The sequence below is a fragment of the Parabacteroides sp. AF19-14 genome (assembly GCF_003635485.1).
Lineage (GTDB): Bacteria > Bacteroidota > Bacteroidia > Bacteroidales > Tannerellaceae > Parabacteroides > Parabacteroides distasonis.
On sequence record NZ_QTMJ01000024.1, the window covers coordinates 1 to 57,671 of the forward strand.

Here is a 57,671-nt window from a genome sequence, read left to right on the forward strand (position 1 = left end):
AAGCTGTATGCTTAATCCCCCAGGTTTATCGGGTGAGCCGTCGCATCGCCCGATCGCTTGATTGAATATAGAAAAAGCCCTCAAGTCAATGACTCGAGGGCTTTCTTTTGTTGCGGAGGCAAGACTCGAACTTACGACCTTTGGGTTATGAGCCCAACGAGCTACCACTGCTCCACTCCGCGATATAGTCGCTATCATTTCCTGATTGCGAGTGCAAAGGTATATATTACATTCCAAACTTCCAAACATTTTCAAGAAATATTTTCAATTTGTTTGCATACGCCCTTCGCTATCGGGCAGTGAAGCCTTGTTTAGCAGCAATTTGACACTAGAAATTCTCGATCGTATCAAAACCGAATGGTTCATATAAATGCAGACGGTTTCTCAACGATTGTATCTCCGCCTGCAAATTCCGCATCCGGTTCAGCATATGATGAATGGCCTCGATTCCCTCGATGTTAATAGACAAGTCGTAATACATACGTGTGTATTGTTCCAGATCACGGAGCTGGGAAGAGAAGAGATACCTCTCTCCATCCGTGATATTAATGTCTATCAAACCTCCCTCTTCCAGCAAAATGATGAACGAAGGGTCTATATGGCATTTCTGGCAGTATTCACTGACAATAACTAAATCTGTTTGCATAATACACCTGTTTTTAATTTAGACTTTGTATTTCCCGGAACAATTCCTTCTGTTTCTCCGTCAAGTTGGTCGGCACCTCGATCGAGTACGTGACGATCAAGTCACCAAACTGCCCCTCCTTCTTGTAAACAGGGAATCCCTTACCTTTCAACCGGACTTTCGTATTGTTTTGCGTGCCCGGTTTTACTTTCAGTTTCACCTTGCTATCCAAGGTATCGATAATCTGCTCGCCACCCAAGACCGCCGTATAGAGGTTCAAGGGGACAGTCAGGTACAGATCGTCTCCCACCCGTTTGAAACGGCTGTCGTCCGGGATAATGAACGTGATGTACAAATCACCGGCAGGGCCTCCATTCATGCCCGGCCCGCCTTGGCCTTTCAGCTTAATGGTTTGCCCGTTGGCTACGCCGGCGGGAACCGTGATACGCAGGTTCTTGCCGTTCACGGTGATCACCTGCTTATGTGTCTTGGCCGCATCCATCAAGGATAAGTGCAATTCGGCCGTGTAATCCTGTCCACGGAACCCATGATTAGAACGGCCACCGCCACCCCGGCGGGAACCAAACATAGACTCAAAGAAATCCGAGAACTCTCCATCATCGCCGGAGGAAGACCAATACGTACCTCCACCGTTCGAGAAGCCGCCGCCAAAGCCGCCACCTTGCTGGCCGTACTGCTTCCGTTGAGCCTCGAACTCATCCGCATGTTTCCAATTCTCCCCGTACTGGTCGTATTTCTTACGCTTTTCCGGATCGCTAAGCACCTCGTTCGCCTCATTGATCTCCTGAAACTTACGATGGGCGTCGGGATCGTTCGGATTCAAGTCAGGGTGATATTGCCGAGCCAACTTCTTATAGGCTTTCTTGATATCATCCTGAGAAGCGTCCTTGTTCACCCCCAAAATCTTGTAATAATCGATATAGGCCATAATCTGATATGTTTAGTCTATTTTTCTCATATAATTATATAACAATAAACATACCAAGGATAGTTTTGGTTAGTGAAAATTTACTTAAAACGTTTTTAATCGTACACGCACGGAATTAAGATTGTCTGTAGATAGAAAAGGCTCTAGCCGGGATCATCAGATACCGCTAAAGCCTTTTATGGATAGGAAATTCTTCGAACCTTATTTAAACTGCATCATCTTGCTGATATACTTCCCGACAATATCGAACTCTAGGTTCACTACCGTACCTTTCTCGATCTGGCAAAAGTTCGTGTTATCGTGCGTATAAGGGATGATAGCGACTTGGAAACTGTTTTGCTGGGAGTTGCATACCGTCAGGCTGACGCCGTTCACGCAAACGGAGCCTTTCTCCACGGTCATATACCCCCGCCGGGCCATCTCCTTATCAAAAGCGTACTCGAACGTATAGTACCAGCTGCCGTCCGCCTCCTTCACCTCCGCACAAACGGCGGTCTGGTCCACGTGCCCCTGTACGATATGCCCGTCCAGACGGCCGTTCATCAACATGCTACGCTCCAAGTTCACCTTATCGCCCACTTTCAGGTTCCCGAGGTTCGAACGTTCCAAGGTCTCCTTGATAGCGGTAACCGTATACGTATCTTCCGTCATGCTTACCACCGTAAGGCAAACGCCGTTGTGAGCCACGCTCTGATCTATTTTCAGCTCATTCACGAATGAGCACTTCATCGTCAGATGAAGGTTTCCTTTATCGGATTGGAGGGCTACTACCTGAGCCGCTTCTTCTACAATACCTGAGAACATAATCAAATTGTTTTTAGTTTGTACTCCCAAAACTGTTATTTATTCATGGGCAAAGATAACGCCTTTGAAGTAATAAGCCCGATAAAAAGGATGTTATTAAATGTTTTTATCACGGTAGAAACCGCACTTATTTATCGTCCAAGGAGCTCAAATCGTATCGTTGGCTTCCCATACCCAACGCTTCCGCATCCTCAACGATATGAAAGCCTAAAAACGAAATTAGGGCTACTCACACGGCTCCGTATCTCGTATATCATTCTAAACCATCCCTAAACATTCCTTAAAGCCACTTGTTTCATAAATAGATTATCCTAATAATATAGATCTTATGAAATCAAAGAATTTAACACTGGCCTCTCTTTTCGCCGGCTTGCTCATGTTCATGAACCCTACGGGAAGCGAGGCGTGTACAAGGGCCGTTTACCTCGGGCCGGACAATATGGTCGTAACCGGACGTACCATGGATTGGAAAGAGGACCCGCAATCCAACCTTTACCTCTTCCCCCGGGGAGTGCAAAGAAGGGGGGCGATATCCGATAATACCATCCAATGGACCTCGAAATACGGAAGCGTGGTGACCGCCGGGTATGATATCGGTACGTGCGACGGCATGAACGAGAAGGGACTTGTAGCCAACCTATTGTTCCTCACCGAGTCATCTTATTTCCGACCGGACGATAACCGCCCGGTTATGGGGCTTAGCATCTGGACGCAGTATGTACTCGATAATTTCGCCACGGTAGATGAGGCGGTTGCCGAGTTAAGCAAGGAGGTCTTCCGCATCGACGATCCGGATCTCCCGAACGGGGCGAAATCGACCTTGCATCTCTCGATCTCGGACGCTTCAGGAAATAGCGCTATCTTCGAATACCTGAACGGGAACTTGGTTATCCACGAGGGACGGGAATGCCAAGTCATGACGAATTCCCCTACATACGATAAGCAACTAACCTTAAACGATTACTGGCAACAGATAGGCGGCTTAGTCATGTTGCCGGGTACGAACCGAGCTTCCGATCGTTTCGTGCGTGCCTCTTTCTATATCCACGCCATCCCGCAGACAAGTAATTTCAGGGAAGCGGTAGCCGGGGTATTCAGCGTAATGCGTAACGTATCGGTACCTCTGGGAATCACGACCCCGGATCAACCGAATATCTCCTCTACCCGCTGGCGTACGGTAGCCGACCAGAAGAATAAGGTATATTACTTCGAGTCTACTTTAAGCCCGGATATCTTTTGGGTAGATTTCAAGAGCTTGGACTTCAAGGCAGGTACACCTATCAAGAAACTAACGCTCACAGACGGCGAGATTTACGCCGGAAACACCGCCAAAGATTTCAAGGACAGCAAACCGTTACCGTTCTTGTTCGGGATCTGAAGGGCCGATATCAACATCCCTGCCGGATGCTGTCCACGGGATTCGTGCTGGCAGCCCGGTAGTTCTGGATCGTAACCGTGAGCAACGTGATGATCGTAATGGCAAGGAAAGCCAAGAGGAAAATCCACCAATGGAGCGGAGCCTTCAAGGCGAAATTCTCTTGCCAGCGCTCAATGCCGTACCAAGCGATCGGCGAGGCGATCACGAAACAGATCATGACGATCCATAGATACGATAGGTTATGCTTCCGCAACAAGTCCATCACGGTAGCGCCAAATACCTTCCGGATACCGATCTCTTTCCGTTTATATTCGCTCTCAAACAAGACAACACCAAATACGCCTACCAAAGACACAAATACGGCAATCAAGCTGAAGAACAAGATTTGTTTGCCAAGTAGCAGCTCTTTCTGGTACAAGTTCTCTTGGATATTGTTGAACAAATGGATATCAAGGGGATAATCAGGATCTAGTTCCCGCAAGGAGCTCTCTATGTCTAGCGAGAGTTGACGGTAGTCCGTCCCTGGGCGAACAAGGATCATCAGGTTCGTCAAGGTCCCAGCCATAATATCTTTTCCGACAAAGATGGCGAACGGCTCCAGCTTATCCCGGAACGAGTTATATTTCAGGTCAGGCACGAAACCGGCGATCTTCTCCCTACGATGTAAATCTCCCCAGTCCAACCGGATTGGATCTCCCGCTTTCAGCCCATAGGTCCGTTTCGCTTCCTCATTGAACAAATAAGTGCCATCGCTCAACTGGTCTTCCGGCAGGAATCCCCGACCCTCCAGAATAGGAAGGGCCAATACCCGCTCAATCTCCGAGTCTGCCTGCACCACCTTGAATTGGATATCCTCATCCACGTAGGTACGTCCCCAGCCGGAGTAATTATCCTCAGCGCCAAGCACTCTTGAGGTAAACGACAAGGCCTCGACAGAGGAGAGTTGCCCCAACCGCTGACGCACGCTCTCCGGTTGCCTGCTCAGATTACGGTTTAGCTTTACGGTGACAATCCGCTCGCTATCGAATCCAAGCGGCGTATGAAGCATATTGTAATTCTGCCACGTGATAAACAAAGCCGCTATAACCAAAATAAAAGAGGCCACGAACTGAAATCCTACTAACACATTGCGGAACGAGCGCCCCTTGGGAGATAAGCCGAAATTTCCTTTCAGCACCAGTGCCGGAGAGAAAGAGGTGATATACCAAGCCGGCCAGCAACCAGCGATAAGTCCGATCAGCAACACAAAGCCTCCACAGGCGATCAACAAGGGCATCTGCCCCTCCAAGGAAATGCCTCCACTGACCAAATCCACAAACCCGGTCTTCGACAACAGGCGAACCAGCAGCAAAGCGATCAGGTAAGACAACAGGCACATCCCCACCGCCTCCGAGGCCACGGCCATCCGGAGCGCCGATACCGGACTCCCCAATACCTTCCTCGTGTTGATGCCCCGCAGACGGACCGGCACCAAAGCATTGCTGAAGTTCATGAAATTAATGACCGCTATCAATACGATCAAGATAGCGATAGCAGATAGCGCTTGAAGCTGGGCATAACTCCCCTTTTGCTTCTGTGAATCGTAGCTCGTGTCAGTCTTAAAATAGATATCCGGCAGAGAAGTCAAGCGCAATTGTCTCGTTTTCCAATTCCATTCGTCGTGGCGGAAATTTTTCTCGAAACCAGCCAAGACATCCGGAGCGGAGGCCGGATTATCCAGACGGAGATAACACTCAAAATTATTTTGCATCCAAGCGCCTGCGCCTTCCTTGTCCGATATGCGCCGATAGACCGCATTACTGACGATCGAGTTGGAGGGAAAGTCCCGGTAGACACCTCCCACCTCGGACGTCCACCCCTCTCCGATCAAGACTTGCCCGACCGCCGGATGATTGCCGAAGAAACGATGAGCCATACTTGCCGGTATCAATACCCGGCCCTTCTCCTCCAACGCCGCCGCTTCACCTTCCACCATATCAAAGTTGAAAACACGGGCATAGGAGGGATAGCAGGCATAGAGCTCCTCATGGAAAGTCATCCGCTCACCATCCCGATCCACCGTGATATACTTCTTATCGCCCCACCGATTGATTAGCGCCCCCTCCTCAATATGTGGAGAGGAGGCCAAGAACCGATCGATAAGCGGGCGGTTCAATACGACTTGCGCCCCTTTATTATTGTGAACGATCTCCAAGCGATACAACCGGTCGGCATGCTTATGGAAACGATCGTATCCCCACTCGTAACGAACTTGCATGAACAAGATCAAGAAAGCTGTGAAAGCCACAGATAATCCTGCTACATTCAAGAAACTAGCCATTTTAAAACGACTGATCACAAAAACGAAATTTCGTACGATTGAGTTCATGATATTTTCTTTTAAAAGTTACTAAAGCCTATGCCTAAAGCTATCCACCGGATTCGATGTGGCAGCCCGGTAGCTCTGGAAAAAGACAGAGACAAACGAGATCACGAGGCAGAATAAGCCGGCAGCGATAAATATCAGCGGGCTTAAACCGATACGATACGAATAGTCGGACAGCCAATCTTTCATAAAGTACATAATAATAGGTATGGCAATCACGAAAGCGATCAGCACATAGTTCAAGAACGTGAATACGAGCTTAACCAATATCTGCCGGTTGCTGGAACCAAATACCTTTCGTACGGATACTTCTTGCAAACGCTGTTGGATAAAATAAGTGGACATCGCCAATAAGCCTAGCAAAGAAATAAGGATGGCGATTATCGAGAATACGATTACGATCTTTGCCAAACGGATTTGCGAGTCGAATGAGTTTTGTAAACTCTCATCCATGAAGAAAGCCTCAAACTCAAGTCCGGTCACTTTCTCATATACTTTACCGATAGCCTCCTTTGCGGCGAAAGGATCACCTTGTGTCTCGATCAAAATCATCCAAGGAGCTTCATTATCTTTCAAGAAACGGAACATGACAGGGTTCATCCCTGTCGTCACATTTCCAAAGCAATAGAAATCCCGGACGATACCCGCTATCGCTATCGGCCTTTCGTGCCTATCCAACATAAAAGAGGTCGCATCCTCCGATAAGTTCATCTCACGCATCGCTTGCTCGTTTAGGAACCAGCCCTCTGTCGTTAAATGGTTATCACGCAAAATCTCCAATCCCAGCATATCGTAACAATCCTTATCCATAACGAATTGCTGAAAAGATATATTTTGCCCCTGATAAGTAGAAGTCCAATTATTACTACCGAATAAAGGCAATCCTTGAGTCTTCCCGACCCTATCTACGCATGACAAACCTTTCAACTCACCGACAAAAGCGGATAACTGCCTTTCATCCACCGACCGCATAGCCAATAAATTCTTCGTTTTATATCCGACAGGAGCGTTGATCATATGAACGATCTGGCAAACCATCGTGATAGAGGCGGCGATCATCGTGATCGTGATCACATTCTGGAATACGATAAAGAACTTACTGAATACCATTTTCGTCTTAGCTCGGAACGTACCCCTTACCACCTCGATCGGTTTAGAAGAAGAAATAATGATAGCAGGCAGTAAGCCGGATAAAACTCCCACGACAACCGTTAATGAAACCAAAGCCAATAGCCAGACAGGTCTACCCAATACATTCATATCGACACGTGTCTGCAATAAATCATTGACAAACGGCACGACCGCCAAAGCAAGGAGAACCCCAATAACCAAAGAAATAAACGTAAGCAAAGTAGACTCCAGCATCAAGCGCATGAATAACTCGCCCCGTGAAGAACCCAAAAGGCGCCGGGTAGCCATCTCCTTCGCCCTGAAACCCGCTTGGGCGACCGTCAAGTTAATATAATTAATGACCGCGAAAATCAAGATAAGGAAACCTACGGACATCAGCACGATCACGAAACGCCAATCTCCCTTTCGCAAAGAAGAGTAAGAAGCGGCTTTCGCAAAATACTGCTCACTAAGCGGCAATATGCGTACCTCCTTTGCCGTCCCATATTGATACGGCCAATAAAACTCCTTGAACCAATGGGCCATATCCTCCGCACGAGAAGGGAAATCACTACCCTCACGCACCAAGACAAAAGCCGATGTACTTCCGGCATTCCCCAACTGATCCGGGGCTAAGCTGGGGTTAAAACAGCTAACCTGCTCCCAACGCACGATCACATCCGCTTCGGGAATAGAGGAATGAAGTAAATCCTCCACCACCCCGTTTATAGTAGCCGATATGGTATCTCCCACCACTAACTGCCGTCCCATCGGATCATCCGTTCCGAACATCTTACGGGCGAACGAAGAGGAGACCACCGCATAGTTCCCGGCGGCCAACGCTTGCTCACGAGTGCCTTGTAACAGCCGGAAATCAAAGAAATCGAAGAACGTGGAGTCCGCAAACATCACGTTCGCCTTTAGTTTCCGATCACCGGAAACTACAACTATATTGCTTGAATTATCTGCCACTACCGGGCAAACTTTCTCTACCTCCGGATAGCGTTCCTTTATCTTATAAGGAATGGCAGCTCCGGTGGCCATCCAATTTTCATTCCCGACCAGATAGATACGATCCGCCTTGGTATGGAATTTATCTGTAGACATCTCCTGTACCGTATAGACCGCTATCAATAACACAAACATCAACGATACAGACAGACCAAACACGTCTATCAGCGTATAAGCCTTATTCCTTCCGAGGAACTTGAAAAAGGACTTAAAGTTCAATAAATTATTCATGAATTATAAATTTTCAATTACTCAGATTTCAAGCAGTTCACCGGATTATCATTAGCCGTCTTGCGGGCATCCAGACAAACCACGGAATATATAATCAATAATACACATACGCCGCAACCCAAGAATATGTACCATGACAAAGGAACCTTCTCCGTGAATTGCTCTTGCCACTTTTGCAAGACAAAGTATGCTATACCACCGCCTAATATGACCGCATAGATACAGATATATCCGATATCCTTTATGAACAACCTCAATATATCCCATAAGGTAGCCCCATTCACCCGGCGGACGGCGATCTCCTTACGACGACGGCTCACCTCATCATTCGTATAGCCTATAAGTCCTATCAACGTAACAAGAAGCGTGACCAAACCTCCGATCATCACGGAATCACGGAATTGACGGGAGTCCTTATATAGATCCATGATCTCGGAACGGAAAGAGATAGCGTTCAGTTCACGATCCGGAAATGTCTCGGATATCTTCTGCTGTAAACGAGCCATACTATCGTTGCTCAGCTCATGGAACTTCACCTGCAAGGTATACATGGGCTTATGCGCATAGAATAATACGGAAGGCCGCATATCTTGGTTCGAGATTCCTCCCAGACGGATATTCTCATAAACACCGCAAATCGTGAATGGCTCCTCATTCCATTTGCTATGCTCGGTGACGCAAATATCCTTCCCAACAACATCATCCGTCCAGCCCGCTACCAATTTCATTTTCTCCACGAAACGGCGGTCTACCATCACCTCTCTTGAATTGGTCACATTCTCCGTGAACGAGCGGCCTTGGATCACGGGAATCTCCATCATGTCCAAATATCCGTTACCTACCCAATAGAGATCGGCGATATTAAAAAGCTCTTGAGTCTCACCCGGTAAAAGAATATTATTACCGGAAGCATGCTCGAAAGGCAATTGATAAACGGTGGTAGCCGCAGCGACTCCCGGAAGCCGCATCACCTCATCCAGAATCTTGGCACGAGAGGTAGAGTCCACGCCAGCTAACCCGCAGTAGGCAAGGTTCTCATAGGCATATCCCGGACGATCGTTCACCATAAACGTATATTGACGGGCAACGAAAACAAGCATCGTCACCAAAAAGCCCGTGGCTACAAACTGGACAAGCAACAAGGCTTTCTTCCAGATACGCTTATTTTCCCGGTAATTACGGAAAGCGGAGGCCACCGGAATCCGAGCGTATAATGATCCCGGCATAAAACCAGATACGAAAAACACCAAGATACATATCCCTAGCAAGACCAAGCTACCATTAGACAAGAGCAAGGAATCTAACGAAGTCGCCAACAACTCCTCTACCGTACCTCTAAACGCAAGGATCAACAATAAGGCCAAGACCAGTGAAAGCACTATATGTACCAACGCCTCACCAAACATCATACCATGAATATTATTCTCGCTTGCCCCATAACATTTATGGACAGCCACCTCCTTCGAGCGATTTACGATAGAGGATATCACGATCAAGATATAGTTCATCACCGCCGTGAAGATCAAAGCGAAGGCCAGTAAGGAAAGTATCCATGTCATTCGCTTGACTTGCGGCAACTCCTTGTGTAAGCCATCCAGCTCATGAAACGAGAAACCAATGTTAAACCCTGTCTTTTGCTGTTCCTCCGGAGGGAAATAAGAATTCACGAACGTATGCACCTGTTCCTCCAAAGCTAAAGGATTCACTCCCTTGTGCAATTTCACGTAGCTTATGTAACGATCATTTCCCAACATATTAGTAGGCGAACCCTCCCACATGAACCGACCCGCCGAAGCCATAGAAACAATCACATCGTAACGGGAATGAGAATTTTCCGGAACTTCCTCAAAAACGCCACCAATAGTCATAGTACGTCCCGGCGAACTGTCTACCGTGAAGTTTTTCCCGATAACATCGCCCCCGATATTTTTCGCTATACGACTTGATACCAACACGTACATCGGGGTGGAAAGAACCTCTTTCGCATTTCCGATCAGCATAGGACGAGGAAGAATATCAAAGAAACAACTATCCGCTATGATACAACGACCGGAGTATTTCATCTTGGTGTCGGTCATCGTAAAGGTCCAGTCTCTAAAACTCGTGTATCGGGTGACGGTCTCGATCTCGGGTATCTGTTGTTGCATCGTGGGAGCGATGCCACCGCTTGTTTGCGGATAATCCTTCAACTCCCCTCCATTTTGCTGGTATTTCGCCCATACTTGATAGACCCGGTCTCTATCCGGATAAAAATCATCATACGATTGTTCGAAATAGACTTTAGCGATCAATACCAAACCTACCGCTAAACCGATTCCCAACGATACGATTTTCATCACGTTATGCCGCCCTTTCTTAAAAATGGAACGAATGGCGATTAGTATGTTTTTCATATTATATCGATTTTATTCCAGCACCAGCACTTCATTATCCTTATAACTCTCATAACTGGACACAATCACCTTCTCACCGGCTTCCAGACCTTCAAGAACCTCATAATATTGCGGGTTCTGACGACCGATCTTGATAGAACGCCTGTAAGCTTTCTTTCCATCCGGATCAAGAACAAATATCCAACTTCCACCCGTACTCTGGAAGAAAGTTCCCTTCGGGATAATGATACTCTCGGTAGGTTGTCCCAGCTCCAAGTTGATATAGTAGGTCTGTCCGCTACGGATATTATCCGGACGCTCACCCGTGAAAACGAAATCCGTACGGAACTTACCATCACGAACCTCGGGATAAACTTTGCGCACCGTTAAGTCGAAAGACGAGCCTTGACGCTCGAAAGCGGCGCTTAAGCCCGGTTTCACGCGGTCTATATAATGCTCGTCGATCATGGCCTCTATCTTATAATCGGAAAGGTCGTTAATCTGGCCGATCTTTTGTCCGGGATTGATGCTTTGCCCCAATACGACATCCAACAGTCCCAACTCACCGTCGATCTGGGAACGGACATTCAAGTTTTCCTTACGTTCGCGGATCAACAGGATATTCTTCCGCATGTTCGCCAAGCTGGCCTCCATCTCATCCATCTGGATCGTGCGGGAGATAGAGTCTTGGCGCAAGCGCTCGGTAATCAAGGCGTGCTTTTGAGAGGCTAACTCGAAGTCCTCCTTCGCTTTCAGATAATCCTCCTTGGCGATCAAGTTCTCTTTATACAACTGCTCTTGTTGGTTGAACGAGCGGCGGGCCCGGTTCATGTCCATATCGTATTGAAGTTTCTCCATCTGATTGGTCAGCTTATCCTGCTCCATGGTAACCTGCGTATTACGAAGGAAGTTCTGCTTCTCCGCCAACTCGGCCTCAGCGTTCAAGATCTGCAAATCTAGATTTGAGTTGCTCAGACGAACAATGATATCGCCTTTCTTCACTTGGGCACCCTCTTCCACGACTTTCCCCTGTACGATACCGCCCTCCTCGGGGCTAAGCTGCACGACCGTGATCGGTTGCACCTGACCATCCATACGAAAGAAGTCATTGAATTGCTCACGGGTCACATTGCCGATGCTAATTCCTCTCGCGTCCACTTTCAACGTAGAAGCATGATCACCAAAGATAATCCATCCCAACAAGATAACGAACAACACGCCACCCGCTACATAAGGAATATGCTTCTTCTGAAGACCTTTCTTTTTCTCTAATTGTATATCCATCGTATTCTATATTTTTTATTATCATCTAAATTCTATGTTCTCAATTCTTATTCATTGATAAGAGGCTTGCCCTTATAATAATCTACCAACTTGCTTTTCAATAAGTACATCAATCGCTTTTGAAGCAAATTGGCCTTGGACTCCAACAGCGTATTCGCGCTTGTCTGTACATCCAGCGTACTCATCAAGCCTTCCTCGTACTTCCGTAGGGTCACACGATAAGCCAACTCATCCGATCTCACCTTCTTATCCATCTGTATGGCCTCTTTAGCGTATCCCTCACGATCCAGGACCGATTGCTCTACCGCTGTCTGCAACTGGCGAAAGACCTCTGTTCTTGTCTCCCGCGCGATCCGCATATTGTTACGGTAACGACGAGCGTTCGTTAATCTGCTCAAACCATCGAATAAGGGGAAGCTAAGGCTAAAAGAGACATATTCACCACGGTTATTCTTAAACTGATCCTTGAAAGCTTCCGGAGAGGTCTCAGACTTCAGGTTCTCGAAATAACTCGTAGAGATTCCAGCATTCAAATAAATACTCGGCAGCAACTTTCCTTTATAAATACGATATTGGTATTTACTTTGCGTTAATTGATACTCGGCTTGCAAGGCGGTAGGGTTATTCCCGGACGCATAAGCGAAAATCTCCGCCACGTTCTCTACTTCCGGGACATAATTGATATCAGGTAATAAAGTATCCACCTCCAGTTCTAAATCAGATGGATAATTCATACATTCCCTCAAGGTAAGCAAGGCCGTATTGAAAAGATTCTGCTGGTGGGTCAATGTATAATCATCGGCCGCTACTTGAGCCTCGAATTGAGCTACATCCGCTTTCCCTTTCAAACCCAGCTCTTCTTGCCGGCGAGTCTTATATAAGGTACGGTTACTCTCCTCCAATTTCTCGGCCGCCATACGAATCGTTCCTTTATAATACACCACATCCATATAAGCCTGCATGGTTTTCATCGCTAAATCATCTTTCGCTTTCTGTATGTCATTAACTCCCATACGGCGATTGGATTTTGCCATCAACCATTGATTGATCAGCTGTCCGCCCGTAAAAATAGGAATAGAAGCGTCGAGGCCATAGTTATTATTAAACGTAGAAGTATTCTCATAGGTATTGGTCGCAGGATCGATCGAACGGCCAAAACTATATTGCGCTCCGACCTTAGCCGATGCCGCCGGGAAAAAAGAAGCTACGGCGGCATTCCGTTCCGCCTTATACGTATCTGATGTATAAACTTGCTTTTTAACCGATGGGCTGTTTTCCACGGCATAGCGCATACATTCATCCAAAGTCCAAAGTTTCTCTTGGGCCACCGTCGCCGTAGCGAAACTGAGAGAAAGAACTGTTGTAAGTAATATTTGTTTCATTGCTCTATTATTTTCTACCTAAATAATAGCAAAGAACGTGCCAAAACACATAAACAACTAAACAACAATCAGATAACAAAAAGCTATTCTTTTAGAACTGTCCAATATTTTGACAACGCTGTCTAATTGTTTGACACTATTCCCACTTTGACACGTAAGAGCGTCTCCTCTTCTCCCTAAGTAAAAAACGCTCTACTCCTATATGAATTCTTGCTCGATAGCCTATGAATTCTTATGCGCATACTGTATAATTCTACAAACCACGACGTGGTCTGTACAGATCAAGACGTGGAATATACAAATCACGACGTGGTCTATATATTCCACGGCGATAATCTGGAAATAGATGAGATAGTAATTATATTTGTATATAGTAAGAAGAATGTTTTTTACTTGAAGATACGAACAATTGTTTTGATTACAATCGTTGACTATCCTTTAGATTTAAGGGCAGGACACAAAAAAAGGGAAACAGTTGAATACCAACCATTTCCCCTTTTCTAAGTCGGGGTACCAAGATTCGAACTTGGGACCCCCTGCTCCCAAAGCAGGTGCGCTAACCGGACTGCGCTACACCCCGTTTTGCAATTCATAGTGTTTATCTCTGATTGCGGTGCAAAGGTACGCCTTTATTTTAAACTACAAAACTTTTCGGTAACTTTTTTCATGAAAAATATCATTTTCTTGTTGAGTGGATAGAATGGAACTTTGCGTCAGATAGTTCTTATCGTTGGCGTAAATAAATAAAAGGGTTCCATTCTTTATCGTATTAATAATTGGTTTACTGACAGATACAGGCAACGCAGGGCAACCAAAGCTACGTCCTAACCGACCCGAGGAAGCTACCACAGAAGGATCGGAATAAGAGGCGCCATGAATTACAATCGCCCTTTGCTTAGCCAAATCATTTATTCCTTTTTCCAATCCATTTAGGATAAGCGAATAGCCATTCCGGCCTTGGTACGTATTTTCCGTCAGATAAAATCCTAAAGAGCTTTTGTGGGAACCGTTCTCGTTCGAGAAAGAGGTCGCATAATTCCCCCCGCTATTCTTACCGTGAGAAACCAAAGAGGTGTAAAGTATTCTCTTTTGCCGTATATCCAATACAACCATACGCTCCGCCGTAGAAGGTTTAGAGAAATCGATCAATGTAAGGATATCCTTATTTTTCCGATCAATCTTCTCGGAACCTCTAAGCCCCTGCATAAACGCATCGAAACAAACCCATTGATCCAATCGCATCTCCTCATATAATTGGCGCCCCATAACCGCCACAGACGTTGATCCCGTTTCCGGAGATAGGGCACGCAAAACGCCACCGGTTGAAATTGAACCTACAGACAAGACAATAAAAAACAAATACAAGAAAATCCTTCGCATACTAAAAAACAATAACGCCGCAAAGTTATGATTTTTATTCTAATACAAAAACAATCGTCTCATTAACAGGCGCCCAATCGTAAACAAATTGCGCATGCGAAGTCGCGTTTCTCACACACATATGAGACCGGGGTGTCGTTCCCAACGAAGGACTATATTCGATCAACGATTTACGAGGAGCGTTGACCGGTACGCCATGGATATACGCCCCATTCGTAAAACGGTTGGCATAAGGAGCGAATCCGCCAGTCTCCTTGGAACCGTCTACCAAATAGATCATGCGAGACTTTTTTTCTTGGAGAACATACATTCCCAACGGGGTTTCCTGCGCATAAGGAGGACGATGCTGTCCGGTAGTCGCAGGGTTCATGCTACGAACCAACCATTTCGAGCCGACGTGCTCCAAGGTCGCGATATTCTGGTTATGACGATCCACGAAGATCGCCTTATCGAAGACTACCGTATCCCCTATTTGCTTGATATATTTCTTCGGAGCATACCACTCCTCCTCCCCATCGTACACGGTTTGTATACGAGCGAATTTAGAATCCTCATCCATCGCCTTGATACGAACCAAGCTACCGTCACGTCCATAGATCTCGGGAGTCACGGTATCAGTCAGCAAATAAAGCGGGACGGATTGATAGCGTTCTACACCAAGCGTATCGGAAACCCTCTTATAGGCATCTCTCTTGAAGACTTTTACAAGAGGAGCCTCTCCATTCCTGTTTTTATAGTTCTGCAAGATCGCCCATTGAGACGGCTCCCTTTGGATCGACTCCAATAAGGATAATCTTTCTTTCATTTTCTCCCACTGGAACTCCCGTGTCGTATCTTTATAGGGGTAAGTATCTTCTAAAGTATGCTTATCGTAAAGCAGCTCTTTCTCTATTTCGATACGGGGAGGCAAAGTCTCCACGATCACAGCGGAATCCTTCGATATAGAATCCACAGGAGTTAAGACCTCGGTTTGAGCAGGCTCGGTCCTCGGCGTACAATAACTTAGCGTACAAAGGCTCGATATCAAAAGTATAAAAACTGTTCTCGTCATCATTATTACCCGGGATTTATTTGAATATCGTAAATATACGATTTTTTCCAAATAACAGGTAATCTTATCATCTTGTTTACAAAGTAACCGCGCCAAATGACAGAGCTATCCTATATTCATCCTATAATCCATTTACTGCCCGGTATTAATGAGATAATCTTTGTCGTCACATAACAGCAGATAAATGTACTTACCGCAATGCATGGTATGGCGGCGACAGTAGGCAAGGCTAAGTCGTGCTTAAACACCGTTACCCACAATCCGAGCCAAAATATATGCATAAGGTACATACCGTAGCTGAGTTTAGACATCTCTGTTATGAGTCGTGGAGATTTCGAATTGCCTATGCAAGTAAAAGCGAGGAACGTACCCGCCGTAAGAAGCACACAATTGATCGTACAGAAAGCCCATCCGATCTCTATCTCAGGTGTGACAAGAGTTACTCCGGGTATCGCTTGGACATAGAAGGAATAAATCGTCAGCAAGGCACCGACGACCATCGAGGCGATTCCGATAACCAGACGTTTAGAACGGTTCCATGTAAGATGGACATGTATATAATGTGCCAGTACGAGGTATCCTAAATAACCGGAGAAGTACCACAGTATATGGTATTCGTTCCAAAAACATTGTCCCCACACCTCGCCGAAGCAACGATTGAGATAGGGCATACAGGTCGACAACAGAAACAAGCCGATGAAAAAACGCTCTTCTTTCGCCGTGGCTTTATTCAACCATGGCGATATTACGGGTATAAATAAATAGAGGCTGATCAAAGGGTACATGAACCACAAATGTCCGGCCTGTGAAGGAAAGTTCAAGAATATTCTCGATATATCTTTCAATGATGTCTCGGCATCTATCTGCCCCCACAGCAAGGGTAAAGTGCTGTATAGTATCATAAATATGAAAAACGGCGGTAAGATGCGGATACAACGCTGACGGTAGAATTGCCAAGAGGTCAGCCCTGCCTTCATCGGCGCAAGAAGAAAGGCGGAGACAATTATAAACAATGGCACCGCCATGCGTGAGAAACCATCGTATACGGCTACCCACAACCGATCAGCCTCATTGGCCAGATAAGATTGCGGTCCCACCATATCCGTGGAGCCCTCAGCTCCATAAAAGTTTTCACTGGCGTGGACAACCATGACAAGGAAGCACGCGAACACACGCACGTAATCCAAAAAAACTATACGCTTCATTTTTTGTTTTAGTATTATTATTCGTTAGATGATTTCAAGTTTGTCTTTTTACGCGAAGCATGCATTCAAGAGGGATATATTTCGATGTTTTTCCTGATACTGCTTTATGGCGCACAAAGGTAAAAAAAGTCGGAAAGAATATATACCTTTGTCATATTATAAATGAAATCTAAAATAAAAACATATGAGATCTATTAATGGCGCGGTTTTACGTAGCGCATTTGCGATGGTATTAGGGTTTGTTTTGGTATTATGGCCGGAAGCAGCCATAACCTATCTGGTTATCACGATCGGTATACTATTTATTTTACCGGGGTTATTCGCTATCCTCAGCTATTTCACCCGACCGAAGAACGAGAACGGGGAGAAACCGATGTTTCCTATCGAGGCAGCGGGAAGCGTACTGTTCGGAGCGTGGTTGGTGATCATGCCCGAGTTCTTCGTGAATATATTAATGTACGTACTCGGAGCCTTATTGGTAATTGCCGGTGTACAGCAATTGGTTTCATTGATATCCGCAAGGAAATGGAGCAATGTACCGTTGGGGTTCTACCTGATGCCGGCTTTGATCTTGATAACCGGAGTAATGATTCTTGCCTACCCGTTCGGGGCGGCGGCAAATACATTCGTAATCTTCGGTGTAGCCAGCATTTTCTACGGGGCTTGTGAGTTGATCAACTGGTATAAGTTCCGCAAGCGTATAGAAAATACCGGATTATGATTTCCGGTATTCCATGGGTGATATACCCATATGCTTCTTGAAAAACTTACCGAAAGTGGATTGATCGGAGAAGTGGAGTATATCCGCTACCTGCTGAACCGTGGCTTGCGGGGCCTTCAACAGCATCTTGGCCTCGACGATCAAGGCGTCGTCAATCCATTTATTCGCTGATTTACCCGTTAGCTCTTTCAAGATAAGCGAAAGATACTGTGGGGTAATAAATAATTTCTCGGCATAGAAAGTAACGACGTGCTGCTCCTTGCAATGCTCGAAAAGCAATTGCAGGAACTGCTCGAAAAGCTCCTCCTTCCGGGAGAGTGTAGGTGCCGTCATCAGCTCCTTCTTACCCATAAAGATATTAGCCAACTCGATAAAGAAACCGACTAAGGCGTTTTGGAGAGCCTCCTTCTGGAAAAAATGGGTACGCAGCTTCATCTTTTCCCGTAAGATTGAGAATTGGCCGGATATATGCTCAGTCTCCTCGGCACTCATCGCAGCACATGGATTCTTACGGATCTGCATATAATGCACCATAGAGTTCTTTTTCCCTGCCGGGGTAGTATATCCATCCAGAAAAGATCTGGACACGATCAACAAACGCCCTCTCAAATCTTTGCTCACTTTCGATACCTGTATGATATGAGTCGGCATCAAGGTTATAAACGTATTCTTCTCTATCTTATATGGAATATAGTCTACCGAGATATCGGCAGTACCTTCCTGTACCAAGATCATCAACAAAGCATTTAAACGCATCGGGGTGGAATGCTCCAGCCTTTTTTCCTCGTAATTAATCAAATCTCCATTCAGATCCGCTATCGATAAATCATCTTGAAAGTTGTCGCTGGACTCAATTCCCTTGATTAACTCAGTGACTTCAATTAAAGGTAAATTTTTCATATCTATCTGTAGATTTTTATTATCACCTCGGACAAAGATAGAAATAAAAAGCCAAAGACCACCCACTATTTCGTTTTTAACCAATTTTCATCCAAAATTGAACGAATAACAAGAATTTTTGACAATATCCTGTTTCATTCCATACCAATACCGTAACAGTATAAACCTTTCTGGTTTTCTAAATATATCAGACCTTTGCGAATAGATTCGACGGGAATATCCGGTCATTGGTCGATTCCAACGGACGAGTCAGCGCTTTTTACTTGTATACGGAGATTGCCCCGGCTACTTTTGACGTAACAAAAAAGAATATGATAAAAGAACAGATTATTAATACGGCGTTCGATCTTTTTTCTCAATATGGCATCAAGAGTGTGAGTATGGATGATGTAGCGAAAGCGGCTGGCATCTCCAAGCGTACACTTTACGAGTCGTTCGAGGACAAGGAAACCTTGCTGATCGAGGGGATCGATCACAATTCCGAATCGCTCGGACAATATCTGACGGGACTGGAAAAAGAACCTTTCAATGCCTTGGAAGTAATCCTGCTCTTCTATGAGGAGATGATGAAAAACCCGAGATGGTTCAACGAGAAGTTTTACGAGGACTTGAAGAAATATCCGAAAGCCCAACAAAAAATAGAGATGAATAAAGCGAGAATGGGTAAGAGGTGTATGGACTTGTTCACACGGGGCGTTAAAGAGGGCGTGTTCCAAGAGGGGATCAACTTCGAGATCATGGCCTTACTGGTGAAAGAGCAGACGAAGATGTTGCGGCCTTCCAATGTCTTCTGCAAGCATTCCATCACCGAGGTATACAACACGATCCTCCTCACATTCCTGAAAGGGATCAGTACCGAGAAGGGAAGAGCGATCCTAGACCGATTCGATCTCAAACAATCCTATGATTTATAGCGAACACTTAATGAGTTTAATCACAGACAAAATCTATCCTAAATGAAACGATTATTGATGAGTAGAAAAATGATGTTGGTCACATTTATGGTATTGCCTTTTCTGGCGGCGAGACCGGTTCTGGCTCAAGACACCCTGAAACTGGATCTTGGGAAAGCGCTAGAGATCGCCCTTAGCGAGAACCCGACCGTAAAAGTTGCCGATAAAGAAATACAGAAGAAAAAGTACGCACGTAAAGGCTCGTACGCTTCTCTATTTCCGCAGATCAGTTTTGCGGGGGACTACAACCGTACCTTGAAGAAACAGGTGATGTATATGGATTTCGACATGGGTGACATGGGAGGCGGCAGCTTGCCCGAAGGCACGGACATGTCGAGTATGGACGAGGGCTTCGAGGTAGGACGTAGCAACAACTGGAGCTTGGGCTTCAACGCTTCCATGCCACTGGTGAACGCCTCCTTATGGAAAAGCTTGAGTATCTCGGCCTTAGACGTGGAATTGGCGGTGGAGCAAGCTCGCTCTTCTAAAATAGCGATGGTGAACCAAGTGAAAAAGAGCTTTTACGCCGTCCTTCTGGCAAGCGACTCTTACCGGGTATTCAAGCAAAGTTACGACAATGCCATGGAGAATTATCTGGATATCAAACGGAAGTATGAACAGGGAACCGTAGCTGAATACGATTTGATACGTGCCGATGTGACGGTAAAGAATACAGAGCCTAATCTGTTGCAGGCAGAGAACTCCCTTACCTTGGCTAAATGGCAGTTAAAAGCGTTATTGGGTATGGATCTGGATTTAAATATCGATTGCGACGGGCAACTGACGGATTTCAAGTCCAGCCTCTTCGCCGACTATCTATCCACGGATACAACCTTATCCGAGAATACCGACTTGAAACAATTAGACCTTCAGGCGGAACAGCTAAAAAAGACGCTGGTCATGCAGAAATTCGATTATCTGCCGACCTTGTCGCTGACCGGTCTATATCAATGGAGTGCCATGAACAATGACTTCAAGTTCAAGAATTACAGATGGAACCCCTATTCGATGATCGGTATCACGTTATCGGTTCCTATCTTCTCCGGAGGTAGTAAATTTTATAAGGTAAAGCAGACGAAAGTCTCCATCGACCAATTAAACCTGCAACGGGACGATACCAAGCGTAATTTGCAGTTGGTCGTTAAACAGTACATAGATAATATGAATACCTGTATCAAGAAGTTCGACGCCGCCCAAAAGGGAGTCGAGCAAGCGGAACGGGGATATATGATCTCGCAAAAACGGTACGACACCGGAGCCGGTACATGGCTGGAGATGAACGATGCCGAACTTGCCTTGACGCAGGCCCGGTTGAACTTCAACCAATCTATCTACGACTATATGGTAGCGAAGGCAGATCTGGAGAAAGTATTGGGTAACGGACAGATGAATTGAAAATTAAAAATTGAAAGTTTAATAGATAATAATTAGGAACAATTATATGAAGACAAGTCAAATGCTGAAAGTAATACCGATAGCTACATTGGCCCTGCTGATGTCTTGCTCGGGTAATAAGAGTGAGGAAGCCACGGAAACACAGAATGAGAAAGTAAAGGTGAAAGTGGAGACGGTCTCTGTTCAAGACGTGGAGCAACTCAGTGAATTTACCGCTACGGTGGAAGCGAATATCAAAAATAATATCGCTCCCCAAACCCCATTCCGTATCGAGAAAATCTTCGCCGAGGTAGGCGACCATGTAAAAGCCGGGCAGTTATTGGCCAAGATGGACGCTACAAGCCTAAAGCAAGCGAAGATACAATTGGATAACCAAGAGATCGAGTTCAAACGTATCGACGAGTTGTATAAGGTAGGCGGTGCTTCCAAATCCGCTTGGGATGCCCAAAAGACTTCCTTGGAAGTGGCTCGCGAGACGTATAAAAACTTGGTGGAGAACACCCAATTGCTAAGCCCGATCAGCGGAGTCGTAACCGCCCGCAACTACGATAGCGGCGATATGTACAGCGGCGGAAACCCCATCTATACGGTAGAGGAAATCCGTCCGGTCAAATTAATGGTGAATGTCTCCGAGAGTCTTTTTACGAAAGTGAAGAAAGGCCATGAGGTAGACATCCGGCTGGATGTGTACGGAGACGAGGTTTTCAAGGGTAAAGTCAACTTAGTTTACCCGACGATCGATCCCGCTACCCGCACGTTCCCCGTGGAGATCAAGATCGCCAACTCGGATGAGCGAGTGCGACCGGGTATGTTCGCCCGGGTGACGATGAGTTTCGGCCATATGGATCACGTGGTGGCTCCGGATCGCTCTATCGTAAAACAATCAGGTGCCGGCGACCGGTATATCTATGTATGCAAAGACGGCAAGGTATCCTACCAGAAGGTGGAGCTAGGACGCCGTATGGGTGATAAATATGAGATCATATCCGGAGTGGAGGATGGCGACCAAGTGGTTATCACCGGGCAAAGCCGCCTGACGAACGGTATGGAAGTTGAAATCGAAAACGAATAACAGACTATGAGTTTATATGGAACAGCGGTAAGAAAGCCCGTATCGACCGCCCTTGTATTTGTGGCGATCGTGATCTTCGGACTTTTTTCCTTAAGCAGGTTATCAGTGGACTTGCTTCCGGAGATAGAGACGAACACCATCATGGTGATGACGGCCTATCCCGGCGCCAGCGCTTCGGATATCGAGATGAATGTTTCGAAGCCCTTGGAAAACGTGTTGAATAGCGTAAGCGACTTGAAGCATATCACGTCGCAATCCCGTGAGAATATATCGATCGTAACGTTGGAATTTAATTATGGCATCGATATCGATGTCGCCACGAACGATGTCCGCGACAAACTGGACATGGTGGAGTCTTCCCTACCCGATGACGTAGAGAATCCGATCATTTTCAAGTTCGGTACGGACGATATTCCCATCTTGATCCTCTCCGTAACCGCGGAGGAGAGCACGAACGCTCTTTACAAGATCTTGGACGATAAGGTATCCAACCCATTGGCCCGTATCAGTGGCGTGGGTGCCGTGTCTATCTCCGGTACGCCGATCCGTGAGTTGCAAGTGTATTGCGACCCGTACAAGTTGGAGGCTTACGGCCAGACCATCGAAGGTATCTCTACCATCATCGCGCAAGAGAACCGGAATACACCGGGAGGTAGCGTAGATATCGGCTCTAATACCTACTCCTTGCGTGTTCAAGGAGAATTCACGGACGCTAAGCAGATGCTAGACCTAGTGATCGGTAGCCAGAACGGAAAGAACGTATATCTGCGTGACGTGGCCCGTGTAGAGGACAGTATCGAGGAACGTGCGCAAGAAACGTTTAACAACGGCACGAAAGGTGGTATGATCGTCATACAGAAACAGTCCGGAGCGAACTCGGTGAACATCGCCAAGAAGGTACACCAGAAACTTCCGGAGATACAGGCTAGTTTACCCTCAGACGTGAAGCTGGACGTAATCATGGATACTTCCACGAATATCTTGAATACGATCGATAGCTTGAAAGAGACGATCATGATTACCTTTATCATCGTTATGTTGGTGGTATTCGTGTTCTTGGGACGTTGGAGGGCCACGTTTATCATTATCTTAACCATCCCGATCTCCTTGATCGCTTCTTTCGCTTATTTGCTGGCCTCGGGTAATACGTTAAACATTATCTCGTTGAGCTCACTTTCTATCGCTATCGGCATGGTGGTGGACGACGCTATCGTGGTATTGGAGAACGTAACGACCCATATCGAGCGGGGTAGCCAGCCGAAACAGGCCGCCGTACACGCCACGAACGAGGTGGCTATCTCGGTTATCGCCTCCACCCTTACGATGTTGGCGGTGTTCTTGCCGTTGACGATGGTTACGGGTATGGCGGGTATCTTATTTAAGCAGTTGGGATGGATCGTTAGTATCATCATGATCGTTTCTACGGTAGGCGCCTTGACATTGACCCCGATGCTTTGCTCACAGTTATTACGCCAGCAACCGGAGAAGGGTAAATTGTACCGGATGTTCTTCACGCCTATCGAAAAGGGATTGAACGCCTTGGATCGCGGTTACGGACGCTTCTTGAACTGGGCCGTACGCCACCGGAAAACGGTGATCGTAGGCGCTACGCTGATCTTCATCGGCAGTATGATGCTGATACCGGTCATCAAGACGGAATTTTTCCCGACGCAAGATAACGCACGCATCGGTATAACGATTGAGTTGCCGATCGGTACACGGCAGGATATTACCCGTGAGTTAGCTCTCGACATCGACAAGAAGTTCCGTGAGAAATATCCGGAGATACTGATCAGTAACTTCACGGAAGGTACGGCGGATACGGATAATACCTTCGCACAGCTAAGCAATAACGGTACGCATATTATCGAGTTCAATATAAACCTGACTAGCGTGGGCGACCGTGAGAGAGGTCTTACCGAGATTTGCGAGTTGATGCGGCAGGACTTAGCCCAATACAGCGAGATCAAGAAATTCGAGGTACTCGCCGGAGGGCAGGAAGGTTCTATGGGTGGAGAGACCTCGGTTAACATCGAGATCTATGGTTTTGATTTCGCCCAGACGGATGCCGTGGCGAATGAGATCGCCCGTCGTATGAGAAATGTAAAAGGATGCTCGCAAGTAAATATCAGCCGTGAGGATTATATCCCGGAATACCAGATCGACTTCGACCGAGAGAAACTGGCCATCAACGGGCTGAACGTAACAACCGCCTCCATGTATCTCCGAAACCGTGTAAATGGTTCCACCGCTTCAAAATATCGTGAGGATGGAGATGAGTATGATATCAAGGTACGTTACGCCCCAGAGTTCCGTGAGTCCGTAGAGGATCTTGAGAATATTTTGATCTATAACAATGAAGGCAAAGGCATCCGCATCCGTGATTTAGGCAAGGTAGTGGAACGTATGACTCCCCCGACCATCGAGCGTAAAGACCGTGAGCGTGTGATCACCGTATCTGCCGTAGCGGGTAAGGGAGCGGCATTGAGCGACTTGGTTGCCGCCGCCCGGAACGAGTTGAAACAAATGGATATCCCATCCGACGTAAGTTGGCAGTTGGGTGGAACATTCGAAGATCAGCAGGATACATTTACCGATTTGGGTATCTTGATGGTATTGATCATCATCTTGGTATTCATCGTGATGGCTGCCCAGTTCGAGTCGTTGGTAGACCCGTTCGTGATCATGTTCTCTATCCCGTTCGCCTTTACAGGTATCGTATTGGGATTGGCGGTCACGCAGACACCATTGGGCGTTATGGCTTTGATCGGCGTGATCATGTTGATGGGTATCGTGGTTAAGAACGGTATCGTGCTGATCGACTATACGATCTTATGCCGGGAGCGTGGCATGGGTATTATCACGTCGGTAGTGACTGCCGGTAAATCCCGTCTCCGTCCGGTATTGATGACAACGTTGACGACCGTTTTGGGTATGATCCCGATGGCGGTGGGAACCGGCGAGGGTTCCGAGATGTGGCGCTCGATGGGTATGACTGTGGCTTGGGGTCTTTCCGTATCCACCTTGATTACCTTGATTATTGTTCCGACGGTCTATGCCGTATTCGCTGCCAACGGCGTAAAACGAAGACGCCGCAAAATAAGGAAGGCATTACGAAATAATTAATTATCTTTGCGTACCATAGGGAAGCCGAGGCCAAGCAAACCTCGATGGGCATTGTTAGGTCATAACAATGCCCATTGTAAGGTGCTTACGATGCCCATTATAAGCAGGCTTGAATGCCCATCGTAAGAAAAGCTTCCCTACGGATATGCGATCTCATAAAAAACAACTATATGAAAGCGATATTTATATCTTTCAATCAAGCGTATTACGAAGCTATCGTCAGTATCATGGACCGTAATAACCTTAAAGGTTTTACCTATTGGGATGTCGTGCAAGGACGGGGAAGTAAAACAGGCGAGCCACATTACGGCAATCACGCTTGGCCTACCTTGAATTCAGCTATCCTTACGATGGTAGAAGACGAGAAGGTCGATCATTTTCTGGAAATCCTACACAACTTAGACAAGGAAACGGAAGCGCAAGGGCTTCGGGCCTTCGTCTGGAATATAGAGAAAACCATCTAACTTAATTTTTCGAAACAACTACATTAATCTATTGATATGGACAAATCAATCCTGTTTACACCCGGTAAGATCGGTCCGCTAACACTTAGGAACCGCACGATCCGGGCCGCCGCATTCGAGAGTATGTGCCCGGGAAACGCTCCCTCGGAGCAGTTATTCAACTATCACACATCCGTAGCCGCCGGAGGGATCGGCATGACGAACATAGCTTATGCCGCCGTGACGCAAAGCGGCTTGTCGTTCGAGCGTCAGCTGTGGATGCGTCCGGATATTATTCCCGGCCTCCGCAAGCTCACCGACGCTATCCATAAAGAGGGAGCCGCCGCTTCCATCCAGTTAGGCCATTGTGGTAATATGTCGCATAAGCGGATTTGCGGATGCACGCCTATTTCAGCGTCCAGCGGTTTCAACCTCTACTCTCCCACGATCGTACGAGGTATGAAACAATCCGAGATCGCTTCCATGGCTCGTGCCTACGGTGAGGCCGTACGATTGGCACGTGAGGCAGGTATGGACGCTGTCGAGATCCATGCCGGGCATGGTTATCTGATCAGCCAATTCCTTTCCCCGTACACCAACCACCGGAAAGACGAATATGGAGGAAGCCTTGAGAACCGTATGCGCTTCATGAGAATGTGTATGGAAGAGGTGATGAAAGCAGCAGGTTCCGACATGGCCGTAACCGTAAAGACCAATATGCGGGACGGGTTCAAGGGAGGACTTGAAATAGACGAATGCCTAGAAGTAGCCCGTACACTCCAAGACCAATGCGGAGCGCATGCCTTAGTACTAAGCGGCGGATTCGTGAGCCGTGCCCCCATGTATGTAATGCGGGGAGAAATGCCGATCCGTACGATGGCGTATTATATGCCTCGGGGCTATCTACCGATTGGAATCCGCATGGTAGGTAAATATATGATTCCCTCGGAACCGTTTAAGGAGGCTTACTTCCTTGAAGATGCGTTGAAATTCCGCAAAGCCTTACATTTACCTCTTATTTACGTAGGAGGATTGGTCTCCAGAGACAAGATCGAGGAGGTACTGAACGACGGGTTCGAGTTTGTGGCCATGGCACGTGCCTTGGTGAACGAGCCGGGCTTCGTCAACCGTATGAAAGAAGACGAGCACGCCCGTTGCGATTGTGGGCATAGCAACTATTGTATCGCCCGTATGTATAGCGAGGATATGGTCTGTCATAAGAACGTGAAAGGTCTTCCGGAATGTATCGTACGTGAAATCAAAAGGCTTGAATATAAATAATGGAAAAGAAATGGGCTTTAGTCACGGGGGCCAGCTCCGGAATAGGTCTCGCCTATGCCGAGGAACTAGCCTCACGAGGCTATCAGTTAGTGATCGTCAGCAATGAGGAGCAGGCGATCCGGGAGAAAGGTGAGTTTCTCTCCGAGAAATATGGTATAGAAGTTTTGCCGCTTTATCGTGACCTTGCGATCCCGGGGGCGGCCAAGGAACTGTATGATGCTTGTCAAGAGAAAAACATCCCTGTAGATGTATTGGTCAATAACGCCGGTATGTTTTTTTTCAGCGAGACCCTACAAGCTAAGGCTAACACTGTCGAGAAAATGCTTTACCTCCACGTGACCACTCCTACCCAGCTTTGTTATTATTTCGGGCAGGAGATGAAGAAACGGCGTCATGGATATATCCTCAATATGTCATCCCTATCTTGTTGGCTACCTTATCCGGGAATTACGCTCTACGCTTCCACCAAGCGATACTTGAAAAGCTTCTCCCGGGGCTTGCGTTCAGAGTTACAGGATTATGGGGTAAGCGTAACCGTACTTTGTCCCGGCGCCGTCGCCACGAATTTATATAACCTAAGCGACAACTTAAAGGCTTTAGCGATCCGCCTAGGTATCATGATGCGCCCGGAAAAACTGGCTAAAAAAGGGATTAACGCCTTGTTCCACCACCGGGCTTCTCTATTACCGGGCCTTTTCAACAAAATATGCACACCCCTCGTAATGCTCCTCCCCCACGGCCTTGTCCGCTGGATCATGCGAACCACGAAATTAGTGAAGCTAGATCGATAATCCGATAAATAACATACGAAATATTTGTCACATCAAACAAAAATCGTATCTTTGCACCGCTTTTTAGCCCCGTACCGTGTGATGGGAAATTAGGAAGCAAAATAACTAATTTTGAGTAACACAAAAATTAAAGAAAATGAAGACATTTGAGTTAGAAGGAAAAGGAAGAGAGATCGTCGCTCGTTCCGCTGATCAGAAAAGAGCCTTGAAGGCAATGCGTAAGAACAATGAAATTCCCGCTGTATTATACGGTGGCGAAAAGATAATTCACTTCACGGTTACAAAAGAAGCCGTTCGTAAGTTGGTTTACACTCCGGAGATTTTCGTTGTTGAGTTAAGCATTGACGGTAACAAGACCATGGCAATCGTTAAGGACATGCAGTTCCAACCCGTGACTGACGAGATCCTTCACATGGACTTCTTGGAAGTATCTAAGGACAAAGCCGTTGTAATGGAAGTTCCGGTTGTTTTGGAAGGTCACGCAGAAGGTGTTAAAGCCGGTGGTAAGTTATCTCTTCAAATGAGAAAACTGAAAGTGAAAGCTATATACGATCAAATCCCTGAAAAGTTGACGATTAATGTGGATCACCTTGGCTTAGGTAAGACTATGCAGGTAGGTGCTTTGCACTTCGAAGGTCTTGAATTGATGAACGCTAAGAACGCTGTTGTTTGCGCCGTTCAATTGACTCGTGCCGCTCGTGGTGCTCAGGCTAAAGGATAATCTGAGGTAAAAACATTATTACAATACATGAAGGGGAGGATATTCATAGAATGTTCTTCCCTTTCTTTTATAGATTCGAGGATAATGAAATATTTGATAACAGGACTTGGTAATATCGGTTCCGAATATTGGGGAACCCGTCATAATATAGGTTTCCGGGTTGTCAACCATCTGGTAGAGAGCGTAGGAGGCAATTTCACTGAGGAGCGATACGGGGCAATCGCACGCATACGGGTGAAAAACTGTGACTTGATCGTGCTAAAGCCGAATACTTTTATGAACCTCAGCGGCAACGCCGTTCGGTACTGGTTACAAAAAGAGAACATTCCCGTGGAAAATCTATTGATTGTCGTAGATGATCTGGCATTGCCATTCGGAACCTTACGTCTGAAACCAAAGGGTAGCGACGCCGGGCATAACGGGTTGAAGAATATCGCCCAGTTATTGAATACGCAGGAATATTCCCGCCTTCGTTTCGGCATAGGCAGCGATTTCCCACGGGGCGGACAGATCGATTACGTGCTAGGGAAATTTCCCCCGGAGGAATTGCAATTGATGCCAGAGATATTGGATCGTGCGACAGAGATCATCAAGAGCTTCTGCCTCGCCGGCATCCAGATTACGATGAATCAATTTAATAATAAATAAAAGAGACTGAAAATACAGATATGAACGAGGTACGTATCGATAAATGGATGTGGGCGACCCGTATCTTTAAGACCCGCACGATAGCCGCGGAAGCTTGCAAGAAAGGGCGTATCATGATAGGTGGAGTAACGATCAAACCTTCCCGCATGATCAAGGTTGGCGATGTGATCCAAGTGCGTAAACCGCCGATCACCTTCTCTTTTAAGGTAATCGGATTGATCGAGAATCGTGTGGGCGCAAAGCTCGTCCCGAATTACTTGGAGAACGTGACAACCCCGGATCAGTATGAGATTCTGGAGATGAACCGTATCTCCGGTTTCGTGAACCGTGCGAAAGGTCTCGGACGTCCTACCAAGAAAGACCGTCGTGAACTGGAGCAATTCACTGAGCCGGAATTCATGGATGACGGATTCGATTTCGAGTTCGACTTTGGAGAAGAGGAAGAGTAGTAAGCATGCTGATTTCCATTCAATTACATTTACCAATATTTTCATCAAGAAGTAAAAGTATTTTCACCTAGAGGTAAAACTGTTTACATACTGATGTAACGACATTTACCTCTAGAGGAAAAAACATTTACCATTAGAGGTAAATGGCGTTACAACGGTATGTAAACGGCAATTATCCCTATTGATTCTCCTCGGAAAGCAGATTCCCCTCCTCATCCCAGCTACGCCAGACACCAGATTTCTTCCCTGCCGTATAAAACATCTCATACAACAAATTTCCCTTATCGCTCCAGATACGCCAAGGGCCGTCCTTTTGCCCTTCCTTATAAGAAGCCAGGCCGATCAGCTGGCCGTTCTCATTATATGTACGCCATTCTCCGTGAAAGATCCCATGATAATAGGAACGCACCTCGGCGATCTTGCCATCCGGATAATAGATCACATAGGTTCCCTCGGGACGGCCGTCCTTCAGGTACAGCTCCATCTTGAGCATGCCATCCTCATAGAATTCCGTATAGCGGCCCGTATACGGGGTGGTTTGTGTCTCATCGGTATAGTACTGCCCCTCGCTCAATACCAAGTCTTGCGCCTGCACGGTCAAGGAGGCCCCCGCCATAAAAGCAGAAAATAACAATAGCTTTTTATTCATGATACATTCTTATCTAAATTATATGCGAAAAGACACCGAGGGATCTTTCCGGATACCTCAGTGCCCCAAACAAATTCACAGCCTATTCAAAGTCAAGCTAAATTAATATTCAGTGTTATTCGGATCGAAGTTGGTCCAGTTAGCGGCCCAGTCATTCTTGCCATCAAAAGCTCCCTTATAAGATACCTTCTCGAAGAAAGCGTCGTTCAAAGCCGTATCAGAGAAATCCGCTCCGTCAATCTTATCCGCTACGATCGATGTATAGTCACCATCTTTAGCGATGATATCATTGCTGGAAGCGTAAGTAAGGTTGCTCAAGTCTGCTGTCTGAAAGTAATTTTGGCTAGTTTCATCCTTGAAATTCTCCCACATACCGGCGAAGATCACATTCTTAACAACCGCACCCACATTTGCGTTTTGCAGATACAAACCGTATGGCCAACCCACGAAAATCGAGTTATACACATTCAAGGAAGAGTTACGGCGGATGTGCATAGCGGCTTGGAATGATCCACCCTTAGCGCCATTAGCCGCGTCTTCCGTAACATAAAAGATATCATTTTCCGTTTTACCAGCTGATTCACCATAGAACGGACCGATCAAGGTCACGTTAGAAAAGACCGGAGTGGTAAGTGGAGTATTATTGGAACCATCAGCGTCGTTATCAGACTCGAAGCCATTGGACTTGGACGTATCAGCGTGCTTCGGGTCGCGAACGCCTAACAAGAACTGCAATTTACCTTGGAATCCATAGTCCGTATCAAACTCATCATCCCAACCTTTGTAAGCAATCAGGTGTTTTGCGTTTACCGTACCGCCAAACCACTCGAATGAGTCGTCGCCACAGAAAGAGACCTGCACGTATTCGATCGTAGTGCCACGGCCAACACCACCGCAAGTCAAACCATTGATCTCCTTATTTGGCTCCAATGGATAACCGGCGAACTCGATACGGACATATTTCACGATACCGGAGTTATCTTCCGGATCCTTTCCACCGTAGTAAGAACGAGGACCGCCCTCTATCTGAGCCTCGCCAGCCGTATTATTCACGATAGACTTGCCACAAAGAATCAAGCCACCCCAATCACCATAGGTACGAGAAGCTTTCGGTTGGTCGGAAGTGAACACGATCGGTTTCTCCGCCGTACCCTCGGCGATGAGCTTTCCGCCACGCTCGACGATCAAGGAGCCTTTAGACGATTTCTCCCCCTTGATTACCGTTCCCGGCTCGATCGTCAAGGTCACGCCATCCGTCACATATACGAAACCTCTCAACAGGTTGTTATCAGCAGCCTTCAAGGTCATATCCGAGGTAATCTCACCTTCCAATATAACATCTTGAGTTTCCTCTACAGGCGGCTCTACATTTACGAGATCATCATCGTCGCCACAAGCGGTTGTTCCAAACATCGTGGCCATACAGAAAGCGGCGGCCACACCTTTTAATAATAACTTGTTCATAAGTAAACGAATTTAGTTTATATGAGTGAATTCAAATTAAAACTTCACGGCTACACCTAGATTCACGGTCACACCCGGACGATAGCTACGGATTAATTGCTCAACCTCCCGTTTCTCTCCGGAAGCCTCTGTTAACTCTAGGAATTGTTTATATTCTACTTTTGAGTTCAATAGATCTTTTACGCCTCCCTTGACCTCCACGTATTTACCGATCTTCTTCGAGAAACTCAAGTCCAAGGAGTTACGGGGTATCTCATAGATATCGGGAATATCATCGTTCGGGTTCTGCTTCGGTACGCCTACCGTCTCAATACGCTTGCCAATCCGGTTATACAAGGCGGAGGCTGAGATTCCTGCGTTGTCATTCTGATAGAATAAGCCCGTATTGATCAAGTAAGGGGATTGCCCCTGCATCGCACGATCCCGCTCGAAAGAGCCCTCGGCGAAATACACCCTACTATGGATATAAGCCCCGTTGAATACGAAGCTCAAGCCTTTCAGACCGATAAAGTCCAGATTCTTCTTGATATCCAGCTCCACGCCGAAAGCATTCGCATGATCGGCGTTGTGGTATGTGTACTGCAATCCGGAACCCGCTTCCATATAGGTTTGCTCGATCGGATTATCGAACCGTTTGTAGAAACCGCCGATCGTCACCGTCTCACCCGGAGCCGGGTAAAATTCATAACGCAGATCCATATTATTCGCATAAGCGTTCTTCAAGTTTACGTTACCCGTGATATTCGCATCTAAGGCGAAATCATAATATACGTAAGGTACGATCTCCCGGAACTCCGCCCTATTCACGGAACGTCCATAAGCCAAGCGTACTTGGTGCTTCTCATTCAAATTATAAGCGATGTTGACGGAAGGAAAGAAATCCGTAGCGTTCTGATCCAGATGCACCGGTTTTATACCGTCCGACTCATAACCATCTAATTTCAATTGATAGTACTCCATACGTACACCTACGTTCGCATTCAGCCTCTCTCCCCAGTTCAGTTTAGCGGCTACGTAAGCGGCACCCAGCAGATTATCGGAAGTATAAGAGTCGCTCTTGTTCGTACTCTCTTTCATATAGATACGATCGGTCGATATATTTGCGTCCGAGAAGACCGAGCTGTAGTCCCATTCGGCAAAACGGTCATAACCACTTCCCAGCATATTATAGACAAAACGACGGGCATCAAAGTTACGTTTCTTAAACTCTCCATATACCCCCGTGTTCAAGACAGGGGTAAACATCTCCGAGACGGCGAACTTATGCTCGTAATTCAAGGCGGCGGAAGCGCTGTTATCTTTCAAGTCTTGATAATAACGAGTCGGGTCGGACACGTAATAACGAGAGTCACCATCCGTCGTACTCTCCAAAGATTTTACCACCTTGCGATCCGGTTCCTTGTAAGCGGCGAAAGCATAACCTAACGTCCAATCCAGTTTATTCATATCTTCTCTCAATTTATGCTCCCCGCTTAGCTGGCCGGAATAGGTAGTGCGTCCGGTATAAAGGGATTCCCATTTCCGGATATTTTGGTCGGAGTAGAAATCCGTTCCCTCTCGTTGCGATAAGGAAGAGGTTCCACGCTGGTTGAAGAAATTCCTGAACTCATATTTGCTCGTTCCCTTCATCAACGACCAGTTGAACAAGGCTCCTAGTTTTGTCGTATTCTTATATTGTACATCATCGTAGCGGTAACGGTATGAGGATTGATCCTTGGCCATGTCGTACGAGAGGTAGTTGTTGTTTTTCATCTCGTAATAATCATAGCCCGTGCTATAGTTCACACTGGTGATATTACCGATCTTCATGTCACCGATATCAAAGGTACGATTCATCGTGAACGTCAGTTTCTGTTCCGGCATCGCCGTGAAATGACACACGTTCCATCCCGTATTCACCAGCTTCGTAAACGCCGCCGCATCCGCTGCCGATATGTCGTTCAAATGAGATGGGGCGTTCGAGGGTAACACTCGGGAGCCAGCGCCAAAGCCCAGATAATCCAAGGCGGAACCTTTCGTCAGTTGGAAATCTCGGAAAGCGGAGTTTGTATTAAACCCGACTTGATAGGAGACGTTGAGCGTATTACCCTCGGGAATATTCTTTGTCAGCACCCGCACGAAACCTCCGGAGAAATCCGCAGGCAATTCCGCCGAGGGGCTCTTGTATATCATCATGTTATCGATCAAGGAAGAGGGAAGCACATCGAACGAGAAGGCACGGCTATCCGTCTCGCTGGAAGGGGTCGTGGCGTTGTTCAGCCATACATTATTATAACGTTGCGCCAGACCCCGGACCACGATGAAACGGTCGTCCACGATCGTGATCCCCGGGATACGGCGTAGTACCTCGGCGGCATCGCTATCCTGCGTCTTGCTGATTTGTTGGGCGGAAATGCCGTTCACGACCGGAAGGCTCTTGCGTACGGTATTTAATACGGCCATCTCGGTTCCCAGTTTCCGTTGGGCCACTACGACCACGTTCTGTAATTGGAGGTTAGCGTCGGAAAGCTCGATGTTCAATACCGCCTCTTGGCGTGCGACTACCGGAACATCCTTTACCGTTTGCGTTTGGTACGACACGTAAGAGGCGGCTACCGTATAAGTACCTGGTCTCACGTTCTCGATACGGAAATTACCGTCTATATCCGTGATAGCGCCAACCGTAGTCCCCTCGATCACGACCGAGGCGCCGATCAGCGGTTCTTTCATCTTTGCGTCCGTAACCGTCCCGCAGATAACCCCTGTTTGTGCCCATAGAGAGAATGACAGGAAAACTCCCACCCAGAAAAGCCCTAACCTTTTCAATCTTTTGCCCCTTAAACTCTTTCCCATTATCTTACTACTTATTATTTCATCTTTGATTTCGACGCAAAAGTACAGGGGCGGTATTTCAAAGATGTTTAGATCCGATAACAATGAAGACAACAAATGTTACATTTTTAAGACCGCAACTTTTCCTTATCGTTTGACATAGCTAACGTATTTTTACTACATTTGCACTCCTGAATGCATAAAGACATTTAATAACATGAAGAACATTAAAATTTTCCCGAAAGACTGGTTGCAGTTGCATCCCTATAAACAAAGCACTCCCGTGGATTCCTATTATACCGGAATAGCGAACCGTATCTACGATATCATGGAGAAGACCGAGTTGGTAAACTCCTTCGAGGGCGAGGAAACAAAGCAGATCTGTATCCGCATGGCCGCCTACTTCGAGGACGTGATCTCCGGCATGGGGATTTGGCGTGCCTTCATCCTTACCCATAAGGAGCTATACGGCAAATACCTCCCCTTCTACACTCCGGACGATCATTATTACGACGATGAGGTGAACCTTGAGGACGTGCGCTTCCTCCTTTGGCATTATACCCAGCAGTATCACGGCTATCGTAAAGGCACTTTCGTCAGTCCGGACAACCCTGCCAACGAATCCACCGGCATGCTTATCTACGACCTGTTCTGCAAAGAGTGGACCACGGCGCCGGAGAATACCCGCATGGCCAAGCTTTTCGCCCTTGATACCCGCTACGAGCGGCAAGAGGATTACGACCGTCTATTGCAATGGTTCCATTACGAATCCTATATCCTGCCTGAGTCGGCCCGGGAACTGAGCGACTTCGCCCACGACCGCTGGAAGGAGCAGCCCGACCTCAACCAAGAGCAGCTTAACAACCTGCTCGTCAACAGCCACGGCATGATGGCCTACACCAGCAAGACCTCCTTGCTAGGTCTGACCTCCCCGCAATGGCTGGCAAAGATATTGCCCGCCGAGCATCCCGACCATGCGGTATTTCAGAACACCGCCGACGAGTCTGTAGCCACCCTGCCCGACGATATGCTGGAGGAAAACCGCCAACAATACGAGACTTTCCGCAAAGCCGCAGGTGACAAACTGCTTCTCTATTTCGACAAGACCGAAGATGCACAAACATTTATCACGGAGACTTCCGGCCTTATCCCCGCCGAGAACTTCCATCTTCCCGAAGACTGGCAAAGCAAGAAACTGGCGATCTACGCCACGCCCGAGGAAGGCGCCCAAGTCATTACCCGTGACGTGGAGCTGATCAAGGATGAGAACAATCCCTTCTACGACGCCAACCGTGCCGCCAAGCAAGCGCTCTCTTTCTTCATCGTGAAACATTGCGGCGTTTACTTCCTGAAAGAGCTGGTAGACCGAGGCATGTTGGCCGACGCACAAACGAAAAGCCTTACCAGCCCGGAACGTGGCAAGGCGATCATACAAGATAATTGGAAATTCCTATCCCGCTATTTCATCCGAGAATATCCCGATAGATAAAACAGATAGGAAGCGACATCACAATCCGTGACAGCGCTTCCGGAGAAAAAGAAGCACTGTCGCAAAACGTGACGGTGCTTCTTTTTTAGTTTGTCTTTCATTTAGAAAACTAACCAGCCAAATATCTTTCAAATAAAAAGAATAAACCCAATAAATACTTACAAATAGAAACATCAGATAAGATATTCTTATCTTTTCTCCGTTCTTTCGCTCCTACAAGCAATCACATTATGCCATTAATACCTATATTTGCGAAACAAATTGACGCAATAATCATTTATACGCAAACATAAGGTCAACAAATGAAAACAAACAGAAATCATTTTAATAGCAGACAAGGATTATACGACCCGTCTTATGAACATGACGCTTGTGGAGTAGGAATGTTAGTAAATATCCACGGCGAGAAATCGCACGACATCATCGAATCAGCCCTTAAGGTACTAGAGAACATGAGGCATCGAGGCGCTGAGGGAGCCGATAACAAAACGGGTGACGGAGCGGGAATCTTATTACAGATCCCTCATGAGTTCATCCTCCTGCAAGGAATTCCGGTTCCAGAGAAAGGCAAATATGGCACCGGACTAATCTTCCTCCCCAAAGACGAGGAACAGCAAGCAAGCATCCTCAGTATCCTCATCGAGGAGATCGAGAAAGAGGGATTAACCTTGATGCACTTACGCAAAGTTCCCGTTCATACGGAAATCTTGGGAAAGGACGCACAAGCGACCGAACCAGATATCAAGCAGATATTCATCATCGGCTGCAACGATCAGCAAGAGCTGGAACTAAAGCTATACCTCATACGTAAGCGGGTCGAGAAAAGGGTATCGGCCACCGACCTTCCGGCCAAGGATGATTTCTATATAGCGTCTCTTTCCACCAAAAACATCGTTTACAAAGGCATGCTGGAATCCATGCAGCTACGCCATTACTTTCCGGACCTGACGCAACCTTATTTCACTAGCGGACTGGCCTTGGTACACTCACGTTTCAGCACCAACACCTTCCCCACTTGGAGTCTGGCGCAACCTTTCCGCCTACTGGCACATAACGGGGAAATCAACACGATACGAGGCAACCGGGGATGGATGGAGGCCCGGGAGAGCGTACTCTCCTCCCCCAGAATCCCGGATATCAACGATATACGCCCGATCATCCAGCCGGGCATGAGTGACAGTGCCTCACTGGATAACGTATTGGAATTCTTCGTGGCCTCCGGAATGAGCCTGCCGCATGCCATGGCGATGCTGGTACCGGAGAGTTTCAACGAGAAGAACCCGATCTCCGAAGACCTAAAGGCTTTCTACGAATATCACTCCATCTTGATGGAACCGTGGGACGGGCCTGCCGCCCTGCTCTTTAGCGACGGACGCTACGCCGGAGGCATGCTAGACCGTAACGGTCTCCGCCCCGCCCGTTACCTGATCACGAAACATGACATGATGGTCGTGGCCTCCGAAGTCGGCGTCATGGATTTCGAGCCTAACGAGATCAAGGAAAAAGGCCGTCTGCAACCCGGAAAGATCTTACTCATCGATACCGAGAAAGGCGAGATTTATTACGATAGCGAGCTGAAGGAACAACTGGCGAACGCCCAGCCCTACCGTACTTGGCTGGAGAAAAATCGGGTGGAATTGGACGAGTTGAAATCCGGCCGTAAGATTCCTCATAAGGTAGAGAAATACGACAAGCTACTGCGTACGTTCGGATACAGCCGTGAGGATATCGAACGTATCATCGTACCGATGTGCACGGGAGGGGCGGAACCGGTCGGCTCCATGGGCAACGATACGCCACAGGCCGTATTATCCGCCCGTCCGCAAATCCTCTATAATTATTTCCGCCAACAATTCGCCCAAGTAACCAACCCGCCGATCGACCCGATCCGCGAGGAACTCGTCATGAGCCTGACCGAGTATATCGGGGCCGTGGGAAGCAATATCTTAGTTCCAACCGAGAGCCACTGTAAAATGGTTCGGCTGAACCATCCGATCTTGACCAATACACAACTGGATCTCCTGTGTAACATCCGGTATAAGGGCTTTAAAAGTGTTAAGCTCCCCACTTTGTTTGACGCAGAGAAAGGATGCGCAGGACTGAAAGCCGCCTTGGACGAATTATGTAAACAAGCGGAGCAATCCGTCACCGACGGCGTTAACTACATCATTTTAAGCGACAGGAACGTAGATGAGAAAAAAGCGGTGATCCCCTCCCTGTTAGCGGTAAGCGCCGTGCATCACCATCTGATCTCCGTGCAGAAAAGGGTGCAAACAGCGCTGGTAGTGGAAACCGGCGAGATGCGTGAGGTAATGCACGCCGCCCTCTTACTAGGCTACGGAGCCAGTGCCATCAACCCCTATATGGCTTTCGCTATCTTGGATGATCTAGTAGACAGGCAAGAGATACAATTGAATTACGAGACTGCCGAGAAGAATTACGTAAAAGCCATTTGCAAGGGTTTATTCAAGGTTATGAGCAAGATGGGGATCAGCACGATCCGCAGTTACCGAGGAGCGAAGCTTTTCGAGGCGATCGGCCTAAGCCGGGATCTGGCAGATACTTACTTCGGGGGAACCACCAGCAACATCGGTGGTATCCGCTTGGAAGAGATAGCGGCAGATGCGATCGCCATGCACAATGACGCATTCTCCCACCCCACGGATTCTTTATTGGAACATAAAGGCATTTATTCCTTCCGCAAGGATGGCGAGAAACACGCTTGGAACCCGGATACCATTTCCATGCTTCAACTGGCTACCCGCTTGGGGAGCTACAAGAAATTCAAGGAATATTCCCATGTGGTTGATGAGAAGGAAAGCCCCATATTCTTGCGTGACTTCCTGACCTTCAAACAACGCACCCCGATCCCCTTGGAGCAGGTAGAGCCGGAAGAAGCGATCATGCGTCGCTTTGTCACGGGAGCGATGAGCTTCGGTTCTATCAGCCGGGAAGCGCACGAGACGATAGCTATAGCCATGAACAAGATACACGGACGCAGTAACACGGGCGAGGGTGGTGAGGACTCGGCCCGTTTCATCCCCCGTGAGGACGGGTTATCGCTCCGCTCCGCCATCAAGCAAGTAGCCTCCGGACGCTTCGGCGTGACCACGGAATATCTGGTAAACGCCGACGAGATCCAGATCAAGGTCGCCCAAGGAGCGAAACCGGGCGAAGGAGGACAGCTTCCCGGCTATAAGGTGAACGATATCATAGCGAGAACCCGTCACTCGATCCCGGGTATCTCTCTGATCTCTCCCCCACCTCACCACGATATTTACTCGATCGAGGACTTGGCGCAATTGATCTTCGATCTGAAGAACGTGAACCCTCAAGCCGAGATCAGTGTGAAACTCGTATCCGAGAGTGGCGTGGGAACCATCGCCGCCGGCGTAGCCAAGGCAAAAGCGGACCGGATCGTGATCTCCGGGGCAGAAGGAGGAACGGGGGCTTCCCCGATAAGCTCTATCCGTTACGCCGGAATCCCACCCGAGCTAGGACTATCCGAGACTCAACAGACGCTCGTGATGAACGGCCTCCGGGGACAAGTCCGCTTGCAAACAGACGGACAATTGAAAACCGGACGGGATATCGTATTGATGGCGATGCTGGGTGCCGAGGAGTTTGGATTCGCCACCTCCGCCTTGATCGTCTTAGGCTGTGTGATGATGCGTAAATGCCATATGAACACGTGTCCGGTAGGTGTCGCTACCCAAGATGAGGAATTACGTAAACGCTTTCATGGCCGACACGAATATTTGGTGAATTTCTTCACCTTCCTCGCCCGTGAAGTTCGGGAATATCTGGCAGAGCTAGGCTATACGAAACTAGACGATATCATTGGCCGTACGGACTTACTCATGCGTAAACCTTCCGATCATATCGAGAAACATGATCTACTGGATTTCAGCCGCTTGATCCATCTACCGGAACAAGCCGCCACGCAGGCCATCCATCATGTCACCCGTCAACTCCATGCGATCGACAACGTGAAAGATGTGGATATCATCCGTCACGCGAAGGCCGCCATCGAATCCGGACAGGAAGTATCGTTGGATTACGCGATAGCCAACACCGATCGTTCCGTAGGAGCCATGCTTTCCGGCGAGATCGCCAAGCGGTATGGGAACGTCGGATTACCGGAGAACACCCTACATATCAAGTTCAAGGGGGCGGCGGGCCAGAGCTTCGGAGCCTTTCTGGCCCACGGCGTACATTTCCGGTTGGAAGGCGAGGCGAACGACTATCTCGGAAAAGGATTGAGTGGCGGACACATTAGTTTAATGCCTCCGATACGCTCCACCTTTATAGCGGAAGACAATACGATAGCCGGTAATACCTTATTATATGGGGCTACCAGCGGTGAGGTCTATATCAACGGCCGGGTCGGGGAACGTTTCTGCGTGCGAAACTCCGGGGCGATCGCCGTCGTGGAAGGTGTAGGCGACCATTGTTGCGAGTACATGACCGGAGGCCGGGTTGTCGTCTTAGGCAATACAGGCCGGAACTTCGCCGCCGGAATGAGCGGTGGTGTCGCTTACGTGTGGAACAAGAATGGTGATTTCGATTACTATTGCAACATGGAAACGGTAGAGCTTTCCTTGATCGAGGATAGCACCTCACGGAAGGAACTTCATGAATTGATCCGCAAGCATTATCATCATACCGGCAGCCATCTAGCCGGATTAATGCTCGATAACTGGAACAAGTACGTGGATGAGTTCATCCAGATCGTCCCGATCGAATACAAGAAAGTCCTCCAAGAGGAACAGATGCGCAAGCTCCAACGCAAGATCGCGGAGATGCAGAAAGACTACTAAATATTTACACAAAAACAAGAAGACAATGGGAAACCCAAAAGCATTTCTAACGATACATAGGCAAGAGGCGGGCTATCGTCCCGTCCACGAACGTATAGATGATTTCAGCGAGGTAGAACAGACCTTAAACAGCGGCGACCGCCGTACGCAGGCCTCCCGCTGCATGGATTGTGGCGTACCCTTCTGCCACTGGGCCTGCCCGCTGGGTAACAAGCAACCTGAATGGCAAGATTTGTTATACAAAGGCCGTTACAAAGAGGCATATCACGTATTGGAGCAGACCGACGATTTCCCGGAGTTCACGGGACGTGTCTGCCCCGCCCTCTGCGAGAAAAGCTGCATACTGAAACTTAGTTGCGACGAACCTGTCACGATCCGTGAGAATGAGGCGGCTATCGTGGAAGCCGCTTTCCGGGAAGGATACGTACAGCCTATCCAACCGGTACGCAACGGGAAAAAGGTAGCCGTGATCGGTAGCGGTCCCGCCGGATTGACCGCGGCGAACCAATTGAACCGGAAAGGATATGAAGTCACCGTATTCGAGAAAGATGAGTTACCGGGTGGCTTGCTACGCTTCGGCATCCCCAATTTCAAGCTAGGCAAGCACATTATCGATCGCCGTATCCGTATCATGGAGCAAGAAGGGATTCTTTTCCGTGTAAACACGATGGTCGGCAAAGAGATATTAGCGAAAGATGTAGTGAAAGATTTCGACGCTGTTTGCGTAGCGATCGGCGCCGAGGTTCCCCGGGATCTATCTATCGAGGGACGTCATTTAAGAGGCGTACATTTCGCCTTGGAGTTATTAAGCCAGCAGAACCGGATCTTAGAAGGCATCCCCATCCCGCCCAAAAGCCAGATCAATTGCAAAGGCAAGAAAGTCTTAGTGATTGGCGGAGGTGATACGGGTAGCGATTGTGTAGGGACAGCGAACCGTCATGGGGCGGCCTGTGTCACCCAGATCGAGATCATGCCCCAGCCACCCGTCGGACAGAATCCGGCGACACCTTGGCCCATGTATCCCCAAGTACTGAAAACCAGCAGCAGCCATGAGGAAGGTTGTATCCGCCGGTGGAACCTAACCTCTAACCGTTTTATCGGAGAGAAAAACAACCTGATAGGGGTTGAGGTAGAAGAAGTCGAATGGGTTCCCTCCCCAGACGGAGGCCGTCCGCAGATGAGGCTGACCGGCAAGAAAGAGATCATCGAGGCCGATCTGGTTTTCCTCGCCATGGGCTTCCTGCATCCGGTACAAGAAGGATTGATCAAAGAACTGCGATTGGCTACCGACAACCGCGATAACATCGCCGTAGACAACGCCGGATATACCGCCAACAGCAACCTATTTGCCTGCGGAGACGCTGTCAGCGGAGCGAGCCTAGTCGTAAAAGCGATGGCCTCCGGCCGTAATGTCGCCCGATCCATCGACCGTTTCTTACAAACCAACTAATTTTCAACTCTCAATTTTTAATGATCATGTGTGGTATAACAGCGATATTCAATATACACGACGGAGCGCAAGCCCTGCGTAAACAAGCGTTATTAATGAGTAAACGAATCCGTCACCGGGGGCCGGACTGGAGTGGTATCTACCAAGGCAAAACCGCTATCTTGGCCCATGAACGCCTTTCCATCGTAGACCCCGCCTCCGGAGGACAGCCTTTGGTCAGCCCCGACGGGAAACTCATCCTCTGCGTCAACGGAGAGATCTACAACCATCAGGAATTACGAGAACGGTTAAAAGGCGATTACGAGTTCCAAACCGGCTCCGATTGCGAGGTGATCCTCGCCTTATACAAGAAGAAAGGGATTGATTTCATCGAGGATCTCAACGGTATTTTCGCCTTCGCTCTCTATGACGAGGAGAAAGAGGTTTACTTGATCGCCCGTGACCCGATCGGCGTGATCCCGCTCTACATCGGATACGATGACGAGGGACACTTGATGGTATCTTCCGAGTTAAAAGGACTTGAAGGCTTCGCCACTCATTACGAGCCGTTCCTCCCCGGTCATTATTTCTATAGCGAAGACCGTAAACTCACGAGATGGTACACCCGTGACTGGATGGATTACGCCAACGTGAAAGATAATCCGACCGACGAACAACAACTTCACGATGCGCTGGAAGCCGCCGTCAAACGCCAACTGATGAGCGATGTCCCTTACGGCGTCCTTCTATCCGGAGGTTTGGATTCCTCCATCACCTCTGCTATCGCCAAGAAATACGCGGCGAAACGCATCGAGACCAATGGGAAAGCGGACGCATGGTGGCCTCAACTCCACTCGTTCGCCATCGGATTGAAAGATGCCCCGGACTTGATCTCCGCCCGTAAAGTAGCGGATGCGATCGGTACGGTTCATCATGAGATCCATTATACGATACAAGAAGGATTGGACGCTTTACGAGATGTCATTTATCATATAGAGACCTATGATGTCACTACCGTCCGAGCCTCCACCCCCATGTATTTACTGGCCCGTGTGATCCGGAGCATGGGTATCAAGATGGTACTAAGCGGCGAGGGTGCGGATGAGGTATTCGGGGGATATTTATATTTCCATAAGGCCCCGAACGCACAGGCTTTCCATGAAGAGACCCTGCGTAAATTAAGCAAACTGTATTTATATGATTGCTTGCGCGCGAACAAAAGCCTTTGCGCATGGGGCGTAGAAGGACGAGTGCCGTTCTTGGATAAAGAGTTTCTTGATGTGGCCATGCGTCTGAATCCGGTGGTAAAGATGTGCCCGGGTACGACCATCGAGAAGAAGATACTTCGAGAAGCATTTTCCGACAGCTTGCCCAAGGAGATCGCTTGGCGGCAAAAAGAGCAATTCTCGGATGGGGTAGGCTATGGCTGGATCGATACATTAAAGAAAATAACCTCCGAGTCGGTCACTGATGAAGAGATGGCGAATGCCGCCAAACGATTCCCGATCAATCCGCCCCAAAACAAGGAAGAGTATTATTACCGCTCCATCTTTGAAGAGCATTTCCCCAGCGAAAGCGCGGCGAGAAGCGTACCTTCCATTCCTAGCGTAGCGTGTTCTACCGCAGAGGCTTTAGCTTGGGACTCGGCTTTCAAAAATATGAACGAGCCAAGCGGCAGGGCCATAAAAGGCGTACATGAATCCGCTTATTGACGAATATTTCTTTTCTTTAGTAGCAAAATGCACCAACTTTTATGAATAATAAACGCTGGTGCATTTAATTTTTATAATAACTTTGCCAGCTAGAGTCATAAAACACTTTAAAACAAATTTATATGAAGAAAATCTTTACATGCATTAGTTTGGCAGCCGCTACATTCATGGCTACCACCCCAGTGATGGCACAACAACAAAAACAATTAACAGATAAAGAAAAGGCTGCTGTTGTTAAAGTTATTGTTCCTGCCGTTTTTGATCAAGTAAAGCAAATTAGTGGAGTTGATTTCATGTCTCTCACAAATCCTAATATCGAAAGCATAATTAATTCCCCTTTATTTTTGCCTCAAGTATCAAGCCTACGTGCAGATCAATTAAATCCAATCTCGGTTACTCCTGATAGTTTAAAATTGGATCTTAGTTCTATGGATTTTTCTGCGATAGCACCGGGAATGGGTGATTTCATCGCAGGGATCGTTAATGACGTAAAACTGACATTCAGTGATTATAAAGAATATAACGTTTCACTTAACGGACAATCCGTAAAAATTGATTTACCAGAGAAAATTGATGTATCCGCAGCTGCTTTAGTTGACGCAGAAACGGGTAAACCCACAAATTTATTATCGGTATTAATCAAGACCGGGAACAAAGGAACCATTCTTCCTTTCAACAGCTTATCCGTAGAATTGAAATTAGGTTGGTTAGGTACCGTGGGTAGCATGATCCCTAATTTCCCGCTTAAAGATGGAAAATTGATAAGCCTAACAGAAACAGCAAATAGCTCTGGTACGATTGATTATACGATTACTTTAGAAGATAATTTACGTAGTCTAGCTGCAACGTTAGCTCAAGTCCCGAACTTCCAAATATCTCTCGATATGACAAAGTTGATGACAGAAAGTACTATCAAGGCTAGCTTATTCGGTAAACCTCTACAAGCACCTAACGCAAAATTGCCAATGGGTGACGCTGTCGTATATGCAAACTTGAAATCAACAACAGGCATGCCTGCAGATTCTATTGTCTTGACTTCATATGATGCCGCATCTAGCAAAATCAAAGGATACAAGAAGTTGACTCCGACAATTGGCGTATCTGGAGCAAATCTAGTTTTAACGACAACAGATTCAGTACGTGCTGACGTAAATACAGCTTGGACTCCAATGTCTAAACAGATCGTTACAATGCCAGCAACAATGAGCACAGCAATCAATTCTATTATGTCCTCTCTTGTTAATGGTGTCGTTAGTAATCTTAAAGCAAGTGCAGAAACCAATTACACTATTACAATTGATTCTATTTACGAAGCTAAAAAAGAAGAGATTATTCGTGTAATGGAAATCGACGCAACGACAAAAGTTGAAGCTACGAGCTTAAAAGATACAAAGATGATCGTAGATATCAACTTCTTGAAAGGAAGCAGTAAAGAAAAAGTCATGAATATCAAGGCTACGGCTCCTACAAATGATACTAAGATTACGGTAGACTTTAGTCCTGCTGTTGATCCTAATGGCGATGGCGTTAAAGAAAATGTCCGCATGGCGACATTATATATTACATCTGACGCTATGGGTATCATCACCGATAACGAGACTATCAATGACGAGGTTCAAGAGGTTACGGTATCTACAACCGCTAGCGGTCTTTATGTAAAGAATGGTAAGGGTAATTATGTAATCGTTAATATGGTAGGTAAAGTTGTTTCTACGGGTATCATCACTAGCGATGAGCAATACATCAGCACTCCGAATATGCCGAACGGCATTTATATGATCTCAATCGATCAGTCTAAGCTCTTGAGATCTGCTCATAAGACAACTGTTAAGTTCGTAAAATAAATTATCTAGATAATTAGTTAATCTGAAAAAAGGAGCTATCCGGAAACAAAACCGAGTAGCTCCTTTCTTTTTGTCAATTTGTAAACCAAACTCCCGGAGAGTTGATTTTTCTGGCCAGATGTACTTCTCGTCCCTAAATATGAGAAAAAATATTAGCAAATGATTGTTTAGTAATATATTAGCCAAATACGACCTTTTGTTCTAGAAAAATAATTCATGCTAGTTCACATTTATACGGGTCAAAACATGTTTTTTATACGGATAAAAGAGGCATTTCATACGGTTGTATCGCCCAACGCGACTATATGTATCGCCTTACGCGACCTATCGCATTGGCTAACGCCACTACTTGCGTCGCCCAACGCGACCTTTCGTGTGACAAAACATGACCTTTTACGTAGAAATCAGTGGTTAAATACGTATTTTCACCCATTATCTATCCCTAGTTAAGGCTTCTTGAAAAAGAGGCTCGTCAGACAAACAGACTTATTTTAAGCAAATAGATAGATATATAGCTTTTTTACTTACAGTTACAGCAACCCATATTCACAAAGCATATATTACGATATAAAACCAAAACACACACTTCTAATTATCATTTATAACTAAAAGCATATATTATAACTTCAATCTATTACAAACCTCATATTTATAAAACATTCGAGCCTCTCACCTGTTATATACTTATCAAAACGTTATATATTTGCATTACAATAAAACAAAAAGAAATAATATAAAGAATAATATCATCAAAATGACAAAATCAATCAGATTCACAAAGATGCACGGTGCCGGAAATGATTACATCTATGTAAACACGATGGTCTATCCGATAGACAACCCCGAGGAATTATCTATCGCATGGAGCAAGCCGCACACAGGCATAGGATCTGATGGTTTGGTCTTGATAGGTTCTTCAGACATCGCGGATTTCAGCATGCATATCTATAATGCGGACGGCTCCGAGGCGATGATGTGCGGAAACGCATCCAGATGTATTGGCAAATATGTCTATGAGGCCGGCCTAACGCAAAAGAACAAGGTTACCTTAGAGACCTTATCAGGTATCAAAGAGCTACAATTGAAAATAGAGCGTGAAGAGGTCACCGAGGTCACGGTAGATATGGGAATGCCTGCCGTAGGCGAGATCGCCTTGGAGGTTGAGGCTGGAGGAGAAATTTACACCGGCACCGTCATCTCTATGGGAAATCCTCACTTGGTTATCTTCGTGGACGAGATGGACCAGGTCGATCTGGCAAGCGTAGGCCCGTTACTGGAATGCCTCCCGCTTTTTCCGGACCGGACAAACGTGGAGTTCGTGCAGGTGCTAAAACCGGACGAGGTACGGATGAGGGTGTGGGAACGAGGTTCCGGCATCACCCAAGCCTGCGGAACCGGAGCTTGCGCCACCGCCGTGGCCGGGGTCGTACGTGGGAAGACAAAGCGAAAGACGAAGGTCATCATGGATGGGGGCCCTTTAACCATCGAGTGGAACGAGCGAAGCGGTAAGGTCTTTATGACCGGCGGAGCGGTCAACGTGTTCGAGGGATTCATAAAAGTCTGACACGGGGAACAAGACAAAACAACAAAAACAACAACATAAAAACAAAAGAACTGAGTATGGCACTAATTAATGAACATTTCCTGAAACTACAGAACAATTACCTTTTCTCCGACATCGCGAAAAAGGTAAACAGCTTCAAGGTTACCCATCCCAAGGATAAGATCATTCGAATGGGTATTGGTGACGTTACGCAACCACTTGCCCCCGCCGTTATCGAGGCGATGCATAAAGCAGTGGAAGAAATGGCGAGCAAGGATACATTCCACGGATATGGCCCCGAGCAGGGATATCCATTCCTAATCGACGCTATCATCAAGAACGATTATGCCAGCCGGGGAGTCTTTATCGAACCGAGCGAGGTATTCATCAGCGACGGGGCGAAAAGCGATTGTGGAAATATAGGTGACATGCTCCGCCACGACAATAGTATCGGGGTGACAGACCCCGTATATCCGGCCTACATCGACTCGAACGTAATGAGCGGACGCACCGGGGTATTGGAAAACGGGAAATGGAGCGATGTCGTATACATCCCTTGCACGGAGGAAAACAACTTCGTACCGGATCTGCCCAGTCGCAGGGTGGACATCCTTTACCTCTGCTATCCCAATAACCCGACCGGAACGACCTTGACTAAGGACGAATTGAAGAAATGGGTAAACTATGCCCTTGCCAACGACGTGCTTATCATGTACGACTCCGCTTACGAAGCTTATATACAGGACCCGAATATCCCCCACTCTATCTACGAGATCAAAGGAGCGAAGAAGGTAGCCATCGAATTCCGGAGCTTCTCTAAAACCGCCGGGTTCACGGGGATACGTTGCGGATACACGGTCGTTCCGAAGGAGCTGAACGCCTTCACGCTGGACGGGCAACGGGTACAGTTGAATAAATTATGGAACCGTCGCCAATGCACGAAATTCAACGGAACCAGCTACATAACCCAACGGGGTGCGGAGGCGGTTTATTCCACCGCCGGGAAACAGCAAGTGACAGCTACTATCAATTATTATATGACCAATGCGAAGATCATGAAAGAGGGCCTGCAAAACTGCGGTCTCACGGTGTACGGAGGCGATAACGCCCCATACCTCTGGCTAAAGACCCCGGACAGCCTCTCCTCATGGAAATTCTTTGACAAACTGCTTTATGAAGTCAAGATAGTCGGAACCCCCGGAGTGGGATTCGGGCCGAGCGGGGAAGGTTATCTACGCCTCACCGCTTTCGGCGACAGGGATGACACCCTAGAGGCCATGGCTAGGCTGAGGAAGTGGCTAAGATAAGTCATTTACTATAAACAACAATAATCATCAGGTATTATGTCAAAGTTAAGATTTAGAGTCGTAGAATCGGCGTTCGAGAAGAAAGCGGCCGAGCTAACCACTCCCGCCGAGAGACCTTCCGAGTATTACGGTGAGTTAGTATTCAACCGTGAGAAGATGTTCAAATATCTTCCAGAGAGAGCGTACGAGAGACTAGTGGACTCCATCGACAACGGTAGCCCGCTAGACCGTGAGACAGCGAACGCCGTGGCCTCCGGCATGAAGAAATGGGCGATGGAAAAAGGCGCTACCCACTACACCCACTGGTTCCACCCCTTGACGGAAGGTACCGCCGAGAAGCACGACGCTTTCATCGAACATGATGGCAAAGGCGGCGTACTTGAGGAATTCGAGGGCAAACTACTGATCCAGCAAGAGCCAGACGCCTCCAGTTTCCCGAACGGCGGTATCCGCAATACGTTCGAGGCCCGTGGCTACTCGGCTTGGGACCCTTCCTCCCCCGCTTTTATCGTAGGCGACACCCTATGCATCCCAACGATCTTCATCGCTTACACGGGCGAGTCCCTCGACTACAAAGCCCCCCTGCTGAAAGCCTTGGAAGCCGTGAACAAGGCGGCAGTCGATGTCTGTCACTATTTCAACCCGGACGTGAAGAAAGTATACGCCTACCTCGGCTGGGAACAGGAATACTTCCTAGTAGACGAGGGCCTGTACGCCGCACGTCCCGATCTGTTGATGACCGGCCGAACCTTGATGGGACATGAAAGCTCCAAGAACCAGCAGTTGGAGGATCATTACTTCGGCGCCATCCCGACCCGTGTCATGGAATTCATGAAAGACCTCGAGGTAGAGGCATTGAGGCTCGGCATTCCTGTAAAGACCCGCCATAACGAGGTCGCCCCGAACCAATTCGAGCTGGCTCCCATTTTCGAGGAATGCAACCTCGCCAATGACCATAACTTACTGATCATGGCCTTGATGCGCAAGATCTCTCGCAAACATGGGTTCCGTGTCCTGTTGCACGAGAAACCGTTCAAAGGCGTGAACGGTTCCGGCAAGCACAATAACTGGTCGCTGGGAACCGATACCGGAATCCTTTTGATGGGACCGGGTAAGACGCCGGAAGACAACCTGCGCTTCGTCACCTTCGTGGTCAACGTACTGAAAGCCGTGTACACCCACAACGCCTTGCTGAAGGCCAGCATCTCCAGCGCAACCAACGCCCATCGTCTGGGAGCGAACGAGGCTCCCCCAGCGATTATCTCCAGCTTCTTAGGGACACAGTTATCCAAGGTATTGGAACATCTGGAGAACAGCGATACGGAAGATTTCAACCTAGCGGGAAAGCAAGGCATGAAACTCGATATCGCCCGTATCCCCGAGCTATTGATCGATAACACGGATCGTAACCGTACCTCCCCTTTCGCCTTCACCGGCAACCGTTTCGAGTTCCGTGCCGTAGGTTCCTCTGCGAACTGCGCCGCCGCCATGCTGGTATTGAACGCCGCTGTAGCGGATCAGTTGAGGCAGTTCAAGGCCGAGGTAGACGCTAAGATTGCCGCCGGAAAGGATAAGTTCGCCGCTATCATCGAGGTAATCCGCAAGGATATCAAGGAATGCAAGGCGATCCATTTCGACGGCAATGGCTACAGCGAGGAATGGAAGGCCGAGGCCGCACGCCGGGGCTTGGATTGCGAGACCAGCGTGCCTTTGATCTTCGACGCTTATTTGAAAGATAGCAGCGTCCGCATGTTCGAGTCCACGGGAGTCATGACCCGCAAGGAGCTGGAGGCTCGCAACGAGGTCAAATGGGAGATGTACACGAAGAAGATCCAGATCGAGGCCCGTGTATTAGGCGACCTGACAATGAACCATATCATCCCGATGGCCACCAAATACCAGTCTTCCTTGATCGACAACGTATATAAGATGCGTGAATTATTCCCCGCCGATAAAGCCGCCCATCTATCCTCCAAGAACATGGAGATCATCGAGGATATAGCGAACCGCACGATCTTCATCAAGGAAAAAGTGGACGAGATGGTCAACGCCCGCAAGATAGCCAACAAGATCGAGAGCGAGCGGGAGAAGGCGATCGCTTACCACGACCGGATCGTCCCGATGATGGAAGCCATCCGTTACCATATCGACAAGTTGGAACTGGTTGTCGATGACCAGATATGGACCTTGCCGAAATACCGTGAGCTTTTATTCATCAGATAGTCTTATTCAGACAGTAGTTTTTTGTTGATTGTTTTGTGTTTACAAGGGGAGGATGCTGCGAAGTATGCCTCTCCTTCTTTTTTATCCCATACAAAATACATACCTTTGGGGCATAAATATATAGGAGGGAAATTGATATGACGACAATAGAGTTACAACAATGGAGAGAAAGCTTTATCGAGAGGTATCTCAATAAAATAGACGATATGGAAACGGTCCTAAAGATCGAGAAATATATGAAACGAATTATGTCCAAGGCGAATGCAACATCTCCCATTTCATTCAGTTTGAAAGAAGCCAATAGGGAAATAGATATAGCCGAACAGGAGCTAGAAGAAGGTAAAGGCATCAATGAGGATGATATGCACCAATTCTTTGAGACATGGAGAAACAAGCTAAAGTAATCTGGGCACCCCGTGCGAAAAGACAAGCTGATTTAGCCATAGCCTACTGTTTAAAGCATTTTGGAAAACAAGCTGCTCTCAACTTTATCGATAAGTTGGAGAAGAATTGTATCCGGATAAAGAACAATCCTCTTATTGGTACTATAGAAGAGACTTTCGCCGATAGAGACAAGGAATATCGCTCCTTGATCGAGGGACATCATAAACTTATATATACCCAAGAAGGAAAACGTTCCATACGTATCGTATTGTTGTGGGACTGTCGTCAAAACCCCGATAAATTAAGAACATCTATCAGATAAACAATAACAAATATGAATTACGGATTCGTCAAAGTAGCGGCAGCCGTACCACATGTTAAAGTGGCTGACTGCTTTTATAATATTCAACAGATCGAGGGATTGATGCGCCAAGCGTCCCAAAAAGAGGTCCAGATCATCGCCTTCCCCGAATTATCGGTTACGTCTTACACTTGCATGGATTTGTTCTCGCAAGAGACCTTACTCAGAAACGCCGAGAAAGCCTTGCTGGATTTAGTGAACAACACCGCCGATCTGGATTTACTAACGATCGTAGGTTGCCCGCTTGTCAGCGGAAGCCAACTGATAAACGCCGCCGTCGCTTTCCAACGGGGCGAGATACTAGGGGTAGTGCCCAAGAGCTACCTGCCCAGCTACAAAGAGTTCCAAGAAGAGCGTTGGTTCACGGCCTCTTCACACCTACAGCAATCCATGATCACGATCGGTAACCGGGAAGTGCCGCTGGATTGCTACCTGATCTTCGAGTACGATGAGGTACGTGTGGGTATCGAGATCTGCGAGGATCTTTGGGTTCCCATCCCTCCCAGCTCCGAGCTAGCCATGCAGGGGGCGAACTTGATATTCAATCTATCCGCCAGCAACGAGTTGATCGGTAAGCATGCTTACTTACGATCCTTGATCTGCCAGCAATCCGCACGTTGTATCGCCGGATACGTCTACGCTTCCGCCGGTTTCGGGGAATCCAGTACCGACCTCGTATTCGCGGGAAACGGTATCATAGCGGAGAACGGCACGTTATTAAGGGAATCCGAGCGTTTCTCCATGGAGGAGCAACTCGTTATCAGCGAGATCGATATCCAGAACTTACAGAACGACCGACGGATCAACACCAGTTTCATGCAGGGTTATCTCAACCATAACATGGATAACGGCACCGTAGTCTCATTCAGCCTTCCCAACCGGACACTGGATTTGACCCGGGCAATCGACCCGCATCCCTTTACCCCTTCCGGCGATGCCTTGAAAGAACGTTGCGAGGAAATATTCCATATACAGGTAGCGGGACTCGCCAAGCGCATCCTCCACGCCCACGCCCAAACCGCCGTCGTAGGCATCTCTGGGGGACTGGATTCCACCTTGGCCCTACTGGTCACCGTCATGACCTTCGATGCCTTGAAGATCCCACGGGATAAGATCATCGGCATCACCATGCCCGGCTTCGGAACGACGGATCGTACCTATACCAATGCCTGCGACTTGATACGCTCCCTTGGCGTGACCCTCCGGGAGATCTCCATCAAGGACGCTTGCATCCAACACTTCAAGGATATCAATCACGACATCCATGTACATGACGTGACGTACGAGAACAGCCAAGCCCGTGAGCGTACCCAACTTCTTATGGACGTGGCGAACCAAGCGAACGGCCTCGTGATCGGTACGGGAGACCTCTCGGAGCTTGCCTTGGGCTGGGCTACTTACAATGGCGACCATATGTCTATGTACGGCGTCAACGGTAGCATTCCCAAGACATTGGTTAAATATCTGGTGGAATGGGTGGCCAATAACAAGGTAGACGAGGCTTCCCGCGCCACGTTATTAGATATAGTAGACACTCCGATCAGCCCGGAATTGATTCCCGCCGATGAGCATGGGAATATCAAGCAGAAGACAGAGGATTTGGTAGGCCCGTACGAGCTGCACGATTTCTTCCTCTATCACTTCTTACGCTTCGGAGCCTCACCTGCGAAGATTTATTTCTTGGCGAAGCGGGCATTCGGGGAAACCTACGACGATTCCACCCTCAAGAAATGGCTCCATACCTTCTTCCGCCGCTTCTTCCAGCAACAGTTCAAGCGCAGTTGTCTGCCGGACGGCCCGAAAGTAGGTTCCATCAGCCTCTCCCCTCGTGGAGACTGGCGAATGCCGAGCGACGCGATGGCTACGCTTTGGCTGGATGAGATCGCTGGACTTTAACATTTTTTCAATGGTATAGTCATAGACGAGGCTCTCTTATAGGGGTAGGTGCCTCGTCTATGGCCCATAAGAGAGCCTAATCTATGACCTATGAGAGAGCCTCGTCTCTCATCCGTATCAACCGAGGCCCTAACATAGATCGTAACTAATCGAACTGCGTAATCACCCTGCGAATCCGGGTGAAGCTATCCGTATCCTTCTCCAGTTTATAGATGTGCTTATAGGACAGGGCATCCTGCTCGGTCGGGGAACCATTGATCAAGAGGATATCCCGGTCGTTGGCGAATTTCAAGATCCCCGCCACGTTATTCGGGTGTAGCTTCCCGATCTCATCCATCATGCAATGTAGCCTGAAATCAGAGAACACTGCGGAGGCGTTACGCTTGAACACATTCAGCAACATGATATTTACCATGGATTTGACCAGAATATCCGTACCCTCGGAGCCTACGTTCGTAAGACGTTCTACGAAGCCCGTATCATTCCGGTTCTCGATCACCCGGAATTTAAGGTCGAAGAAATCCGCCAGACGGATCAAGCTGCCGGAGTAAGCGTCCATCGACTTGATCAACTCACGCAACAACGTCGTCGCCTTCTCCCGGGTAGCCGTATCGTCGGCCGAGGAAGCGAACAGGTTCTGCCCCAAATCCCAGCTATATTCCTCGTTGAATCGCTTGATCTCCTTCAACAGATTGACGATCTTGTTCTGGCTCGGATCGATACGCATCTCGATACACTGGATAATCCCCACGAAGTTCTTCTCCTTGAAATCGGCGTTGATCTGATCCACCACGCCACGGATATTGCCTTCCTGAGAGACCATGCTTTTCGTATCCGCCGTAATCTGCCGGAAGATATCGGAGTTGCGGGTATTGATACGCGATTGGTATTCCGAGACCTTATCCTCGTCGATAAACTCCTTCAAGTCGCAAGCGAAATCCATATACTCTTTATCATCCGAGAAGCTCGTCTTGAAGGCGAACACATTATCCTCGGAGAAATTGCCGGTGTAGGCGGTTATCTCCTTGCGCAGCTCGGAAAGCTTCTGGGATTGCTCGCTGACGCGGATCGTGATCTCCCGTACCAAGGAACGGCAATCGCCATCCGTATCGGTACGGTTCATGGAAGAGAAGATGGATTCCCTAGAGGTAAACCAGTCCAACAGGGTAGAGCGGTGATATTCCTCCCGGTTCTCCAACGCTTTCCGGTTGGACTCCTTCAGCTCCTTCAGCTCGGCATCTACCTTGAAGATACTCCGGTTCACGTCCGCCAGACGCTTTTTCAATTCCTCCCGTTCCCCGTGGATGATCTGCTGCAAGCGCAGGCTCTCCGTCGTCCAGTCGGGTACCTTATCCAGCATCTCTCGTTTATCTTTCAGATACTCGATAATCAATGCCTTGGTCTCGTTGATATATTTAATCTCCCCACCGATATACGCCAAGCGGGAATGGATCTCCTCCAAACGTTTCGGATCGCCACCGCTAGCGGTCAGGCTATCCAATTGCTCCCTGTCATATCCGGATTTGCGCTCTTCCAGCTCCGCTTTCTTGCGTGCGATCTCCTCCGAGATAGCTTCCCTTGCGACGGAGAGTTCCTTATCCAAAGCAGCCAGCTCGTCTTTCTCTTGCTCATCCAAGGAAGCGAGTTCCCGGTCCATCTTGCCTTGAAGCGTGGCGATCTCCTGCTGGATCGAGGAAAGGACGGCCTCGGCAGCGTTCAACTCCTCCTCCAAGCGCCGGATCTCCTCCTGCCTGAGACGGGTCGCCTGATCCCGTAAGGCCGACAGACGAGACTCGTCTTCCTTCTTGCGGACCGCCAGTTGCTCCAACTCATATTCCGCATGATAGATATCCTCCTTGATGGGCTTCACCGAGGATTGATATTGCTTGCGAAGATTCTCTTTAGCCGCCTCCAAATCCTGCCGCGCCGTAGCGATGAACCGCTGGATTCCGGCACGTTTTTCCTCGGCCTCCTTCTTCTCCGTCAAGTAATCCTCCTTGGTCTTGACATTCCGGTGAATCCCGGAGGTGAAGCGGATTCCATAAAAGGTATCTCCCTCGCCTACCTCCGCCGTAAACTCTTTCCCGTAAAGCAGGCGCTCGTCACACACTTGCCCGATCGTCTGCTCCCAGCCGGGCTTATGCTCGGACAGCCAGTTGAAGAAGCTATCTTTCTGGTTGTCCAAGAACTCCGTCAGTTCCGCTAGCTTAGCGCTCAGGGCCTCGATCTTCACCTCGTTGGATTCCGCTAGCTTTTGATAATCCTCATCCAGATGCTTCTCGGCGGTCTCGAACTCTTTCGTCTGGTAGTTCAACTCGTACTTCAGCTCACGGATCTTCAGCTCCAAGTCCTTCTGGTTCGCGTCGTAATTACCGAGACGCCCTTTGACCGCCTCCAATTCCTCCGAGGTTCCCGACTGCCCTCGGGCAGTCTTGATACGCATCTTCAAGGCGGCGACCTCCGTCGTACGTTTCTCCCGATCCACCAACAAACGCTCTTTCTCCTCCGAGGCGGCATGGCGCAATTCCTCCCGTAGCCGTCGATAATACTCCCGGCGAGCCTCCCGACGAGCATTGATCTCGGTCTCTGCCGCCAGTAATTGTTTCTGTTTCTCGTTCTCGAAGCCGGCCAACTCGTTCTTCAGATTAGCGATCAAATTGGCGTGCAAGACCGAGGCTTCTTTATTCTTGGAAGAAAGCAAATCTTTCTCCACGACTAAGGATTCCTGTTCCTGCTGTAAGATCTCCAATTTGTTACAACGATCCATCGCCGTCTGGATATCTTTCCCGGCATAGAAAACCCGTTTCGCTTCCGCCTCCGACAAGGCGTTTTTCAGCACGGCCAACTCGCCTTCCATCGTGGCTGTCCGGTTCTTCGATTCAGCGTCCAGCTTATCCCTTTGCTTATAGAAATCCGATTTGACCGCCTCCTGCTCGTGTATCTTCCGGGACAACTCCGGCAAGATACGCTCCGTTTCCAGATAAGCCCCGCGTAATTGGCGACACAGATCGTTGATCCGTAAATCCCGCTTACGGATATCGTCCGACAAGGTGGAGATCCCGGCGGCCTTCCGCACCATGCCCGGCTCACGGAAAACACCGATATCATTCAGTTGCGCCTCAAAACCGGATAGATGGCTCCGGTAACGGCTCAAGTCGATCACGCTATCCGCCTCGTTCAAAGAGGTGATGATCGTCTGCTTGATATAATCCGCCTCCAAGCGTGAGTTCAGCAAGACGTTCTGGATCGTACGGATGATATTCTGATACGAGCCGCTCTCCATCAAGGAATAACAGGAGTAATCCCGTTTATTATCCGAGTTTCCGTAGAGGATATTCCGGTATTCCTCATACGTGGAGATCGCCCCGCTATACTTGATACCGTTCTTATCGAGCACCGAGCGGATACGATCCGACGGATAAGGCGCTCCCTCCTCGTCGATAAAAAGATCCGGCCGGTACGGAGAGGCGATAAAACGGTAGCAGATACGGTTCATCGTCTTATAGCTAAGTACCGTAAACCAACCATCCTCCCTCGCTACCTCGTAGATGATCGAGGAATCGGCATAAGGGAAATAATAATCCTGATACGACTTCTTCTCGACCGGGATTCCGAGCCGCTGCGTATCGGCGTTGTAAAAGAAAAGGATCGCACGGAGGATCGTACTCTTCCCCACTCCCTGCGTTCCGATTAAATGTATATTTCCATCCAGCTGTACTTCCGAGTAACGGATAGCGGCGCTGTTTATAAATACTATTTTATTGAGATATCTCATCTTCGTTCTTTATGTTAATACTATGGATCATCTTCGTGAGGTAATCCCACGAGGAGAGCACTTTCCACGTCCCGTTCATATCGCTTACGCACTCGATAAAGCCCTCTTTCGTCATCCTGTCCAAGATGGTATCGAGGATATCCTTGCGTTTCTCCTTGCCTCCGGTATGTTTTTTCAACCCGTCCAGCTTCATCTCCAGATCCATGTCGATCCGGGAACGTACCAATATCTCCGCCGGCGAGAAGGTGAAACCGGGCCCGAAGGCCGTATCGTACGTACAGAAGAAGTCCATGATATCGATCCAAGCGAAGAAACGC

General features: G+C 47.8%; 40 protein-coding genes and 2 tRNA genes (1 of these 42 running past the window's edge). 23 read left to right on the forward strand and 19 right to left on the reverse strand.

All coding sequences use genetic code 11. From position 1 onward, the window contains the following. Positions 1-110: 110 nt before the first annotated feature. The 4 genes from DWX33_RS18590 to DWX33_RS18605 all read right to left on the reverse strand — a co-directional run bounded on the left by DWX33_RS18590 (position 111) and on the right by DWX33_RS18605 (position 2,378). Positions 111-182, reverse strand: a tRNA-Met gene (locus DWX33_RS18590). Between the two features lie 146 nt (positions 183-328). Beyond that, the gene (locus tag DWX33_RS18595) at positions 329-646 is read right to left on the reverse strand and encodes a chaperone modulator CbpM (protein WP_048928110.1); all 318 of its coding nucleotides are present in this window, start codon (positions 644-646) and stop codon (positions 329-331) included. A gap of 13 nt (positions 647-659) precedes the next feature. Continuing rightward, a complete protein-coding gene (locus tag DWX33_RS18600; RefSeq protein WP_008773998.1) occupies positions 660-1,574 on the reverse strand; it encodes a DnaJ C-terminal domain-containing protein in 915 nt (304 codons plus the stop codon). Between the two features lie 201 nt (positions 1,575-1,775). Further along, positions 1,776-2,378: a riboflavin synthase gene (locus DWX33_RS18605; RefSeq protein WP_057329461.1), complete on the reverse strand. Its 603-nt coding sequence runs from the start codon at positions 2,376-2,378 to the stop codon at positions 1,776-1,778. A 376-nt stretch (positions 2,379-2,754) separates the two neighbouring features. On the opposite strand from DWX33_RS18605, the gene DWX33_RS18610 reads away from it, so the two are divergent. Next, a complete protein-coding gene (locus DWX33_RS18610; RefSeq protein WP_369799703.1) occupies positions 2,755-3,756 on the forward strand; it encodes a linear amide C-N hydrolase in 1,002 nt (333 codons plus the stop codon). Between the two features lie 10 nt (positions 3,757-3,766). Here the strand turns inward: DWX33_RS18610 and DWX33_RS18615 are convergent, their stop codons facing one another. The 9 genes from DWX33_RS18615 to DWX33_RS18660 all read right to left on the reverse strand — a co-directional run bounded on the left by DWX33_RS18615 (position 3,767) and on the right by DWX33_RS18660 (position 17,147). Next, entirely contained in the window at positions 3,767-6,124 is a 2,358-nt protein-coding gene (locus DWX33_RS18615) for an ABC transporter permease (protein WP_122144325.1), read from the reverse strand. A gap of 21 nt (positions 6,125-6,145) precedes the next feature. Further along, entirely contained in the window at positions 6,146-8,473 is a 2,328-nt protein-coding gene (locus DWX33_RS18620; protein WP_121772773.1) for an ABC transporter permease, read from the reverse strand. Between the two features lie 17 nt (positions 8,474-8,490). After that, complete coding sequence (locus DWX33_RS18625) at positions 8,491-10,866, reverse strand: ABC transporter permease (RefSeq protein ID WP_122380837.1); 2,376 nt, start codon at positions 10,864-10,866, stop codon at positions 8,491-8,493. Positions 10,867-10,878: 12 nt separating this feature from the next. Then, entirely contained in the window at positions 10,879-12,129 is a 1,251-nt protein-coding gene (locus DWX33_RS18630; protein ID WP_122380838.1) for an efflux RND transporter periplasmic adaptor subunit, read from the reverse strand. Positions 12,130-12,176: 47 nt separating this feature from the next. After that, positions 12,177-13,511: a TolC family protein gene (locus DWX33_RS18635; RefSeq protein ID WP_044545482.1), complete on the reverse strand. Its 1,335-nt coding sequence runs from the start codon at positions 13,509-13,511 to the stop codon at positions 12,177-12,179. 505 nt (positions 13,512-14,016) lie between these two features. Then, positions 14,017-14,091, reverse strand: a tRNA-Pro gene (locus DWX33_RS18645). Between the two features lie 59 nt (positions 14,092-14,150). Then, positions 14,151-14,891: a murein L,D-transpeptidase catalytic domain family protein gene (locus DWX33_RS18650; protein WP_121961678.1), complete on the reverse strand. Its 741-nt coding sequence runs from the start codon at positions 14,889-14,891 to the stop codon at positions 14,151-14,153. A gap of 34 nt (positions 14,892-14,925) precedes the next feature. Then, entirely contained in the window at positions 14,926-15,945 is a 1,020-nt protein-coding gene (locus DWX33_RS18655) for a L,D-transpeptidase (protein WP_009018509.1), read from the reverse strand. Between the two features lie 113 nt (positions 15,946-16,058). Beyond that, positions 16,059-17,147: an acyltransferase gene (locus DWX33_RS18660; RefSeq protein ID WP_005861985.1), complete on the reverse strand. Its 1,089-nt coding sequence runs from the start codon at positions 17,145-17,147 to the stop codon at positions 16,059-16,061. 184 nt (positions 17,148-17,331) lie between these two features. Here DWX33_RS18660 and DWX33_RS18665 point away from each other — a divergent pair, with 184 nt between their 5' ends. Continuing rightward, positions 17,332-17,868 carry an HdeD family acid-resistance protein gene (locus DWX33_RS18665; RefSeq protein ID WP_005866076.1) on the forward strand — a complete coding sequence of 179 codons (537 nt, stop codon included), beginning with the start codon at positions 17,332-17,334 and terminating at the stop codon, positions 17,866-17,868. On the opposite strand, the gene DWX33_RS18670 is transcribed toward DWX33_RS18665, so the two are convergent. Further along, complete coding sequence (locus DWX33_RS18670) at positions 17,863-18,768, reverse strand: AraC family transcriptional regulator (protein ID WP_005861981.1); 906 nt, start codon at positions 18,766-18,768, stop codon at positions 17,863-17,865. The genes DWX33_RS18665 and DWX33_RS18670 overlap by 6 nt on opposite strands. Before the next feature lie 311 nt (positions 18,769-19,079). Between DWX33_RS18670 and DWX33_RS18675 the strand changes: the two genes are divergently transcribed. From DWX33_RS18675 to DWX33_RS18720, 10 genes are all read left to right on the forward strand, one after another. Further along, the gene (locus DWX33_RS18675) at positions 19,080-19,682 is read left to right on the forward strand and encodes a TetR/AcrR family transcriptional regulator (protein WP_005866074.1); all 603 of its coding nucleotides are present in this window, start codon (positions 19,080-19,082) and stop codon (positions 19,680-19,682) included. 42 nt (positions 19,683-19,724) lie between these two features. Next, the gene (locus tag DWX33_RS18680) at positions 19,725-21,116 is read left to right on the forward strand and encodes a TolC family protein (protein ID WP_122380839.1); all 1,392 of its coding nucleotides are present in this window, start codon (positions 19,725-19,727) and stop codon (positions 21,114-21,116) included. Positions 21,117-21,162: 46 nt separating this feature from the next. Next, positions 21,163-22,188, forward strand: a complete 1,026-nt coding sequence (locus tag DWX33_RS18685; RefSeq protein ID WP_008774010.1) for an efflux RND transporter periplasmic adaptor subunit — start codon at positions 21,163-21,165, stop codon at positions 22,186-22,188. Between the two features lie 6 nt (positions 22,189-22,194). After that, positions 22,195-25,314 (forward strand): efflux RND transporter permease subunit, encoded by a 3,120-nt coding sequence (locus DWX33_RS18690; RefSeq protein WP_005861971.1) that lies wholly within the window; start codon positions 22,195-22,197, stop codon positions 25,312-25,314. 170 nt (positions 25,315-25,484) lie between these two features. Further along, complete coding sequence (locus DWX33_RS18695) at positions 25,485-25,778, forward strand: PG0541 family transporter-associated protein (protein WP_005866064.1); 294 nt, start codon at positions 25,485-25,487, stop codon at positions 25,776-25,778. Positions 25,779-25,814: 36 nt separating this feature from the next. Further along, positions 25,815-27,038 (forward strand): NADH:flavin oxidoreductase, encoded by a 1,224-nt coding sequence (locus DWX33_RS18700; protein ID WP_044545947.1) that lies wholly within the window; start codon positions 25,815-25,817, stop codon positions 27,036-27,038. Then, positions 27,038-27,829, forward strand: a complete 792-nt coding sequence (locus DWX33_RS18705; protein WP_122380840.1) for an SDR family oxidoreductase — start codon at positions 27,038-27,040, stop codon at positions 27,827-27,829. Before DWX33_RS18700 ends, DWX33_RS18705 begins: the two co-directional genes overlap by 1 nt. A gap of 136 nt (positions 27,830-27,965) precedes the next feature. Beyond that, positions 27,966-28,550, forward strand: coding sequence for a 50S ribosomal protein L25/general stress protein Ctc (locus tag DWX33_RS18710; protein ID WP_122380841.1), 585 nt, complete (start codon positions 27,966-27,968; stop codon positions 28,548-28,550). 84 nt (positions 28,551-28,634) lie between these two features. Continuing rightward, positions 28,635-29,198, forward strand: a complete 564-nt coding sequence (gene pth / locus DWX33_RS18715; protein ID WP_005861960.1) for an aminoacyl-tRNA hydrolase — start codon at positions 28,635-28,637, stop codon at positions 29,196-29,198. A gap of 20 nt (positions 29,199-29,218) precedes the next feature. Beyond that, positions 29,219-29,647, forward strand: a complete 429-nt coding sequence (locus DWX33_RS18720; protein WP_005866061.1) for an RNA-binding S4 domain-containing protein — start codon at positions 29,219-29,221, stop codon at positions 29,645-29,647. A gap of 178 nt (positions 29,648-29,825) precedes the next feature. On the opposite strand, the gene DWX33_RS18725 is transcribed toward DWX33_RS18720, so the two are convergent. The 3 genes from DWX33_RS18725 to DWX33_RS18735 form a co-directional block, all read right to left on the reverse strand. After that, entirely contained in the window at positions 29,826-30,296 is a 471-nt protein-coding gene (locus tag DWX33_RS18725) for a toxin-antitoxin system YwqK family antitoxin (RefSeq protein WP_122380842.1), read from the reverse strand. 102 nt (positions 30,297-30,398) lie between these two features. Continuing rightward, on the reverse strand, positions 30,399-31,760 hold the full coding sequence (locus tag DWX33_RS18730) for a hypothetical protein (RefSeq protein ID WP_005866058.1): 1,362 nt from the start codon (positions 31,758-31,760) through the stop codon (positions 30,399-30,401). Between the two features lie 36 nt (positions 31,761-31,796). Next, positions 31,797-34,592, reverse strand: a complete 2,796-nt coding sequence (locus tag DWX33_RS18735) for a TonB-dependent receptor (protein WP_122380843.1) — start codon at positions 34,590-34,592, stop codon at positions 31,797-31,799. 196 nt (positions 34,593-34,788) lie between these two features. On the opposite strand from DWX33_RS18735, the gene DWX33_RS18740 reads away from it, so the two are divergent. The 11 genes from DWX33_RS18740 (at position 34,789) to DWX33_RS18790 (ending at position 53,579) form a co-directional block, all read left to right on the forward strand. Beyond that, positions 34,789-36,060, forward strand: a complete 1,272-nt coding sequence (locus tag DWX33_RS18740; RefSeq protein ID WP_122380844.1) for a DUF3843 family protein — start codon at positions 34,789-34,791, stop codon at positions 36,058-36,060. Positions 36,061-36,362: 302 nt separating this feature from the next. Further along, the gene (gltB, locus tag DWX33_RS18745; RefSeq protein ID WP_122380845.1) at positions 36,363-40,880 is read left to right on the forward strand and encodes a glutamate synthase large subunit; all 4,518 of its coding nucleotides are present in this window, start codon (positions 36,363-36,365) and stop codon (positions 40,878-40,880) included. 25 nt (positions 40,881-40,905) lie between these two features. Continuing rightward, positions 40,906-42,330 (forward strand): glutamate synthase subunit beta, encoded by a 1,425-nt coding sequence (locus DWX33_RS18750; RefSeq protein WP_122380846.1) that lies wholly within the window; start codon positions 40,906-40,908, stop codon positions 42,328-42,330. 26 nt (positions 42,331-42,356) lie between these two features. Continuing rightward, on the forward strand, positions 42,357-44,021 hold the full coding sequence (gene asnB / locus DWX33_RS18755; RefSeq protein WP_122380847.1) for an asparagine synthase B: 1,665 nt from the start codon (positions 42,357-42,359) through the stop codon (positions 44,019-44,021). 122 nt (positions 44,022-44,143) lie between these two features. After that, positions 44,144-45,865, forward strand: a complete 1,722-nt coding sequence (locus DWX33_RS18760) for a DUF6383 domain-containing protein (RefSeq protein WP_122380848.1) — start codon at positions 44,144-44,146, stop codon at positions 45,863-45,865. 754 nt (positions 45,866-46,619) lie between these two features. After that, the gene (dapF, locus tag DWX33_RS18765; RefSeq protein WP_122380849.1) at positions 46,620-47,429 is read left to right on the forward strand and encodes a diaminopimelate epimerase; all 810 of its coding nucleotides are present in this window, start codon (positions 46,620-46,622) and stop codon (positions 47,427-47,429) included. A gap of 56 nt (positions 47,430-47,485) precedes the next feature. After that, on the forward strand, positions 47,486-48,715 hold the full coding sequence (locus DWX33_RS18770) for an LL-diaminopimelate aminotransferase (protein ID WP_087345667.1): 1,230 nt from the start codon (positions 47,486-47,488) through the stop codon (positions 48,713-48,715). A gap of 36 nt (positions 48,716-48,751) precedes the next feature. Then, the gene (locus DWX33_RS18775; RefSeq protein ID WP_122380850.1) at positions 48,752-50,938 is read left to right on the forward strand and encodes a glutamine synthetase III; all 2,187 of its coding nucleotides are present in this window, start codon (positions 48,752-48,754) and stop codon (positions 50,936-50,938) included. Positions 50,939-51,075: 137 nt separating this feature from the next. Further along, positions 51,076-51,342 carry a hypothetical protein gene (locus DWX33_RS18780; RefSeq protein ID WP_122380851.1) on the forward strand — a complete coding sequence of 89 codons (267 nt, stop codon included), beginning with the start codon at positions 51,076-51,078 and terminating at the stop codon, positions 51,340-51,342. Beyond that, complete coding sequence (locus DWX33_RS18785) at positions 51,321-51,644, forward strand: type II toxin-antitoxin system RelE/ParE family toxin (protein ID WP_008774025.1); 324 nt, start codon at positions 51,321-51,323, stop codon at positions 51,642-51,644. The genes DWX33_RS18780 and DWX33_RS18785 overlap by 22 nt, the downstream gene beginning before the upstream one ends. A gap of 12 nt (positions 51,645-51,656) precedes the next feature. After that, complete coding sequence (locus DWX33_RS18790; RefSeq protein WP_122380852.1) at positions 51,657-53,579, forward strand: NAD(+) synthase; 1,923 nt, start codon at positions 51,657-51,659, stop codon at positions 53,577-53,579. Between the two features lie 145 nt (positions 53,580-53,724). Here DWX33_RS18790 and DWX33_RS18795 read toward each other — a convergent pair whose 3' ends face one another. Together DWX33_RS18795 and DWX33_RS18800 are read right to left on the reverse strand one after the other, a co-directional pair. Further along, on the reverse strand, positions 53,725-57,354 hold the full coding sequence (locus DWX33_RS18795; protein WP_122380853.1) for an ATP-binding protein: 3,630 nt from the start codon (positions 57,352-57,354) through the stop codon (positions 53,725-53,727). Then, a protein-coding gene (locus tag DWX33_RS18800; RefSeq protein ID WP_005866029.1) for a hypothetical protein crosses the window boundary here: on the reverse strand, positions 57,338-57,671 show its 3' portion. It continues 236 nt past the right edge of the window; the window shows 334 of its 570 coding nt (coding positions 237-570); the start codon falls outside the window, past its right edge; its stop codon occupies positions 57,338-57,340. Before DWX33_RS18800 ends, DWX33_RS18795 begins: the two co-directional genes overlap by 17 nt.

Coding starts and splice junctions, on each gene's coding strand:
- DWX33_RS18595 (WP_048928110.1), bottom strand. CDS start 646: ATGCAAACAGATTTAGTTATTGTCAGTGAATACTGCCAGAAATGCCAT.
- DWX33_RS18600 (WP_008773998.1), bottom strand. CDS start 1,574: ATGGCCTATATCGATTATTACAAGATTTTGGGGGTGAACAAGGACGCT.
- DWX33_RS18605 (WP_057329461.1), bottom strand. CDS start 2,378: ATGTTCTCAGGTATTGTAGAAGAAGCGGCTCAGGTAGTAGCCCTCCAA.
- DWX33_RS18610 (WP_369799703.1), top strand. CDS start 2,755: ATGTTCATGAACCCTACGGGAAGCGAGGCGTGTACAAGGGCCGTTTAC.
- DWX33_RS18615 (WP_122144325.1), bottom strand. CDS start 6,124: ATGAACTCAATCGTACGAAATTTCGTTTTTGTGATCAGTCGTTTTAAA.
- DWX33_RS18620 (WP_121772773.1), bottom strand. CDS start 8,473: ATGAATAATTTATTGAACTTTAAGTCCTTTTTCAAGTTCCTCGGAAGG.
- DWX33_RS18625 (WP_122380837.1), bottom strand. CDS start 10,866: ATGAAAAACATACTAATCGCCATTCGTTCCATTTTTAAGAAAGGGCGG.
- DWX33_RS18630 (WP_122380838.1), bottom strand. CDS start 12,129: ATGGATATACAATTAGAGAAAAAGAAAGGTCTTCAGAAGAAGCATATT.
- DWX33_RS18635 (WP_044545482.1), bottom strand. CDS start 13,511: ATGAAACAAATATTACTTACAACAGTTCTTTCTCTCAGTTTCGCTACG.
- DWX33_RS18650 (WP_121961678.1), bottom strand. CDS start 14,891: ATGCGAAGGATTTTCTTGTATTTGTTTTTTATTGTCTTGTCTGTAGGT.
- DWX33_RS18655 (WP_009018509.1), bottom strand. CDS start 15,945: ATGATGACGAGAACAGTTTTTATACTTTTGATATCGAGCCTTTGTACG.
- DWX33_RS18660 (WP_005861985.1), bottom strand. CDS start 17,147: ATGAAGCGTATAGTTTTTTTGGATTACGTGCGTGTGTTCGCGTGCTTC.
- DWX33_RS18665 (WP_005866076.1), top strand. CDS start 17,332: ATGAGATCTATTAATGGCGCGGTTTTACGTAGCGCATTTGCGATGGTA.
- DWX33_RS18670 (WP_005861981.1), bottom strand. CDS start 18,768: ATGAAAAATTTACCTTTAATTGAAGTCACTGAGTTAATCAAGGGAATT.
- DWX33_RS18675 (WP_005866074.1), top strand. CDS start 19,080: ATGATAAAAGAACAGATTATTAATACGGCGTTCGATCTTTTTTCTCAA.
- DWX33_RS18680 (WP_122380839.1), top strand. CDS start 19,725: ATGAAACGATTATTGATGAGTAGAAAAATGATGTTGGTCACATTTATG.
- DWX33_RS18685 (WP_008774010.1), top strand. CDS start 21,163: ATGAAGACAAGTCAAATGCTGAAAGTAATACCGATAGCTACATTGGCC.
- DWX33_RS18690 (WP_005861971.1), top strand. CDS start 22,195: ATGAGTTTATATGGAACAGCGGTAAGAAAGCCCGTATCGACCGCCCTT.
- DWX33_RS18695 (WP_005866064.1), top strand. CDS start 25,485: ATGAAAGCGATATTTATATCTTTCAATCAAGCGTATTACGAAGCTATC.
- DWX33_RS18700 (WP_044545947.1), top strand. CDS start 25,815: ATGGACAAATCAATCCTGTTTACACCCGGTAAGATCGGTCCGCTAACA.
- DWX33_RS18705 (WP_122380840.1), top strand. CDS start 27,038: ATGGAAAAGAAATGGGCTTTAGTCACGGGGGCCAGCTCCGGAATAGGT.
- DWX33_RS18710 (WP_122380841.1), top strand. CDS start 27,966: ATGAAGACATTTGAGTTAGAAGGAAAAGGAAGAGAGATCGTCGCTCGT.
- pth (WP_005861960.1), top strand. CDS start 28,635: ATGAAATATTTGATAACAGGACTTGGTAATATCGGTTCCGAATATTGG.
- DWX33_RS18720 (WP_005866061.1), top strand. CDS start 29,219: ATGAACGAGGTACGTATCGATAAATGGATGTGGGCGACCCGTATCTTT.
- DWX33_RS18725 (WP_122380842.1), bottom strand. CDS start 30,296: ATGAATAAAAAGCTATTGTTATTTTCTGCTTTTATGGCGGGGGCCTCC.
- DWX33_RS18730 (WP_005866058.1), bottom strand. CDS start 31,760: ATGAACAAGTTATTATTAAAAGGTGTGGCCGCCGCTTTCTGTATGGCC.
- DWX33_RS18735 (WP_122380843.1), bottom strand. CDS start 34,592: ATGGGAAAGAGTTTAAGGGGCAAAAGATTGAAAAGGTTAGGGCTTTTC.
- DWX33_RS18740 (WP_122380844.1), top strand. CDS start 34,789: ATGAAGAACATTAAAATTTTCCCGAAAGACTGGTTGCAGTTGCATCCC.
- gltB (WP_122380845.1), top strand. CDS start 36,363: ATGAAAACAAACAGAAATCATTTTAATAGCAGACAAGGATTATACGAC.
- DWX33_RS18750 (WP_122380846.1), top strand. CDS start 40,906: ATGGGAAACCCAAAAGCATTTCTAACGATACATAGGCAAGAGGCGGGC.
- asnB (WP_122380847.1), top strand. CDS start 42,357: ATGTGTGGTATAACAGCGATATTCAATATACACGACGGAGCGCAAGCC.
- DWX33_RS18760 (WP_122380848.1), top strand. CDS start 44,144: ATGAAGAAAATCTTTACATGCATTAGTTTGGCAGCCGCTACATTCATG.
- dapF (WP_122380849.1), top strand. CDS start 46,620: ATGACAAAATCAATCAGATTCACAAAGATGCACGGTGCCGGAAATGAT.
- DWX33_RS18770 (WP_087345667.1), top strand. CDS start 47,486: ATGGCACTAATTAATGAACATTTCCTGAAACTACAGAACAATTACCTT.
- DWX33_RS18775 (WP_122380850.1), top strand. CDS start 48,752: ATGTCAAAGTTAAGATTTAGAGTCGTAGAATCGGCGTTCGAGAAGAAA.
- DWX33_RS18780 (WP_122380851.1), top strand. CDS start 51,076: ATGACGACAATAGAGTTACAACAATGGAGAGAAAGCTTTATCGAGAGG.
- DWX33_RS18785 (WP_008774025.1), top strand. CDS start 51,321: ATGGAGAAACAAGCTAAAGTAATCTGGGCACCCCGTGCGAAAAGACAA.
- DWX33_RS18790 (WP_122380852.1), top strand. CDS start 51,657: ATGAATTACGGATTCGTCAAAGTAGCGGCAGCCGTACCACATGTTAAA.
- DWX33_RS18795 (WP_122380853.1), bottom strand. CDS start 57,354: ATGAGATATCTCAATAAAATAGTATTTATAAACAGCGCCGCTATCCGT.